The organism is Pseudomonas sp. AC136, assembly GCF_979258585.1.
Genome location: NZ_OZ409865.1, coordinates 3,542,191 through 3,597,775, shown reverse-complemented (window position 1 = coordinate 3,597,775; position 55,585 = coordinate 3,542,191). Strand labels below are relative to the sequence as shown.

Below are 55,585 nucleotides of genomic sequence, written 5' to 3'. Positions count from 1 at the left end.
GTTGAGTTGCGCCGTAACCACCGCTCCCGCGGAGAGCACTGATGATCGACCTTGCAACCTGGAACCTGTCCATTCCTGTTGGCGTACCGGCCACCACCATCCAGACGCCACTGCTGGTGGGCGGCTATCAGGACTACTACTTCAAGTCGGGCAACGGCTCGATCATTTTCTGGGCGCCGGTCAACGGCACCGTCACCGAAAGCGCCAGCTACCCGCGCAGCGAACTGCGTGAAACCTACCCGGACGGAAAACTGCGCAACTGGACCTACCCCAGCGCCGACAATTTTCTGCGCGCCGCCGTGGCCGTCACCCAAGTACCGTCGACCGGCAAAGTGGTGATCGGGCAGATTCACGCCTACGGCAGTTCCAAACCGATGGTGAAGCTGGAATTCCAATACAAAACCAAAACCGGCACCGCCAACATCGTCGCCAAAGTACGCACTGCGCCAACCGACGAAGAAGGCCAAGTGATCACCGTGCTGAGCGGCGTGACGCTGGACCAACGCTTCACCTACACCTTGCACCTGACGCCCAAGGGCTCGTTGTCGGTAACGGTGAACGGCGCGCAGTGGTCAACCAAACTGGACCCCACCTGGGCGCCGAAACCGCTGTACTTCAAGGCCGGGGTTTATACCCAGGACAACAGCGGCTACGAAACCGAGGCCGGCGCGGCGACGTTTTATGTGTTGAAGATTGATCACGTGGGCGAGGCGCCGGCGGTGGCCGCCAAAAACTGAAAAGCATCGCGGCTAAAGCCGCTCCCACAGGTATTGCGCAGTACCTGTAGGAGCGGCTTTAGCCGCGATTACCGCCCACAAAAAAGCCCGCCATTACGGCGGGCTTTTTAAGCAACCAATCAACGCTTCAGCGAACTCAGTTCACCTTGGCGTTCAGCTCACCTTTGGCGTAGCGCTGGTACATCGCTTCGAGGGAGATCGGTTTGATCTTCGAGGCGTTGCCGGCGGTGCCGAAGGCTTCGTAACGGGCGATGCACACGTCACGCATGGCTTTGACGGTTTCGCCAAAGAATTTGCGTGGGTCGAATTCGCTCGGGTTGGTTGCCATCAGGCGGCGCATGGCGCCGGTCGAGGCCAGACGCAGGTCGGTGTCGATGTTGACCTTGCGCACGCCGTGCTTGATGCCTTCAACAATTTCTTCAACCGGCACGCCGTAGGTTTCTTTAATGTCGCCGCCGTACTGGTTGATGATCGCCAGCCACTCTTGCGGCACCGAGGAAGAACCGTGCATCACCAGGTGGGTGTTGGGGATGCGTTTGTGGATTTCCTTGATGCGGTCGATGGCCAGCACGTCGCCGGTAGGCGGCTTGGTGAATTTGTACGCGCCGTGGCTGGTGCCGATGGCGATGGCCAAAGCGTCGACCTGAGTCTTCTTGACGAAGTCAGCGGCCTCTTCCGGGTCGGTGAGCATCTGGCTGTGGTCGAGCATGCCTTCAGCGCCAATGCCGTCTTCTTCGCCGGCCATACCGGTTTCCAACGAACCCAGGCAGCCCAGCTCGCCTTCAACCGACACGCCGCAGGCGTGAGCCATGGCGACGGTCTGTTGGGTAACGCGTACGTTGTAGTCGTAGTCGGTTGGGGTTTTGCCGTCTTCGCCCAGCGAGCCGTCCATCATTACCGAGCTGAAGCCCAGTTGAATGGAGCGCTGGCATACGTCAGGGCTGGTGCCGTGGTCTTGGTGCATGCACACCGGAATGTGCGGAAACTCTTCGATTGCCGCGAGGATCAGGTGACGCAGAAACGGTGCACCTGCGTATTTCCGTGCGCCGGCCGAAGCCTGAACGATCACCGGGGAATTGGTCTTGTCAGCCGCTTCCATGATGGCGCGCATCTGTTCCAGGTTGTTGACGTTGAAAGCTGGAACGCCGTAGCCGAATTCGGCGGCGTGGTCCAGCATCTGGCGCATGCTGATAAGTGCCATGGTTTAACTATCTCCCGGTTTCGCTAGTTAATTCGTGCAAGCCTGCAACTGCGGGCATTGTATAGGCGAAGAAGGCGCTGCGTTAGGCCCTCTTTGCCCCGTGGAAAACTCACTGGGCTTTGCAGCCCCGGCCAATCAAGTCGTCGTTGGCGACCCAGTAAAGCAGGCCTTCCTGTCCTTTTATGTGAAAGGCCAGCACATCGCTGCTATAGAAAGCCCCGGTCTCGACTGGTTCCTGTTGCAACTGATAAACCACATCGCTGCCGCCCAGGCGCACGTCGACAGCTTTCTGCTGGCTGTCGGCATAACGCCATTGGACTTTGGCTTGGCTGTCGCAGGTCCAGGTGGTCCACTGCTCAGCCGATGGCGAGCTGGCACAGCCGGTCAATGCAGCACTGGCAGCAAGCAATACGAGGGCCAATCGGCCCATAACGCCTTTCATCCACACTCCTTATGGGCCAGCGTTGCTTGCCCGGGTTCGTTCGGTCAGGGGCAGTTTTGCTCGTGACTGTCAGTCATTGGTGGTTCGCCGGTGCTTTGCGCCTCAACCCGTTGATCGTTCTGATTGGTCGGCAGACTGATCTGAGCGGGGCTCAACACTTCGCAGGTACTGGTCGAGCCGCCGCCGGCGCAGCCGGTCAACAGCACTAACAACGAAGCGGACAACAGCGTGGCGCAGTAGCGGTTCATGGCAGGTCTTCCTTTACGCGGGAGGGGGTATTAGCAATGACCGTTGGGCCGCTGAAATAGTTGCTCCTACGTAACGGCGCAGGCCCCTCACGAGCTCGCTACGGGCATTCCTCCATGGCCGCCGCCGGCTGGTTATCGCCTTGGGCGGGCTGCGGGCGGTGCTCTTCGTCGAATCGACGGTAGATCACCGCTGAGGTTTCCGCCCACCAGCTGGTTTGATAACAGCTCGGCCCGCCAGCCTGCTGCGCCTGCTCGGGTTTATCCGGCGTGACCTTTTGCTCAGGCGCGCTGCTGCAACCTTGCAGCACCAGGCCGAGAACCGCGCAGACCGACAACGGAGCGAGCAGGCGCATGGTTCGCATCAGGCCTTGGCGCGCTGCTCAAGCACTTCCACCGCAGGCAGAACTTTGCCTTCCACGAATTCGAGGAACGCACCGCCGCCAGTGGAAATGTAGGAGATCTTCTCGCCCACGCCGTATTTGTCGATGGCCGCCAGGGTGTCGCCACCGCCAGCAATGGAGAACGCCTGGCTCTCGGCAATCGCCAGGGCCAGCGCCTTGGTGCCGTGGCCGAACTGGTCGAATTCAAACACGCCAACCGGGCCGTTCCACAGAATGGTTTTCGACGACTTCAGCAAGTCGGCGAACAGCGCGGCAGTTTGCGGGCCGATGTCGAGGATCATGTCGTCGTCGGCCACGTCGCTGATGGCTTTAACGGTGGCTTCGGCGGTTTGCGCGAATTCCTTGGCGACCACCACATCCACCGGCAACGGCACGCTGACCTTGGCGGCGATGGCTTTGGCGGTGTCGAGCAGGTCCGGTTCGTACAGCGACTTGCCCACCGGGTAACCGGCAGCGGCGAGGAAGGTGTTGGCAATGCCGCCGCCGACGATCAACTGGTCGCAAATCTGGCTCAGGCTGTTGAGCACATCGAGTTTGGTCGACACTTTCGAGCCGGCAACAATCGCTGCCATCGGCTTGGCCGGCGCGCCTAAGGCTTTGCCCAGTGCATCCAGCTCGGCGGCCAGCAGCGGACCGGCAGCGGCAATTTTCGCGAACTTGGCCACGCCATGGGTCGAGCCCTCGGCGCGGTGGGCGGTGCCGAAAGCGTCCATCACGAACACGTCGCACAGGGCGGCGTATTGCTGGGCCAGCTCGTCGGCGTTCTTTTTCTCGCCCTTGTTGAAGCGCACGTTTTCAAACAACACGATGTCGCCGGGTGCCACGTCAACGCCACCGAGGTAGTCGGCCACCAACGGCACATCGCGGCCCAAGGCCTTGCTCAGGTAGTCGGCGACAGGCTTGAGGCTGTTCTCAGCGCTGAATTCGCCCTCGGTCGGACGCCCCAGGTGGGAGCACACCATCACGGCCGCGCCTTTTTCCAGGGCCAGTTTGATGGTCGGCAAAGAGGCGAGAATGCGCGCATCGCTGGTGACCACGCCGTCCTTGACGGGCACGTTAAGGTCTTCGCGAATCAGCACGCGCTTACCTTTCAGATCCAGATCGCTCATTTTTTGTACAAGAGGGGTGGTCATGGCGCAGTCCTTCCCGGGCTGGTTGATCAAAGGGGCTTGCAAACGGGTGCAACAGAAACAGGTGAAGCAGCGACGTCCAGATAATGCTGAGCCACGTCGAGCATGCGATTGGCGAAACCCCATTCGTTGTCGAACCAGGCCAGCAGGTTCACCAGCCGTGGGCCGGAAACGCGGGTCTGACTGCCATCGACAATCGCGGAATGCGGGTCGTGGTTGAAATCGCAGCTGGCGTGCGGCAATTCGGTGTACGCCAATAAACCCTTCAATGGCCCACTTTCCGCCGCTTGGCGCAGCACTCGGTTGATCTCGGATGCATCGGTATCACGCGCAGTTTGCAGGGTGATGTCCAGGCACGAGACGTTCACCGTCGGCACTCGCACGGCTTTGGCCTGAATTCGTCCGGCAAGTTCCGGCAACAAACGCTCGATACCGCGAGCCAGGCCGGTGGACACCGGAATCACCGATTGAAACGCCGACCGCGTGCGACGCAAGTCTTCGTGGTGGTAAGCGTCGATTACCGGTTGGTCGTTCATGGCCGAGTGAATCGTGGTGATGGATGCATATTCCAGACCCACCGCTTCATTCAGCAATTTCAGCAACGGCACGCCGCAGTTGGTGGTGCACGAGGCGTTGGAGACCAACGTCTCACGGCCCGTTAGCTGTTGCTGGTTCACGCCATAGACGATGGTGGCGTCGATATCCGCCTCGCTGGCCATCGGTTGCGAGAACAGCACACGGGGCACGCCGGCATCGATAAACCGCTGGCCGTCGGCGCGGGTGTTGTAGACGCCGGAACATTCCAGCACCAGGTCGACATCCAGCGCCTTCCAATCGATGCCCTCAGGCGTGGCGCTGCGCAGCACCAGCAGATTGTCGCCGTTCACGTGCAGGCAATCGCCTTCGATACGCACCTCGCCGGGGAAGCGCCCGTGGGTGGAGTCGAAACGCGTGAGGTATTCGATGCTGGCCAGATCCGCCAGATCATTCAGCGCCACCACCTGAAAACCGGCCTTGGCGCCACGCTCATACAACGCACGCAGCACGCAACGACCAATGCGGCCATAACCGTTAAGGGCAACTTTGTAAGGACGTTGGGACATGGACAGGCTCACGTCGGGTGAAGCGGAGGGGGTGCGGCGATTTCGTCCTCACCTCTAGCACCGTCATCCCCGCGAAGGCGGGGATCCAGAATTGCCGTCTGATCGACGATTCTGGATTTCGAATCGTCGGACCGCCGCGTGCGCGGGAATGACGGAGTAAAGGTTAAGGCTTTTAACCTTCCAGCAACTCGCCAGCCTGCTCGAGGATGTTCGCCACGGTAAAGCCGAAGTGCTCGAACAAGGCCGGCGCCGGGGCCGACTCGCCGAAGCTGGTCATGCCGATTACGCGACCTTCCAGACCGACATACTTGTACCAGTAGTCCGCGTGGGCGGCTTCGATGGCGATACGCGCGCCCACTTGCAGCGGCAACACGGCCTGCTTGTAGCCGGCGTCTTGGGCGTCGAACACGCTGGTGCACGGCATGGACACTACGCGCACCTTGCGGCCTTGCTCGGTGAGCTTGTCGTAAGCCTGAACGGCCAGGGCCACTTCCGAACCGGTGGCGATCAGAATCAGCTCAGGCTCGCCCGCGCAGTCTTTCAGCACATAACCACCGCGTTCGGCGTTAGCCAGTTGCTCGGCGTCGCGATTTTGGTGCGGCAGGTTCTGGCGCGAGAAAATCAGCGCGCTCGGGCCGTCTTTACGTTCAACGGCGTGCTTCCAGGCGATGGCCGATTCCACCGCGTCGGCTGGGCGCCAGGTGTCGAGGTTCGGCGTGGTGCGCAGGCTGGTGAGCTGCTCGATTGGCTGGTGCGTCGGGCCGTCTTCACCCAGACCGATGGAGTCGTGGGTGAACACATACAGCACGCGCTTTTTCATCAGCGCCGACATGCGCACAGCGTTGCGAGCGTATTCCATGAAGATCAGGAAGGTGGCGCCGTACGGCACGAAGCCGCCGTGCAGGGCCACGCCATTCATGATGGCGCTCATGCCGAACTCGCGTACGCCGTAGAACATGTAGTTGCCGGCGGCGTCTTCAGCGCTCACGCCTTTGCAACCTTTCCACAGCGTGAGATTGGAGCCGGCGAGGTCAGCCGAACCGCCGAGGAATTCCGGCAGCAGCGGACCAAATGCATTCAGGGCGTTCTGGCTGGCTTTGCGGCTGGCGATGGTTTCGCCTTTGCTCGCCACTTCATTGATATAGGCAACGGCCTTGTCGGCGAAGTCGGCAGGCAAGTCGCCGGCCAGGCGGCGTTTCAGCTCGCTTGCCAGTTCAGGGTGAGCGGCAGCGTAGGCGTCGAAACGGCTGTTCCACTCGGCTTCGGCGGCAGCGCCTGCAGCTTTGGCGTCCCACTCGGCATAGATGTCGGCGGGAACTTCGAAGGCGCCGTGGTTCCAGCCGAGCGCGGCACGGGTCAGGGCGATTTCGTCAGCGCCCAGCGGAGCACCGTGGCAGTCTTCCTTACCTTGCTTGTTCGGCGAGCCGAAGCCGATCACGGTTTTGCAGCAGATCAGCGTCGGCTGCGCGCTCTTGCGCGCGGTGTCGATGGCGATCTTGATTTCTTCGGCGTCGTGGCCGTCCACATTGCGGATCACTTGCCAGCCGTAGGCCTCGAAACGCTTCGGCGTGTCGTCGGTAAACCAGCCTTCCACTTCACCGTCGATGGAGATGCCGTTGTCGTCGTAGAAGGCGATCAGCTTGCCCAGGCCCAAGGTGCCGGCCAGCGAACTCACTTCGTGAGAAATGCCTTCCATCATGCAACCGTCACCCAGGAACACGTAGGTGTGGTGGTCGACGATGTTGTGGCCAGGACGGTTGAACTGCGCGCCCAGCACTTTCTCCGCCAGGGCAAAACCCACGGCGTTGGCCAGGCCTTGGCCCAGTGGGCCGGTGGTGGTTTCTACGCCAGGGGTGTAGCCGTATTCCGGGTGGCCCGGGGTGCGGCTATGCAGTTGGCGGAAGTTTTTCAGGTCGTCGATGGACAGGTCGTAACCGGTCAGGTGCAGCAACGAATAGATGAGCATCGAGCCGTGGCCGTTGGACAGAATAAAACGGTCACGGTCGGCGAATTCGGGGTTGCTCGGGTTGTGCTTGAGGTAGTCGCGCCACAGCACTTCGGCGATATCCGCCATACCCATCGGTGCACCGGGGTGGCCGCTGTTGGCTTTCTGCACGGCATCCATGCTGAGGGCACGAATGGCATTGGCACGCTCACGACGGCTGGGCATCGCTAATCTCCTGGGTAGGGCTGTTCACAAAAAGGCGGCCATTTTCGCCCAGGCCGGTAGTGCGGGGCAATCACAGATGGTCGAAGCGGGCAGCTTTTGTCCCCTCGATGACCCTCGGCGCGCAATATCAAAACTTTTTGATATTGGTGTTGCTGGATAAAAAATGACCGACTAGACTGCGCACCCTATGAATATGCGCGTCCCCCAACTGCGTTTCGAACCTGCCGATGAGCTGGCCGCCCTGTGCAAGGCCGGTGGTGATCCGCTGCGGTTGAACGTGTTGCGCGCGCTGAGCAACGACTCGTTTGGCGTGCTGGAACTGGCGCAGATTTTCGCCACCGGCCAATCCGGCATGAGCCACCATTTAAAGGTGCTGGCCCAGGCCGGGCTGGTGGCCACGCGACGCGAAGGCAACGCCATTTTCTACCGCCGCGCCCTGGCCCCGGCCGAACGCCTGGGCGGTTTGCTACACAGCGCGTTGCTCGATGAAGTCGACAGCCTGGAATTGCCAGCCGACGTACAAACCCGCATCGCCGCCGTGCACGGCCAACGCGCCGCCGCCAGCCAGGACTTTTTCAGCCGCATGGCCGAGAACTTCCAGGCCCAGCAAGACCTGATCGCCGGCCTGCCGCAATACCGCGACAGCGTGCTCGCGCTGCTCGATGCGTTGGGCTTCAACCGCGAAGCCACGGCATTGGAAGTCGGCCCTGGCGACGGTGGTTTTCTGCCCGAGCTGGCCAAGCGTTTCGCCCGTGTTACGGCGCTGGACAACAGCCCCGCCATGCTTGAATTGGCCCGCGTACGCTGTGAGCAAGACGGCCTGAACAACGTTGAATTGCAACTGGCCGATGCCTTAAATGAAGAAAGCGCGCGGCTGACCGCCGACTGCGTGGTGCTGAACATGGTGCTGCACCACCTGGCCGCACCGGCCGACGCGCTGAAACAACTGGCGCAGCGGGTAAAGCCCGGCGGCAGCTTGTTGATTACCGAGTTGTGCCGCCACAACCAGAGCTGGGCCCGCGAGGCCTGTGGCGATCTCTGGCTTGGCTTCGAACAGGACGACCTGGCCCACTGGGCCCAAGCCGCAGGGCTTGAACCCGGTGAAAGCCTCTACATTGGTTTACGCAATGGTTTCCAGATTCAGGTGCGCCATTTTCAGCGCGCCCCTGGTAGCCCGGACCCATCAGCAGCCACAACGCTGCCGAACACTTGATAAACAGGAACCCGTCGAGATGAGCGAATACTCTCTTTTCACCTCTGAGTCCGTGTCTGAAGGACATCCAGACAAAATCGCCGACCAGATTTCCGATGCCGTCCTCGACGCCATCATCGCCCAGGACAAACACGCTCGCGTGGCGTGCGAAACCCTGGTGAAAACCGGCGTTGCCATCATCGCTGGCGAAGTGACCACCAACGCCTGGGTCGATCTGGAAGAAATCGTCCGTAACGTCATCACCGACATCGGCTACACCAGCTCGGACGTCGGCTTCGACGGCGCCACTTGCGGCGTGATGAACATCATCGGCAAGCAGTCCCCCGACATTAACCAGGGCGTTGACCGCAGCAAGCCGGAAGACCAGGGCGCCGGCGACCAGGGCCTGATGTTCGGCTACGCCAGCAACGACACCGACGTGCTGATGCCAGCGCCAATCTGCTACGCCCACCGTCTGGTTGAGCGTCAGGCTGAAGCGCGTAAATCCGGCCTGCTGCCTTGGCTGCGCCCGGACGCCAAATCGCAAGTGACCTTCCGCTACGAAAACGGCAAGCCCGTCGCCGTGGATGCCGTGGTTCTGTCCACCCAGCACAACCCGGAAGTCAGCTACAAAGACCTGCGCGAAGGCGTGATGGAACTGATCGTCAAGCACGTACTGCCGGCTGAATGGCTGCACAAAGACACCCAGTTCCACATCAACCCGACCGGCAACTTCGTGATCGGCGGCCCAGTGGGCGACTGCGGTCTGACCGGCCGCAAAATCATCGTCGACTCCTACGGCGGCATGGCCCGTCACGGCGGCGGCGCGTTCTCCGGTAAAGACCCATCCAAGGTAGACCGCTCGGCCGCTTACGCCGGTCGTTACGTGGCCAAAAACATCGTCGCTGCCGGCCTGGCCGAGCGCTGCGAAATTCAGGTGTCCTACGCCATCGGCGTAGCGCAGCCAACGTCGGTTTCGATCAACACCTTCGGCACCAACAAGGTCAGTGAAGAGAAGATCATCCAACTGGTGCGCGACACGTTCGACCTGCGTCCATACGCCATCACCAAAATGCTCGACCTGCTGCACCCGATGTACCGTCCAACTGCGGCCTATGGCCACTTCGGTCGTACGCCGGAAGAACTGACTGTCGGTGATGACACCTTCACCACGTTCACCTGGGAAAAAACCGACAAGGCCGAACAACTGCGCGCTAACGCCGGTTTGTGAGTGCTTCGGTGAAATGAAAAAGCCCCGCCTTGTGCGGGGCTTTTTTTGTGGTCGATGAAATGGATGTCGAGCCTGCCTTAAGCAACACCGTCATTCCGGAGAAGGTGACGGAGGTCGATCCCAAAACCACCGTCATTCCCGCGCAGGCGACGGAGGTCTATCCCAAAAACCCCGTCATTCCCGCGCAGGCGGCGGTTCGACGACTCGAAATCCAGGCTTCCGGACCGAAGTGGAATAGTCGGTGGTCCCAAGTCCTTTGCCCGCCGAAAAATTCTGGATCCCCGCCTTCGCGAGGATGACGGAGGTTTTTCTCAACATCATCGTCACTTCTGCGAAGGTGGCGGAGATCTATCCCAAAACCACCGTCATTCCCGCGCAGGCGGGAATCCAGAATTTCGGACCGTAGTGGAATAGTCGGCGGTGCCAAGTCCTTTGCCCGCCGAAAAATTCTGGATCCCCGCTTTCGCGAGGATGACGGAGGTTTCTCTCAACATCATCGTCACTCCCCCGCAAGCGGCAAAGACAGTGGCTTTTCCAGCCATAACCTACAACCCCGCCAGCCCGCTCTCCTTGGCACAATTTTCCCAATCCGTAACCTGCCGACTGCCCTCATCCGAACAGGACGTTCGCTATGTTGCGACGGATTGCCTTACTACTCTGCTCAACCCTTCCCCTGCTGTGTTCCGCTGCGCCCTGCCCGCCGTGGGCGCCTGAGCGCGCCGCCCTAGAACTCAACGCCCTTAGCGACCAGATTGGCCAATGGAACGAGGATTACCGCCAGGGCCGCGTCACGGTTGCCGATGAGCTTTACGACCAAACACTCCTGCGACTTCAGGATTGGCGAACCTGCTTCTCAGCCATTCAGGTGGCCGAACCGGCGACCACGCCGACTCAAGGGGGACCGCTTGAGCATCCGGTCGCCCATACCGGGCTCAACAAACTGCCCAACGCGCAGGCGGTTGGCGAATGGTTGAAGCACCGCAGCGATATTTGGGTGCAGCCCAAGGTCGACGGCGTGGCGGTCACCCTGATCTATGCCGATGGGCAGCTGCAGCGCGTTATCAGCCGCGGCGACGGGCTCAACGGCCAGGACTGGACCGACCACGCGCAACACATTCCCGCCATCCCACCCCGCTTGAATGCCAGCGAAGCGCAGACGCTGGTTCAAGGCGAGCTGTATTTGCAGGCCGCTGGCCATGTGCAAGCTAAGCGCGGCGGCATGGGTGCGAGGGCGACGGTGGCGGGGCTGCTCAATCGCAAACAGCTGTCGGATACAGACGGTCAGCGCATCGGCTTGTTCGTGTGGGAGCTGCCAAACGGCCCATTGGATATGCCGTCCCGGCTAGACCGCCTGATTGACCTGGGCTTTACCGATACCGTGAAGCTGACCCACCCGGCCCATTCCCTCGCCGATATAGAGCAGTGGCGCCAGCACTGGTACCAAAGCCCGCTGCCGTTTGCCAGCGATGGCATCGTCATCCGCCAGGGAACCCGGCCCGCCGGCAAGCGCTGGCGAAGCGTGCCGCCGGCAAGCGCGGTGGCGTGGAAATACCCCTACGCCCAGGCGTTGGCCGAAGTGCGGCGGGTGGAGTTCAAAGTCGGCCGCACCGGCCGCGTCACCCCCGTGTTGCACCTGGAACCGGTGCAGTTGGACGACCGCACCATCCGTCGCGTGAGCGTCGGCTCCCTACGGCGCTGGAGCCGCCTGGATATTCGCCCCGGCGATCAGGTGGCCATCGCCTTGGCCGGCCTGACCATTCCGCGCCTTGAAGGTGTGACCTGGCATACGCAAACCCGTGAAGAACTCGCCCCACCTGAGGCGAGTCGCTATCACCTGCTGAGTTGCTGGACGCCGGAACCAGACTGCGCCAGCCAGTTTCGCGCCCGACTGGAGTGGCTGAGCAGCAAAAAAGGCCTGGCGATGGCAGGGGTTGGCCCGGGCACTTGGGAAAAATTAATGAACGCCAACCGCGTTAGCGGGCTGCTCGATTGGTTGGACTTAAGCGAAGCAGAACTGGCGGGCCTGCCAGGCTTGGGTAAACGCAGCGCCAGCAACCTGTATGGCAGCTTCCAAAGCGCATTACAGCAGCCGCTGCCCACTTGGTTGAAAGCGCTGGGGATGCCGCCGACGGGCGAGGCGAGTATGGCTGACACCTGGGACGAGCTCGCGCAGCGTAGCGAACGGGATTGGCTCGACCAGCCCGGCATTGGCAAAACGCGCGCACAGCAACTGACGGCTTTTTTCCGCGATCCGCAGGTGCATGCGTTTCGGGAAAAATTGCAGGCAGCGGGTGTGGGTGGCTTCTGATGACCCGAGCCCACCATCCCAACAGACCGGTTTCTATCGGATAGACTTCTGGCCATCGCGACCTCGGGCAAGCGTCCGGTCGCCGACCTTATTCACTGCCAACGGAGCGTTGCAATGTTGTCTTTACATGCCTTACGTCACCTTGTCACAGCGGCCGCGCTTGGCCTTTTCGCCGCCTCGGCTGTGGCTGCCGAAAGCACTAAAACCCTGACCGGTTGCGCCGCCAAGCGCGACGAAATCCAGCAGCAAATTGAACACGCCAAAGCCGCCGGCAACAGTGCGCAGCAGGCGGGTTTGGAAACGGCATTGAGCCAGGTTAAAAACAACTGCACCGATGAGCAGTTGGAGAAATCACGCGAGCAAAAAGTGTTGGACGCTCAGCATGAGGTGAAACGCCGCGAAAGCGATCTGCAAAAGGCCATGGCCAAAGGCGACCCAGAGAAGATCGATTCCCGCAAAAACAAACTGGCCGAAGCCCGCAAAGAACTCGACGAAGCCAAGAAGCAATTGGAGCGCTGATCAGTGATTGCGGAACGCCTTGTGACAGGTTTCACAGGCGTCTTCCACGGCCTGCACGGGCGCGTCGAGTTTCTTCGCGTCCAGTGCCGGATCCCGGCTGGCGACGACGAGGGCTGCCGTCGCGGCTTCCAGATTTTTCGCTAGCTCCTGAAAGCGCGCCTGGTTTTCCCAAACTTCGGGCTTGGCGCTGCTTTTGTCGGTTTCCTGCACCTGCGGGAAATACTGCCAAGGCTGCTTGGACAACTCGTCGAGCTTTACCGCGCCGGCAGCGAATTTCTCGCTGTCGAACTGCACCCTGCCGCGCAACATGCCGCCCAGGTCTTCACCTGTTTTGAGCATCTGTTTGAAGATGGCCTGACGCTTGCCCTGTGGCGAGTTAGGGTCAACGCCACCGCAAGCGGCAAGTGCCAGGCAGGCAAAAATAATGAGAGTGGCTTTTTTCGAAATCATGGCGAGGCTACTTTTGGCTATTCAACGGCGGCCGCCAGTATCCTCGCCTTGCTCCCGATTACCAACCTTCGACGTCAGACGCTGACGAAGAAAAAGCTCGCGATCAGCGCCATACCAACGCCCCATATCAGCGAGCGAATCGGCGCCCAGTCGGCCAGGTAGCAGATGATGTACAGGATGCGGCTGACGATAAACCAGATCGCCAACAAGTCGATGGTGGTCTGTGCGGCATGGCCGATTTGATGCGCGATGATCACCGCAGCAGCGAATGCCGGCGTCACTTCAAAGCCATTGAGCTGGGCGTTGTTCGCGCGCTTGGCCGGCCCATTCATGGTCGCCTGCAGCGCCCGCGGGTCGTGGTTGTGCTTGGGTGTGAAGCCACCGCCCAAGCCTTTGGCCAGGCCTGTGCAGAGGTAGGGAAGAAACAGCGCAATCAGCACGCACCAGTAAGCAACGGTCATAGCAACTCCTCGGTTTTTTTGTTCCGAGCAGCTTGCCTTGATGCGCGCGCCGAATCCATGACCAGCCGGGCGCTGGCCAATGGCATATCAGTCAATCGCTCGGCTTAGGCCGAACCGCCCTCTTCCTTGAACTGGTCACGGATATAGGTGATCTCGGTTTTGCCATGGGGCGCCGGGTTGCCGTCGGCATCGACATTGACGAACACCATCTTGTCGATGGTCAGGATGCTTTTGCGGGTGATCTTGTTGCGCACCTCGGCGCGCATGGTCAGCGACGTGCGGCCGAAAGCGGTGGCCGTGATGCCCAGCTCGATGATGTCGCTCTGGCGCGCCGACGACACGAAGTTGATTTCCGAAATCAGCTTGGTCACCACGTGTTGGCTACCCAGCTGGATGATCGCGTAGATCGCCGCTTCCTCGTCGATCCACTTCAGCAAGCTGCCGCCGAACAAGGTGCCGTTGGGGTTGAGGTCTTCGGGCTTCACCCATTTGCGTGTGTGGAAGTTCATACCTGCTCCTCGTGTTAGAACGCCCGCAGCATGGCAGAAGCGATGCGAGGCTGTCGCAACAACGCTGTTAATAGTGGCTATAGCCCATTGCGACAGAAAGCCTTGGGCAAGCTCGCCAGCGCAGCTATAATCCCCCAGCTTCAAAGTGGCCCCCTGGATTGTGGGTCGCTCCCGCCACCTGTTCGAGGGGCGCTGCAGCAGGTTCTTCCGTCGCGAAGTGGCCTGTCAGGCTCGAGCAGGGCGTAGAGAACAGCCATTCGCTGGCTGTTAAAACGCATCAACGGCGCCCATTCGCACACCACGAATGGAGTTACAGCATGAGCGCTGCTTTTACCGACTATAAAGTCGCCGATATTTCCCTGGCCGCTTGGGGCCGTCGCGAAACCATCATCGCCGAATCCGAAATGCCAGCCCTGATGGGCCTGCGCCACAAGTACGCCGGCGAGCAGCCGCTGAAAGGCGCGAAGATCATCGGCTGCATCCACATGACCATTCAGACTGCCGTGCTGATCGAAACCCTGGTTGCCCTGGGTGCCGAAGTACGCTGGTCGTCCTGCAACATTTTCTCCACCCAAGACCAAGCCGCTGCTGCCATCGCTGCTGCCGGCATTCCGGTGTTCGCCTGGAAAGGTGAAACCGAGCAAGAGTACGAGTGGTGCATCGAGCAAACCATCCTCAAAGATGGCCAGCCGTGGGACGCCAACATGATTCTCGACGACGGCGGCGACCTGACCGAAATCATCCACAAGAAATACCCGGCCATGCTCGACAAGATTCACGGCGTGACCGAAGAAACCACCACCGGCGTACACCGTCTGCTGGACATGCTGGCCAAGGGCGAGCTGAAAATCCCGGCCATCAACGTCAACGACTCGGTGACCAAGAGCAAGAACGACAACAAGTACGGCTGCCGTCACAGCCTGAACGACGCCATCAAGCGCGGCACCGACCACCTGTTGTCCGGCAAGCAAGCGCTGGTCATCGGCTACGGCGACGTGGGCAAAGGCTCGGCTCAGTCGCTGCGTCAGGAAGGCATGATCGTCAAGGTCACCGAAGTGGACCCGATCTGCGCCATGCAAGCCTGCATGGACGGCTTTGAAGTGGTTTCGCCGTTTATCGATGGCAACAACGACGGCACCGCCGCCAGCATCGACAAACAACTGCTGGGCAAAATCGACTTGATCGTGACCACTACCGGTAACGTCAACGTCTGCGACAGCAACATGCTCACCGCCCTGAAAAAACGCGCAGTGGTCTGCAACATCGGTCACTTCGACAACGAGATCGACACCGCTTTCATGCGCAAAAACTGGGCATGGGAAGAAGTGAAGCCACAGGTGCACAAGGTTCACCGCACCGGCGCTGGCAGCTTCGATCCGCACAACGATGACTACCTGATTCTGCTCGCCGAAGGCCGCCTGGTTAACCTGGGCAACGCCACCGGCCACCCGAGCCGCATCATGGACGGTTCGTTCGCCAACCAGGTTCTGGCGCAAATCTTCCTGTTCGGCCAGAAGTACGCCGACCTGTCGCCGGCTGAAAAAGCTGAGCGCCTGACTGTGGAAGTGCTGCCGAAGAAACTCGACGAAGAAGTGGCCCTGGAAATGGTCAAGGGTTTCGGCGGCGTTGTGACCAAGCTGACCAAAACGCAAGCCGACTACATCGGCGTGCCGCAGGAAGGCCCGTTCAAGCCACACGCCTACCGCTACTGATGTGCCCGGCGCCCGCACCCGCGGGCGCTTTGCCGCGAAGTACAGGCTCGCGCTTTCCGATTGGAAGCCGGGCCTGTCGACCATTCGCCAGCGTTTCCGAGAGCACTTTTAAATGAGCAAAGAACGTCGCTACAGCTTCGAGTTCTTCCCGACCAAGACCGACGCTGGGCATGAAAAACTGTTAGCCACTGCCCGCGTGCTGGCTGGCTACAACCCCGATTTCTTCTCCTGCACCTACGGTGCCGGTGGTTCGACCCGCGACCGCACGATCAACACCGTGCTGCAACTGGACAGCGACGTGAAGGTGCCGACCGCACCGCACCTGTCCTGCGTGGGCGACAGCAAGGCCGAACTGCGCGCCCTGCTCAAGCAATACCAGGATGCGGGCATCAAACGCATCGTCGCCCTGCGCGGCGACCTGCCATCGGGCATGGGTATGGCCAGCGGCGAGCTGCGCCACGCCAACGACCTGGTCAGCTTTATCCGTGAAGAGACCGGCAGCCACTTCCACATCGAAGTCGCCGCCTACCCGGAAATGCACCCGCAAGCGCGCAACTTCGAAGACGACATCGCCAACTTCGTGCGCAAGGCCAAAGCCGGCGCCGACAGCGCGATCACTCAGTACTTCTTCAACGCCGACAGCTACTTTTACTTCGTCGAGCGCGTGCGCAAGATGGGCGTCACCATTCCGATCGTGCCGGGCATCATGCCGATCACCAACTACAGCAAACTCGCGCGTTTCTCCGACGCCTGCGGCGCTGAAATTCCACGCTGGATTCGCAAACAGCTGGAGGCTTACGCCGACGACATCGAGAGCATTCAGGCGTACGGCGAGCAGGTCATCACAGAAATGTGCGACCGCCTGCTGCAAGGTGGCGCACCGGGCTTGCACTTCTACACCCTGAACCAGGCAGAACCGAGCCTGGCCGTGTGGAACAACCTCAAACTGCCGCGCTAAGCAAAAGTTTGCAGCGCTTCAAATGAACAAAGCGCGGAATTGAAGTGTCAATTCCGCGCGGCTGAAACACGAAGCACACGAATTAAGAGCGCTTCTGGACTAAGGCCAGGCAAGGCGGAGTGAAATCAAAAAGCGCAGCGTACTCAAGTACGTGAGCATTTTTTATTTCGCTCCAACGCAGCATGGCCGACGGCCAGGAGTGCGCAGCCGTACACTGATGTATATACTCCGGGCTCCCTGGCTACGCCCGGACGCCGGCCCCCCTAGAGGGCCCGCAGGACCGGACGGGAACGCGCCCTCAACGCGTTTCATGCACGGCAGAATTTCCCCTATGGGCCACGCCCTCACTAAACAGGATTACTCATGTCCTTTGCTTCCCTCGGTCTCTCCGAGGCTTTAGTCCGCGCCGTCGAGGCTGCTGGCTACACCGAGCCCACTCCAGTGCAACAGCGGGCCATTCCCGCCGTGTTGCAAGGTCGCGATCTGATGGTTGCCGCCCAGACGGGCACCGGCAAAACCGGTGGCTTCGCCTTACCCATCCTCGAGCGCTTGTTCCCCAATGGTCATCCGGACCGCGAGCACCGCCACGGCCCGAAACAGCCGCGCGTACTGGTGCTGACGCCCACCCGCGAGCTGGCCGCGCAAGTGCACGACAGCTTCAAGCTGTATGCCCGCGATCTGAAATTCGTCTCGACCTGCATCTTCGGCGGCGTTGGCATGAACCCGCAGGTGCAAGCCATGGCTCGCGGTGTCGACGTACTCGTCGCCTGCCCCGGTCGCTTGCTCGATCTGGCCAGCCAAGGCAGTGTCGACCTCTCGCACGTTGAGATTCTGGTGCTCGACGAAGCCGACCGTATGCTCGACATGGGCTTTATCCATGACGTGAAAAAGGTGCTGGCGCGCTTGCCGTCCAAGCGTCAGAACCTGCTGTTCTCGGCGACGTTCTCCAAAGACATCACCGACCTCGCCGGCAAGCTGCTGCATAACCCCGAGCGCATTGAAGTGACGCCGCCCAACACCACGGTCGAGCGCATCGAGCAACGGGTGTTCCGCCTGCAGTCCAACCACAAGCGCGCCCTGCTCGCCCACTTGATTACCGCTGGCGCGTGGGAACAGGTGCTGGTGTTCACCCGCACCAAACACGGCGCCAACCGTCTGGCCGAGTACCTCGACAAACACGGCCTGCCGGCTGTGGCGATTCACGGCAACAAAAGCCAGAACGCGCGCACCAAGGCCCTGGCTGATTTCAAAGCCAACGCCGTACGTGTGCTGGTTGCTACCGACATCGCCGCTCGCGGTCTGGACATCGACCAGTTGCCCCACGTGGTCAACTTCGAACTGCCCAACGTTGAAGAAGATTACGTGCACCGCATCGGCCGTACCGGCCGTGCCGGTCGCAGCGGTGAGGCCATTTCGCTGGTCGCGCCGGATGAAGAGAAATTGCTCAAAGGCATTGAGCGCATGACCAAGCAGAAAATCGCCGACGGCGACCTGATGGGCTTTGATGCCAGCACCGTGGAAGCGGAAAAACCGGAAGTGCGCGAGCGCCCTGAAGGTCAGAACCGTGGCCGTGGCCCGCGTGATCCGAACAAACCAGGCGGTGGCGGCGGCGGTGATCGTCGTGGCAGCGGGCGTAAAGACAAAGGCAAGGACGGCAAAGACAAACCCGCCGCCCAGGGCCGCGACAAGCCAGCCAACCCGGGCCGTCAGCAACAGCCGCGCCAGGGTCAGCCTCGCAGCAACGAACCCCGTCAGCCACGCACCAGCAGCGCTGCGGCGGTGGTGCCACCCGTGCCAGCGGATCGCGCGCCGGATGAGTTTCTCGACGACGAAATCGATAACTTCGGTAACCGCGCCGACTACGTCAGCCCGAACCAGGGCAATCGTCAGCAGAACCGTGGCCGCAAGCCGGCCGCTGCTGGCGCGGCGCCTAGCGCACCGCGCGCCGCTGGCCAGCCGCCACGGGGCCAATCGCCCCGTCCGCAGGGTCAAGCAAAACCGCAAGGCCAACGCAGTGGCGGTGGCGCTAATGCCCAGGGTAAACGCCCGCAACGCAGCGGCGGCCAACCCCGTCGCGACGAGTCGCGCGCCCGCCCCGACGCCTTGCGTCAGGAACCGGCCGTTCGCGGTCCGCGCGAGCCACAGCACCAGCCAGTGATCGTGCACAAGGAGTCGAAAATAGACCGCACCTTGACGCCCGAGCAGCTGGAGCAATTGGACAAACTGCCGAGCCGCAATCGTGGCGAGAAACCGGCATTGCTGACCCGTAACCGCGAAGGCTAAGGCTCAGCGTTACAACAAAAACACCGGCCCTGTGCCGGTGTTTTTGTTTGGGCCTGACATTTCGATTGGGCGCGATGTGTGTGATAAAAAGCATCGCGGCTAAAGCCGCTCCCACAGGTTCTGCGCGAGCTTTTATAAAAGCTGCGCCCATAAAAAACGCCGGCATCAGCCGGCGTTTTTTATGGGCGGTTAAACCCTTACTTCTTTACACCTTCAAACGAGATCTGCAGTTCCAGCTCTTGGGATTTCGGGCCCAGGTCTTTCTGGATGTCGAAATCTTTCAGCTTGATGGTGGTGGTGCCTTCGAAGCCGGCGCGGTAGCCGCCCCATGGGTCTTTGCCTTCGCCGAGGAAGGTTGCCTTGATCACAACCGGCTTGGTCACGCCGTGCAGGGTCAGGTCGCCAGTCACGTCGGCCTTGCCTTCGCCAGTCGATTTAACCGAGGTGGATACGAACTTGGCTTCCGGGAATTTCGACACGTCGAGGAAGTCGGCGGTGCGGATGTGCTTGTCGCGCTCGGCGTGGTTGGTGTCAACGCTGGTGGTTTTCAGCGTTACGTTGATTTTGCTGGCTTCCGGGTTCTTAGCATCAAAGCTGAACGAGCCGTCCCAATCTTTGAACGTGCCGTAGATGTAGCTGTAACCCAGGTGGCTGATTTTGAAATCGATGAAGGCGTGCTGACCGGTTTTGTCGATGGCGTAGTCGTCGGCCATGGCGTGCCCAGCGCTGAGCATTGCGGTGCCGAGTGCCAGAGCGGCCAGGGATTTTTTCAGGGTTGCGTTGAACATTGCGTAAGTCCTTCTTGTGCAGTGAGAGAGCTAGTCGGCGCGACGGCCAAACATGCGGGTCAGGGTTACATCGTGATCAATAAAGTGGTGCTTTAAAGCTGCTAACGCGTGAACCCCGGCAAAAATTACCAAGGCCCACGCCAGGTACAAGTGCACCGCGCCGGCCAGATCTTCCTGGTCAGGAATGCTGGTCAAAGTGGCGGGCACAGCGAACAAACCGAACACCTCGATGGGGCGGCCATCGGCGGTGGAAATCAGGTAGCCGGCGATCAGCACGGCGAACAACAACAGGTACAAGGCGCCATGGCCGAGCTTGGCGCCCAAGCGGGTGGCGCGGCTGTAGCTGCTTAGCGTCGCCGGGGCCGGACTGATAAAGCGCCATAGCAAACGCACGATCATCAAACCCAGCAGGGTCAGGCCGATGCTTTTATGCAGCGCCGGGGCGGAGTGGTTGTAGGGGCTGTAATAATCGAGCGTGACCATCCACAGGCCCAAACCGAACAATCCAAATACCGCTAATGCGATGCCCCAGTGCAAAACAATGCTGACCAGACCATAACGGGAAGGGGAGTTGCGCAGTTGCATGTAAGGGGTTCCCTAAAAAAGCAGTGGGCTAAGACTAGCGGTTAATCTATCGAGTTAAAGCGAAAAATTCTGCTTTGAAATATCGGGAAATACGATCGGTTCGCGACCGTGCAAACTAAACGTCGAAGCGTCAGCAATTGGCTGTAAGTCCGCCCCTGCTCGCCCGTTAACCCCCCGGCGCGTCGGCGGCCTTTATTCTTCCTTCTTGAACACATAAAACAGATTCGGCTCGCTGACGATGTACAGATTGCCCGCGTTATCGCTGGCAATGCCCTCCGCCTGGGGCACGGTTTTCTTCAGCCCACTCTGGCCGCGCAACAAAGACAACGTGCTGATCGGCTTGCCGTCGGTGTCCAGCTCGATCACCAGCCGCGACTCATCCGACAGCGCCAGCAAATGCCCGGTGGGCATGTCGAAATCCAGACTCGACAGGTCGCGCACAAACAGCCCGGCGTCCCGTTGGGGATCGTCTACCACGTGCACGGCGAAGGGGCGGTCGACATTGGTGTGGGGGAACCCGTGCACCTCATAGATGCGCACCGGGTCGCGCTCCTTGGCCACAAATAGGCGCTGGCCTTTGGCGTCGTAGGCCAGGCCTTCAAAGCCTTTGTTGCCACTGGGGCCCAGGCCGAGGGAGAGCTGCTGGGCGTCGTCGGCGCGTACTGGCGTTGAGGTTTCATCCAACTGCACACTGATCAAACGTTGGCGGCGCTCGTCGGTGATGACATACACGCCAGGGCTGATGTATTCGATCGCTTCAGGGTCGCCAAAGCCCAGCAGCGGGATGCGCCGTAGCACGTCGCCGGCCAGCGACAGTTCGATAATTTCCGAGCGCTGGTTGGTCACGGTGAAAAGCGTGTTGCGGTCGGGGTCGTAGGTCAGGGCCGACACATCGTCATCCAGGCCCTTGATGGGCATGGCCTCAACGCTCACCCGATACGCCGGCAGCCACAGCGAGCGCGCTTGCCACGCTTCGCCATGGCGCCATTCTTGCACCTGAAACCAGGCCCGTTCGAACAGCCGAAACTCCTGCGCAGCCGCTGCCAGGACGATCAATGCGCCGAGCACCACGGCTCCCAGCAGGTACTTCAAGGTCAGCAGACGACGCATCAGGGGGTTCTCGCAAAAGGTGGCGGGGCAGAAAACGGGCGCTAGAAATAGCACAGCCATGCTGAATTGAAACTTAACCGTGCACGCCGGTTGCAGTTCGCCGCACTGGCGTTACAAGAAGAAGCATCAAGGGCAGAAATATGGGCTTGTCATTACTTCCCGAAGACCGCGCACGCACCACCCTTCACACCATCGCCCTGGCCGTCAGCCAGCTCAGCGAAACCGGCATCCCTCGCCAGCGTTTGCTGCACGACAGCGGCCTGAGCAGCGCCGACCTGGAAACCCCGGAAAAGCTCATCAGCCCCGCGCAAGAGCTGCGCGTGTTCGCCAACGCCATTCAATGCACCCGCGACCCGGCGCTCGGGCTCTCGATGGGCCTGCGTATGCACGTGTCGGCCTACGGCATCCTCGGCTACAGCATGCTCGCCAGCCGCACATTGCGCGACGCGCTCAACCTGGCGATGGCCCAACCGACCCTGCTGGGCACGTATTTCAAATTGCACCTGGAAGAAGACGGCGACGAGGCTCGCCTGGTCGCGCGCGGTTATCGCTATGCGCCAGAGCTGACGGTGTTCAACACCGAGCTGTGTTTGATGTCGTTGCTCACGGTGATTCGCGACCTGTTGGGCGAAGCGGTGCGCCCGCGCAGCGTGCATTTCTCCTACCGCCCGCCCTTGCATGCACATTCCTACACGCAGTTGTTCGGCTGCCCGGTGGAGTTTGGTGAGCCGGTGAATACCTTGTGCTTCAGCGCCGCCCTGCTCGACCGCGAGCTGCCGCTGGCCGACCCGGTGAGCTGCCATTACGGCGTGCAGCAATGCCTGAAACTCGCCGCGCAACTGGACAGTGGTCAGGATGTGCTCGAGCAGATTCGTCAGCACCTGAGCAGCAACATGCGTGAGGCCAGCAGCCTGGAACGTGTGGCCAACCAATTGCACCGCAGCGCTCGCACCCTGCGCCGCCATCTCACGCGCATGAACACCAGTTACCAACGTCTGCTCGACGAAGTGCGTTACGACAAGGCGCGCCAACTGCTGATGCAAACCGACCTGCCCATTTACCTGATCGCCGAGCAGTTGGGCTACAGCGAAACCGCCAGTTTTCGCCATGCGTTTTTGCGCTGGAGCGGGCAGACGCCTAGCGTGTATAGACGTTAGCAGCCAACTTGGCCGCATCTATCCCCTTTTGACCGTTTCTATCGTTCTGCCCTGCGGGTCACGCTGACAGAATCGAAGACACGCTTGGCAGCCGTTTCGTATGTGCTAAAAGCCAACAATAACAACGGGTTATAGAACTCTATGGGAAATTCCAGCGCCATCAGCATTGAGCAGCTCAGCATGGAATTCGGCGACCCTGGTCAGGGCGTCAAAGCCCTCGATACGGTTTCTCTGGAAATCCAGTCCAACGAATTCTTCACCCTGCTCGGCCCTTCTGGCTGCGGCAAAACCACGTTGCTGCGCCTGATCGCCGGCTTCGAACAACCCAGCGCCGGCACCATTCGCTTATACGGCGAAGCCATGCAGGACTTGCCGCCCTTTCGCCGCCCGGTGAATACCGTTTTCCAAAGCTACGCGCTGTTTCCCCACATGACGGTGGCGCAAAACATCGCCTTCGGTTTGGAAATGCGCGGGCTGAGCAAGGCGGAAATCAGCGAAACCGTGACCCGCATGTTGGCCCTGGTAAAGCTGCCGGATGTGGGCGCACGCCGTGCCGACCAGCTTTCCGGCGGCCAGCAGCAACGCATCGCCCTGGCCCGCGCTCTGGCCAATCGGCCGAAGGTGTTGCTGCTGGATGAGTCGTTGTCGGCGCTGGATCAGAAGCTGCGCAAGGACATGCAGATCGAGCTCAAGCGTTTGCAGAGCGAAACCGGCATCACCTTTATCTTCGTGACCCACGATCAGGAAGAAGCGCTGACCATGTCCGACCGCATCGCGGTCATGAGCAAGGGCCGCATCTTGCAGGTGGGCACGCCGACCGAAATCTACGAAGCACCGGCCAACCGCACCGTGGCCGACTTTATTGGCGAGACCAACTTCTTAACGGCCGAGGCCAGCGACGACGGCGTGAAGCTGAGCGACGGTCAGTTGCTCAGCACGCTCACCGAACATCGCGGCCCGGTCACCCTGGCCATACGCCCGGAGCGGGTGAGCCTGGCCGCCGACGGTCAGTTGCTCGGCGAGGTCGAGAACGTGGTGTATGTCGGCACCGACACCGTGTACCACCTGGACGTCGCCGGCCAAGGCGGCTTCCGCGTGCGCCAGCAGAACCGCGACGGCGCACTTGGCGGCTATCAGGTCGGCGACAAGGTGCGGGTGCAGGTGCCCAGCGCCGCCATCAAGGTGCTGGTCGAATGAGTACGCCACGGCTGTTGGCCGAACGCCGCCAACTGGGCCGCCGCCTGCTGCTCAGCACGCCGGCCATGCTCACGTTGCTGGTGTTCATGCTGCTGCCGCTGGGCATCATGTTTGTGGTGTCGATCCTGCAATCCGGCGAGTACGGCGGGGTGAAGTGGGGCGAGTATTCCCTGGAGGCGTACCGCAATTTCTTCTACGAGCGCGATCTGGATGACGTGTTGGTGTTCAACACCGACTACCTGGAGATCTTTCAGCGCTCGTTCTGGCTGTCGATCCTGACCACCGCCGGGTGTCTGCTGATCGGTTTCCCCACCGCGCTGTACCTGGCGTTGCAGAGCGAGCGCAAACGCAACCTGCTGCTTTTTCTGGTGACCGTGCCGTTCTGGACCAACCTGCTGGTGCGCGCCTATGCCTGGATGTTGCTGCTGCGCAACGGCGGGCTGGTGGACGAAGGGCTGCAAGGCCTGGGCATCACCCAACATGGCTTGGGGCTGCTGTACACCGACAACGCCGTGATCATCGGGCTGCTCTATACCTACCTGCCGTTTATGGTGCTGCCGATTTACACCAGCCTGGAAAAAATGGACTGGCGCCTGGTCGAGGCCGCGTTTGACCTGGGCGCCAATCGCTTTCATGCGCTCAAACGCATCATCGTGCCGCTGGCCATGCCGGGCATCGTTGCCGGCAGCATTCTGGTGTTCATTCCCTCGCTGGGTAACTACATCATTCCCGAGCTGCTCGGGGGCGGCAAAACCCTGATGATCGGCAACCTTATCCAGTTGCAATTCGGCAGCTCGCATAACTGGCCGCTCGGCGCCGCGCTGTCGTTTGCGCTGCTCAGTTTCGTGTTGCTGGCCATGCTGGTGTACAGCCTGCGCTTCAAGCCGGGCACTGCCGGGGGGCATCCATGAACACGCGCAATCCGTTGTGGCGCTTCGCGGGCATGCGGCCGGCGGCGTGGTTCTTCTTTATTTTTCTGTACCTGCCGATTGTGGTGCTGGTGGTCCTCAGCTTTAACGGCGGGCAATCGGCAACGCTGTGGGACGGTTTCAGCCTGAAGTGGTACAGCGTGGTCGCCAACGATGCGGAGGTGGTGCGCGCGGCGAAGAACTCGCTGATCGTCGCCACGCTCGCCACCTTGATTGCCACGTCGCTGGCGACATTAGCGGCGCTGGGCATGCGCGGTCGTGCCTTTCGTGGGCAAACCTTAATGAGCGGCGTGCTCGGCTTGCCGCTGTTGGTGCCGGAGATTGTCACGGCAGTGTCGACGCTGATGTTCTTCTCGTTTATCGGCCTGAAACTGAGCCTGTTCACCATCCTCATTGCCCACGTCGTGTTCTGCATTCCGTTTGCGTACCTGCCGATTCGCGCCCGCCTCGAAGGCATGAATCCGTACCTGCTCGAAGCCGCCGCCGACCTCTACGCCTCGCCGTGGAAGGCGTTCTGGAAAGTGACGTTTCCGCTGCTCAGTCCGGGCATCGTTTCCGGGGCGATGCTGGCGTTCATCATTTCCATGGACGACTTCGTGATCACCTACTTCGTGGCCGGCGCCGGCGCCACCACGTTGCCGGTGTACATCTTCAGTTCGATTCGCATGGGTATCTCGCCGAAGATCAATGCGATCTCGTCGATCATCCTGGTGATTTCCATCGCGTTTGTGGCGCTGTCGTATTACGTGGGTCAGCGCAAACGCTAACGCTCTCTAAAAAAGTCCAGCAAGGAGCTTTGCCATGCACGTTCGCACCACCTCGCTCGCGTTGTCCCTGCTATGCGCCATGGGCATCGCCACCTCGGCTCAGGCCGCCGGCACGCTGCACTTCGCCAACTGGTCGGACTACTACCCGCCAGAGCTGCTGAAAAAATTCGAAGCCGACACCGGCATCAAGGCCACGCTCGACGCCTACGACTCCAACGAAACCCTGCTGGCCAAACTCAAAGCCGGCGGCGGCGCGTACGACGTGGTGGTGCCCTCGGACAGCTTTATCGAAATCATGGTCAAAGAAGACCTGCTGCAGAAGTTCGACAAGAGCAAGCTCACCAACCTCGCCCTCCTTAAAGACACCTTCAAAACCCTGAGCTTCGATCCGGGCCACGACTACAGCGTGCCGTACCTGTGGGGCACCACGGGTTACAGCTACGACACCGCCAAGGTGCCGGGCGGCAAACTGGAAGAAAGCTGGAAGCCCTTCTTCGAGCCCGACCCCGAACTGAAAGGCAAAGTCGTGGCGTTGAATTCGATTGAAGAACTGTTCGTGCCGGCTGCGTTCTACCTGGGCATCGACCAGTGCACCGAAGACCCGAAAGCTGCGCAGAAAATTCAGGACCTGCTGCTTAAGCAGAAACCTTCCCTGGCCATGTACAACAGCGACGGCACTATCGAGCGCATGGCCGCCGGTGAAGTGACGATGCACCAGCAATGGAACGGCGCCTTCCACCGCGCCCAGGCCCAGCGCGCGAGCCTGACGTACGTGTACCCGAAAGAAGGCATTCGGGTGTTTATCGACAACTTCGCCATTCCCAAGGACGCCACCAACGTGGCCGAAGCCCACGCCTTCATCAACTGGATGATGAAACCGGAAAACATCGCGGCCGCCTCCAACTTCGCCAAGTACAACAACGCCATCGAAGGCTCGGATAAGTTCATGGACAAAGAACTGTTCGACGACCCGGCCATCAACACCCCGGCCGACAAACTCGACCGCCTGAAACCCTTCGAACTCTGCTCCCCCAAAGCCCTGGCCCTGCGCGCCAAGGTGTGGACCAAGTTGAAGAAATAAGCCGAAAACCGCGCCTGCGGTGATCCCTGTAGGAGCGGCTTTAGCCGCGATGCTCGTGATCTAAGAGCATCGCGGCTAAAGCCGCTCCTACAGGAAAAACCATAACGACAAACCCTCTTTCACAGGCCTGCTCCTGAGGGCACTCCCATGCTGACGATTTATAGCGACGACCATCACCTGCACCACGGCAAGTACGAGTTGATCGGCGGCCAGTTCACGCCGTGTTTTGAGATGCCCAGCCGCGCCGACATGGTGCTCGATCGCGCCAAATCCGTTGGCCTGGGCGATGTACACGCGCCGCTGGATTTCGGCTTGGCGCCGATTCGCCGTGTGCACACCGAGGGCTTTGTGCGCTTTCTGCAGAACGCCTGGAGCGACTGGCAAGCCATCGGCCGCCAGCACGACATGCTGCCCATCGCCTGGCCGACCCGGCGCCTGCGTCAGGTAGAACCGACGGCCATCGACGGTCGTCTGGGCTACTACTCGTTTGATGCCGGCGCGCCGATTACGGCTGGCACCTGGCAGGCGATTCTAAGTTCGGCCAACGTCGCCCTGACCGGCCAGGCCGAACTGGCGAAAGGCGCGCGCGGGGTGTTTTCTCTTTGCCGGCCGCCAGGTCACCACGCGGCCGCTGACTACATGGGCGGTTATTGCTACCTGAACAACGCCGCCATTGCCGTGCAGGCCTTGCTCGACCTGGGCGCCAAGCGCGTGGCCGTGCTGGACGTGGATTACCACCACGGCAACGGCACGCAGGATATTTTCTACGAGCGCGCCGACGTGCTGTTCACCTCGATTCACGGCGACCCACGGTTCGAGTATCCCTATTTCCTCGGTTTCGCCGACGAGAAAGGCGCCGGCGTCGGCTGCGGCTTCAACATCAATTACCCACTGGCCGAGGGCAGCGATTGGTCGGTGTGGAGCCTGGCCCTGGCCGACGCCTGCCGGCAAATTCAGGCCTACGCGCCGGATGCGTTGGTGGTGTCGCTGGGCGTGGACACATACAAGTCCGATCCCATTTCGCAGTTCAAACTCGACAGCCCCGATTACCTGCGCATGGGCGAAATCATCGGCAAGCTCGGCTTGCAGACGTTGTTCGTTATGGAGGGCGGCTACGCGGTCGAGGAGATCGGCATCAACGCCATCAACGTGCTGCAAGGGTTCGAAAGCGTCGCCTAAGCGCGGTGTGTCAGCCATAAAAAAGCCCGCCCCGGTGCAATGCCAGGGCGGGCTTTTTACGGCGCAGTGTTTACATCACTTCGACGATATCCACGTCCACTTCACGGCTCATCAGATCGCGCTCGACTTCGCCGGTGAGCTTGACCTTGGCGCTGTCGGAGATGGCTTGTGGCGGCCAGTCTTCGTCATCGATTTCCACTTCGATGGTGCCGCTGGCGTCTTTGAATTCGTAGCGATCACCTTTCAGGCGTTTGACGATCTGGCCTTGCAGCACCACCGGCGCATCGTCGGCGGCATCCAGCGCAGCGGCTACGCTGGTGATTTGCTGGGTGGCGCCAGGGCCGGTGTAACCGCCGGCGGCCACAGCGGCGCCGGACAGCAGTGGAATAAACAACAGGGCGAGTGCTTGGGTTTTCAGTTTCATCAGGACAATCCCGTTCTGGTAAATGACGGGGTTAGGTTAAGCAGCGCACCTGAACTGAAACTGAATAGCGCCTTAATCGAAGCTTAAGACGGGTCGGCCGGTTTCTCTTTGCGGAACACGTAAAACAGGTTCGGCTCGCTGACCATATAAATGGTGCCCTGCTCATCGATGGCCACGCCTTCGGCGCGCGGAATGCTGTCGTGCAGGCCGTTCATGCCGCCGTACAAACTGATAAAGCTGACCGGCTGACCGTGCTCGTCCATTTCCAGCAGCAACTTGGATTGGGCCGACAACACCAGCGAATGGCCGGTGCGCGGATCGACGCTCAGGGCCGAGATATTGCGCATATACAGCTGGTCGCTAGGCAGCGGCTCCATCTGCCCGGCCAACCCGGCGGTGCCATCACTGCTCCAACTGAACAGGGCCGTGGGTGAGCGCTCTTTACCCAGCAGCAGGCGCTTCTGCGCGGGATCCCAGGCGATGCCTTCAAAGCCTTTGTTGCCGGACTCGGCGTAGCCCAGGTCAAACTCGCGGGTGTCGATGGCGCGCAGTTCCAGGGCCACCGGCCCGAGCTTGAAAATCGACAGCGTACGGCGGCGCTCGTCGGTGATCGCCATGTTGCCGTTACTCAGCATCGCCACGCCCTCGGGGTTGGAAAACCCCACCAGGGCAATGCGCCGCAGCACTTCACCCTCCAGGCTCAGTTCCACCAACAGCGGCTCTTTGCCGGTAACGGTGAACAGGGTTTTGGAGTCGGGGTTGTATGTGAGGTCCGAGGTTTCATCGTCCTCGAGGTCTTTCAGGGGTTTGGCTTGAATCACCGGGCGGTAGCCGGGAAGCCAGATGCTGGCAGCGCGCTCGGCTGAGTCGAAGTTGTCTTCATCCGCCCAATACTTCGCCTGGCCGAGCCAATGCTGTGTATAGGCGAGCACCGCAACGGTGAGCAGTACGAAGGCGAGTAGCAGCCAGGGCCAGCTGCGACGAAACGAAAAGGAGCGAGCGGTGGGCATGGGACGTTCTCTGTTACTGCAGCAGCAAGCTAGCGGCCAAAGCAGGAGATTACGGTTTGATCATCCGTGAACAACCGCGAACCCGCGCGCATCGGCGCGGGCGGTGCCGAACTGTACATCAGCCGTTCGCGGTTATCCCATCCATCAGTGATTACAACGCTTGTACGCAGCGCCGTTTACAGCACGCGGGTCGTCACGCTCGAATGGCCGACCAGTTCGAGCAGCAATTCATCACCTTGGTTCAATGGCCCAACGCCGGCCGGGGTGCCAGTGAGAATCACGTCACCGGGCTGCAAGCTGAAGTGCCCGGCAATGTGGGCAATGATCGGCAGAATTGGATTGAGCATCGAGGCGCTGGTGCCGTCCTGGCGCACTTCACCGTTGATGCTCAGACGAATGCCGATCTCGGTCAGATCGCTCACCGCATCGCTGCTGACAAAAGGCGCCAGCACGCAGGCACCGTCGAACGACTTGGCCACTTCCCACGGATAACCCTTTTCCTTGAGCTTGGCTTGCACGTCACGCAGGGTCAGGTCCAGCGCCGGGGCGAAGCCGGAGATGGCGTCGAGCACTTCTTCCTGATTCGGTTTACGCGACAGCGGCTTGCCGATCAGCACGGCAATTTCCGCTTCGTAGTGCACGCCGCCACGGTCGGTCGGAATGCTGAAGCCGCCCTCGGCTTCCACCACGCAGCTGCCCGGTTTGATAAACAGCAGCGGCTCGGTGGGCACCGGGTTGTTCAGCTCTTTGGCGTGCTCGGCGTAGTTGCGGCCAACGCACACCACTTTGCCGATGGGGAAATGGATGGTGGTGCCGTCGAGGTAACGGTGTTGGTAGCTCATAAACACTCCTGAATTGAGTTGGGGCCTATCGCGGCTAAAGCCGCTCCTACAGATAGGGCAGTTTTGTAGGAGCGGCTTTAGCCGCGATAGGCCAGACCTGGAAACAGAGCTTACAAGGCAAAAATTTTGCCCGGGTTCATGATGCCGTTCGGGTCGAACACCGCCTTGATGGCCTTCATGTAAGCGATCTCGGCCTCGGAACGGCTGTAGGTCAGGTAATCGCGCTTGGTCATGCCCACGCCGTGTTCGGCGGAAATCGAGCCGTTGTACTTCTGCACGATCTCGAACACCCACTTGTTCACCGTGGCGCACTTGGCGAAGAACTCGTCTTTGCTCAGGTTGTCGGGCTTGAGGATGTTCAGGTGCAAGTTGCCGTCGCCGATATGGCCGAACCAGACGATTTCGAAATCCGGGTAGTGCTCGCCAACGATGGCGTCGATGTCATGCAAAAACGCTGGCACCTGGGCGACGGTCACGGAGATGTCGTTCTTGTACGGCGTCCAGTGCGAGATGGTTTCAGAGATGTACTCGCGCAGCTTCCACAGATTCTGCAGCTGCTGCTCGCTCTGGCTCATCACGCCGTCCAGCACCCAGCCTTGCTCCACGCAATGCTCGAACGTGGCGAGCGCCGCTTCGGCGACTTCTTCGGTGGTGGCTTCGAATTCCAGCAGCGCATAGAACGGGCACTCGGTTTCGAATGGCGCCGGCACATCGCCACGGCCCATGATTTTGGCCAGGGCTTTGTCAGAGAAGAATTCGAAGGCGGTGAGGTCGAGCTTGTTCTGGAAGGCGTGCAGCACCGGCATGATCGAGTCGAAGTCGGCGGCGCCCAGCACCATGGCGGTGAGGTTTTGCGGCGCGCGGTCCAGGCGCATGGTGGCCTCGACAACAAAACCCAGCGTGCCTTCAGCGCCAATAAACAGCTGACGCAGGTCGTAGCCGGTGGCGTTTTTGATCAGGTCTTTGTTCAGCTCGAGCAGGTCGCCCTTACCGGTCACCACTTTCAAGCCGGCCACCCAGTTGCGGGTCATGCCGTAGCGAATCACTTTGATGCCGCCGGCATTGGTGCCGATGTTGCCGCCAATCTGGCTGGAGCCAGCGGAGGCAAAGTCCACCGGGTAGTACAGGCCTTTTTCTTCGGCGAACATCTGCAATTGCTTGGTCACCACGCCGGGCTGGCAGACGGCGGTGCGGTCGAATTCGTTAAAGCTGAGCACCTGGTTCATGTAGTCGAACGCCACGACCACTTCGCCATTGGCCGCCACCGCAGCGGCGGAAAGCCCGGTGCGGCCGCCTGATGGCACCAGCGCAACCTTCTGTTCATTAGCCCAACGGACGATCGCCTGAACCTGCTCGGTGGTTTTCGGAAACACGATGGCCAAAGGCGCGGGGGCGAAGTGTTTGGTCCAGTCTTTACCGTAGGCGTTCAGCGAATCGGCGTCGGTAAGTACCTTGCCAGGCTCGACCAGGGTCTTGAGTTGTTCAATCAGGGCAACGTCGGTCATCTACGGAACTCTCACGCAATTCATGGTCGCCCTGAGAACCTTTCAGGTCGCAACCGAGCAAGTAAAAAGGAAGACATGCTAGCATACGCCCCCCGCGAATCGTGCTCTGTGCTCGGTTTTGCGGCAGCGGCGCGACGCCGAAACGGGCTGCCCGCGACGCTGGCTTTCCCTGACTTTTCTACCGGGACAAACAGGTACTCAGATGAGCAAGACCTCTCTCGACAAGAGCAAGATCAAGTTCCTTCTTCTCGAAGGTGTGCACCAGAACGCTGTCGACACGCTGAAAGCGGCCGGCTACAGCAACATCGAGTACCTCAAAGGCGCCCTGTCGGACGCTGAGCTGAAAGAAAAGATTGCCGACGTGCACTTCATCGGCATTCGCTCGCGTACCCAGGTCACCGAGTCGGTGTTCGACCACGCCAAGAAGCTGATCGCCGTCGGTTGCTTCTGCATCGGCACCAACCAGGTCGACCTCGACGCCGCCCGCGAACGCGGTATCGCCGTGTTCAACGCCCCGTACTCCAACACCCGTTCGGTCGCCGAGCTGGTGCTGGCTCAGGCGATTCTGCTGTTGCGCGGCATCCCGGAGAAAAACGCCTCGTGCCATCGCGGTGGCTGGATCAAGTCCGCCGCCAACTCGTTCGAAATTCGTGGCAAGAAGCTCGGTATCGTCGGCTACGGCTCCATCGGCACCCAGTTGTCGGTTCTGGCCGAAGCGCTGGGCATGCAGGTGTTCTTCTACGACACCGTGACCAAACTGCCGCTGGGCAACGCCACGCAGGTTGCCAAGTTGCACGACCTGCTGGGCATGGCCGACATCGTGTCGTTGCACGTGCCAGAACTGCCGTCCACGCAGTGGATGATCGGCGAAGCAGAAATCCGCGCCATGAAAAAGGGCGGCATCTTGATCAACGCCGCACGCGGCACCGTGGTTGAGCTGGACCACCTGGCCCAGGCGATCAAAGACGAACACCTGATCGGCGCTGCCATCGACGTGTTCCCGGTGGAGCCGAAGTCCAACGACGAAGAGTTCGAAAGCCCGCTGCGTGGCCTGGACCGCGTCATTCTCACTCCGCACATCGGTGGTTCCACCGCCGAAGCCCAGGCCAACATCGGTCTGGAAGTGGCTGAGAAGTTGGTCAAATACAGCGACAACGGCACCTCGGTGTCCTCGGTCAACTTCCCCGAAGTGGCCCTGCCGGCGCACCCGGGCAAGCACCGTTTGCTGCACATCCACGAAAACATTCCGGGTGTGATGAGCGAAATCAACAAGGTGTTCGCCGACAACGGCATCAACATCTCGGGTCAATTCCTGCAAACCAACGCCAAAGTGGGTTATGTGGTGATTGACGTGGATGCGGAGTACTCGGACCTGGCGCTGGAAAAACTCCAGCACGTGACCGGCACTATTCGCAGCCGCGTTCTGTTTTAACTAAACGATCGGCTGCGCGTCGGCCGGGCGGCGTTGAAATCGGTTTTTGAATGCTCATTGGCTACAGCCAACTCCGCTTAAAAAACCGATTTCGCCTTGCCCGGCTCTAGCTCGCTCGATCTTGATCGCTGTAAAAAAAGGGAGGCTTAGGCCTCCCTTTTTCATTACCCAAAAACACCCTTCCTGTGGGAGCGGCTTCAGCCGCGATGCTTTTGACCTAAACAGCACCGCGGCTAATCGGCATACCGCCCAGCCGCTCCTAAAAAAGCACTATTTCACCGTGATATTAATCACCGGCGAAACCACCGGCAGCGGCGCAAGCACGCCGTTCTTGTCGGTCTGTACCAGCTGCAAGCGGTGCGGGCCGCTGGGCAGGATGAATTTCTCGGCTTTGTCTTCCGACAGCAATCGCACCTGGTCGCTGCGCAGCACCGGCATGTTGGCCGACACCGGCGGGGCGTCGATCAGCAGGTGAATCTGGTTATCCGGCGAGCTCATCACGGGCGGCGACATGCCGGGCGTCACTGTCACGGTGCGTAGGCCGAATTTGATCGCGAAGGGGCGGTCCACGGTGGCGCCATCTTGCGGCTCGATAAAGTACAGCTGCGCCGTTTGCGTCACTTCAATTGGCACGGCGGGCTCGGGGGTGGTGGCGGCCACGCTGGCGGAGCTGGCGCCCAACGCCATGGCCATCAACAGCGCAGCCTGAACGGCCGGGGTGAACAACTTCATGTGCATGGTTGAGCCCTCCTGGATCCTTATAAGAAACCGCCCGTTGTGCGAGCTGCTCATTTAATGACCACCAGAGTGTAGGACGGTTCAGGCATAACGCCTGCGCTTCAAGCGCCCGGCTCCAGCGTTGGCGGGCGTTCCAGGTCACCGCCGGTAACACGGCCAAAACCGGCCACTATCGAAGGTGTGGCTTGGCCAGCAATAACCTGCAAAAGCCCGGTTTACGCGGCGTGCAGGCCCATCCTTCGACGGGAACCCGCGCGCGCCGCTGGCGCCTTGCCAGGCCGCTCGCCAGACTGCCGGTCGCCCATCAAGGAAGTGCCGCCATGATAAAAACAATCGCACCTGCCGCTCTTGCTCTACTGCTCGCCACGCCCTGCCTGGCCGACTTGCAGCCGCTGGACAATCCCGCCCTGAGCGACGTGGCAGGCCAAGCCGGCATCAGCATTCGCCTCGACTTGCAGGCGCGCATTAACCAGATCCGCTTCAGCGACACCGGTGGCAACGTGTCGCTGCGCAACGTGAAAATCGACAACGGCTGCGTCACCGCCAGCGACTGCCCCAACGGAGCCGGTGGAAGCTTTGCCCTGGGCCCGGCGCAATTGGGGTTGGTGCTGCCGATTTTTGGCGTTAACCAGCCCACCCTCATGGTCGACGTGGTGACCGGCGCCAACGGCCAGCAGCAGCTGCAATTCACCCTGCCGGATCTCACCACTATCAACGAGCAACTGATCGCCAGCGGTCTGCCGGCACAACGCATCCGCCTGCGCGTAGCCAGCGACATGTTCGTCGGAGAGAGTCGTTTGGGTAGTTTGGAGGTGCGCGATATCACCGATTTGCACGGCACGATCAAGGTGTGGGGGCACTGATCGCAACAGACGCCGGCCGCCCTTCGAAAACAGCGGGGAGCTAGGCCACTCGGCGGCGAAACCAACCCGTCAGCGACAACCGCTCCCGCGTCGCCGGCAGCACTTCATGGGACAACTCGCCTGACATGAAAATCACCAGCCGCCCGCCCAGGGGTGCGATGTCGTAGGCCTGCTCGGCGGGGTAAATGCGCAACGCCCCACCCTGCTCGGCTAGCCAGCCTTCGTTCAGGTACAACACGGCCGACACGGTGCGGCGGTCGTCATCGCGAAAACGGTCGACATGGCGCTGGTAAAACGCGCCGGGCGGGTACAGCGCGAAATGGCTTTCGTAATCGTCCAGGCCCAGGTACAGCGCTTGGTTCAGGGCCAGTCGCAGTTGATCCATCACGCTCAGGTAGGCATCGGTGGCCACGCTTTCGCCCGGCTCCAGCCATTGAATGCTGTCGCCGCGCACGCCTTCGCGCACTTGCGTGGCGGCACCCCGGCCGACACCCGCGCGCGCCAGGCGGCCATCGGCGGCACGTTGTTGGCACTCAGCGGCCAGTTCGCCGGTCAGAGTCTGTGGAATAAACAGGTCGTGCTGCGACCAGCCCTGGTCGGCGAGGTTGTCGACAAGGGTGGTCAGCAGCGCGTGATCGAGCAGAAGCGTTTCGGATGGAATGGGCATGCCGGCGATTCTATCAGCGCCGCTCACGCGCCTCGACAAGCCCACGCCATGCCGCTGAAAATAGCGGCCTGCCCGACAGGAGTCTTTATGCGCGCCCTCTTTGCCCTCGTCTTGTTGTTCTGCACCTTGCCAAGCCTGGCCGACGAGCACAGCCAGCTCTATGAAACCGCCGGCTGGCCGCAACAACGCGCGCACTTCAACGCGGCCCTGAAAGCCGCACAGGAACGCTACCGCGCCAGCCTGCCGGACGCCGTCTATCAAACCCTGGTCAACAACAGCAACCAGCGCTTCGCCCCCGAGGCGATGGATCAGCGCGGCGAAGCCACCCTGCGCGAGAAACTGCCCAACCCGGCGCCGGCGTTGGCGTTTTTCCAGTCGCCGCTGGGGCGCAAAATTGTTCAGGCCGAAGTCGACGCCACCCGCCCGGAAGAACTGGCCAAGCACGCCAACGGCATTCCGCGTATTCAGGCCGAAGCCACCCGCGCCCTGTTGATTCGCCACCTGGCCCAGGCGCTGCCGGCCAAGGAAGCGGGCGCCGAAGTGAGCCTGGCGCTGGCTGGGGTCGCGGCCGACAGCCTGAGCCAGATGATTCCCGGCCTGCTCGGCGGAGGCCAGGCGCAAGGCATGCTGCAAAGCCAGCGCCAGCGGTTGATGCAGCAGATTGGCGCCGACGTCGATAACACGCTGTTGTACGTGTACAGCGGCTTGTCCGACCCGGAGTTGGATGAGTTTGTGATGTTCGCCGAATCGGCCGATGGCAAGGTCTACTACCAGGCGGCGCTGGAGGCGATGCGTGCAGGCTTGGCGGTGGGCCAGCCGGCAGCGGCGGCGCCGAACCCGGCAGCCAATCCGGGCATTTGAGCGGCAACAATCAGCGCGAAAACTGCTCACTCAAAAACGCAAAGTAGCGCTGGCGAATCTCCGCGCGTTCATTGGCCAGGTGATGCCGCCCGCCTTCCACCATCAGCACCGTCACCTCGCTGAACTTGCTGCGCAGCACCTCAAGGTTGAAACGCCAGTCCACGGTCATGTCCGCATCGCCCTGCACGATCACCACGCGCCGCTGAATCACCTTGGCCCGCTCGATACCCGGCACCCAGCGCGATAACGCGCCCACCCAAGCGGTGGGCAAACTCAGAGGTTGCAGTGGATCAGCCTGAATAAAGGTGAGGAATTCCGCGTCATTGGAGTTAGGGCTGAAGCGCCGCGGAATTTCGGTGACGAAGTGGCGCAGCACGCGGTAGCTGAGCTTCGACCAGCCCCACGCACGCGGGCGCACCAGCGGCGCCAGCAGCAGCACTTCACCGATTTCGGCACGCACCGGGTTGTTCAGCAAAAAGTCGACGATGATCGCCCCGCCCGTGCTCTGTCCGCATAGGTGCCACGGCTGCGGCAAATCGAGGCTGGCGGCTTCGGCCAGCACAGCCTTGAACACGGCCTGGTACTCGCTGAACTCGCCAATGCTGGCGCGCGGGCCGCTAGACAAACCATGGCCCGGCAAGTCGCAGGCCAGCACGGCGAAGCCCATGCCCAGCGCCCAGGCGATTACGTGGCGATACAAGCCCATGTGGTCGTAATAGCCGTGTTGCAGCACCAGCGTGGCGGTGGGCGCGGGCGGCAACCACAGCTGCGTCACCACTTCGTAATCGTGAACCGTCACCACGCCGAGGCGGCAGGTGGCGCCGGGAATATTCAGCCCATAGAACTGCCGATAAACCTGCGCCTCTGGCGGCTCGGCATGCGCCGCGGCCAAGGGTCGCAATTGGGCGCGCAGGGAATCGGGCTGAACGGGTTCTGACATGGGGCATCCGTGGATGTCGGAGGAAAACAGGCGGCCAACCAAATGGCGCCGCAACGGCTGGGAAGTTTCAGCCCCGCAGCCTTCCGTGGCAAGCTAGCAACCCGCCACCGAACGATTTGCCATGCGCCCCAGCCGAAAAGCCGTACTCGCCACCTTGCTTGCCATCGTCTGGCTGGGCGCCATGCTCAGCGCCTTCTGGTGGTATGAGGCGCGCTACATTCGCCCGTTCGCCGAAACCACCGCGCTGTTTTCCGGCGACCCGCTGCAACTACCCGCGCAATTGGCCGGGCCGGGGCCGATTCGCGTGGTGCATTTCTGGGACCCCGCCTGCCCCTGCAACGTCGGCAATCAGCAGCATCTGGCCGAGCTGCTGGCGCGCTTCGGGCCGCAAGGCGTGGCCTTTTATGCCGTGCAAAAACCCGGCAGCAGCGGCCAACTGCCAGACACCCTTAGCGCCCTGCAACCGCTCACTGCCTTCCCCGGCGCCGAACATTTGCCGGCCAGCCCAGCGGTGGGCATCTGGGATAAAAACGGCAACCTCGCCTACTTCGGCCCCTACAGCGAAGGCGCCACGTGCACCTCCAGCAACAGCTTTATCGAGCCGATTCTGGAGGCACTGGCCCAAGGCCGCGCCGTAAACGCCACGCACACCCTGGCGGTGGGCTGCTTCTGTCAGTGGGCTACGCCGGCCGCCGCGCCCTGAGTTGATACGCTTGCGGCGTCATGCCCTGCCAGCGGCGAAAGGCGCGGTAGAACGGCGATAACTCGGCGAAGCCACAGGCGCGCGCCACTTCCCGAATCGGCTGGCCCGCTTCCAGCAGTTGCATGGCGTGCTGGCGTCGGACTTCTTCGTGCAGCTCGCGAAAGCTGCTGTTTTGCTGCGCCAAGGCGCGCTGCAAGGCGCCCGGGCTCAGGTGCAGCGCTTCGGCGCAATTGAGCAGGGTGCACAGCGGCTGGCCCACATGCACGTGCAGCCAGTAACGCACCCGGTTGAGCAATTGGTTCTCGCCGAGTTCCTGCAATTCCAGTTCAGCCTGCTGGCTAAGCAGGGCAAACAGGCGAGGGTTGGCGCTGCGCGAGGGGCGGTTGAGCAGGTTGCTGGAAAACAGCAGCGCGTCGTGGACCTGGCCAAAGTTGGGGGTCAGGCCGAACAGGCGTTTGTGTTCACTGAGCCGGCGTGGCGCGGGATGACGGAACTCCACGCCCAGCACGCGAAACTCTTCATCGGTGACGCTGCCGAGCATCTTGATCAGCAGCAGCGCCAAGCATTCGATCTGCTGGCGCAACGAGCCAAAGCCTCGGTAGTTGAGGTCCAGCACCAGGCGTGCGGTGTCGCCGTGCTCTTCGAAATGCGCGGCAAAACCGCCGGACAGGATGTGCTGATAGCGCACAAAGCAGTGCAGCGCTTCGCGTAAGTCGCGGCTGGCCAGCAGCAGGTAACTGACCACGTCCAACGGCCGGGGCTTCATGACTTCGGCGAGGTGCAGACCGATATCGCAATCGCCAGTGAGGTCTTGCAGGGCTTCCCAGAACAGCGGCGCGTTGTCGTGCTCCTCGCGCCCGGACACCGACGGCGCCGCCAGGGGCACGCCCTGATAAGCGCGGCGGTAGGTGTCGGTCGGGTCCCAACCCAGGCTCATCAGCCCTTCGTACAACAGGCGGCGCATGGTCGGCGAATGGGTGAGCACGGCAGGGGTGGTGGACATGGGCGGCCTGGCCAGAAGCGAGTTGACCGCAGATTTTCACTGTTCGAATGTTTGGTCAATGCCGGCCACCCAACACGCTGCGCAAAATGCAGCACGCGCGCCCCGCCGTCGCTGCGCATAACAATAAGGACTCGACAATGAAACGCACCCTGACCGCCCTTGCCGTGGTGGTAGCCGCCGCTGCTGCTGGCGCCACCTGGTACATCCACAGTAAACAGCCGATGCGCGATGGCCAGGTACAACTGGCGCACCTGGATGGCGCGGTCAGCGTGCGCTACGACGAGCGCGGCGTTCCCCATATCAAGGCGCAGAACGAGGCCGACATGTACCGCGCCCTGGGTTACGTGCATGCCCAGGACCGTTTGTTCCAAATGGAAATGTTGCGGCGCCTGGCCCGTGGTGAACTGGCCGAAGTGCTCGGCGCCAAGTTGGTGGACACCGACCGCCTGTTCCGCACCCTGCGCCTGCGCGAACACGCCGACGCCTTCGTGCCCAAGCTCGACCACAACACGCCGGCCTTCAAAGCGCTGGAGGCGTACCTGGATGGCGTCAACCAGTTCCAGGCCAGCCACCCGAAACCCATCGAATTTGACCTGTTGGGCATCCAGCCCCGTCCCTTCACGCCCGAAGACACTCTGAGCGTAGCCGGCTACATGGCCTACAGCTTCGCCGCTGCGTTCCGGACCGAACCGGTGCTCACCTATGTGCGCGATGAGCTGGGCCCGGACTATCTGAAAATTTTCGACCTGAACTGGAAACCGCAAGGCGCCATCGGCCAGGCCGCACTGGCGAGCAGCGACTGGAAAGACCTCAACGCCATCGCCCGCCTCAGTCACGACGCGCTGGTGGATGCCGGCCTGCCGCAGTTTGAAGGCAGCAACGCCTGGACCATTTCCGGCAGCCGCACGCAAAGCGGCAAACCGCTGCTGGCGGGCGACCCGCATATTCGCTTCGCCGTGCCGGCGGTGTGGTACGAAGCGCAGCTGTCGGCCCCGGGCTTTGAGCTGTACGGCCATCACCAGGCGCTGAACCCGTTTGCCTCGCTGGGCCACAACATGGACTTCGGCTGGAGCCTGACCATGTTCCAGAACGATGACCTGGATCTGATCGCCGAGAAGGTCAACCCGGACAACCCCAATCAAGTGTGGGTGAACGGCCAGTGGGCCGACCTGCAAACCCGCGAAGAAGAGATCAAGGTCAAGGACGCGGCGCCGGTCAAACTCACCCTGCGCCAGTCGCCCCACGGCCCGATCATCAACGACGCCCTGGGCGCCTCAGCCGGCAAAACGCCGATTGCCATGTGGTGGGCATTCCTGGAAACCGAGAACCCGGTGCTGCAAGGTTTCTACGAGCTGAACCGCGCCAACACCGTGGAAAAAATGCGCAGCGCCGGGGCGAAAATTCAGTCGCCGGGCCTGAACCTGGTGTGGGCCAACGCCAAAGGCGACATCGGCTGGTGGGCCGCCGCGCAACTGCCCATCCGCCCGGAAGGCGTGAACCCGACGTTCATCCTCGACGGCAGCACCCACGAGGCGGATAAAAATGGCTTCTACCCCTTTAGCGCCAACCCGCAGGAAGAAAACCCGGCGCGCGGTTACATCGTCTCCGCCAACTTCCAGCCGGTATCGCCCACCGGCATGGAAGTGCCGGGCTACTACAACCTCGCCGACCGTGGCGCGCGCCTCAACGCGCACCTGGCCGACAACAGCGTGAAGTGGAACCTGGAAAACAGCCAGGCGCTGCAACTGGACACCGGCACCGACTACGGCAACCGCGTGCTTCAACCGCTGCTGCCAGTGTTGCGCACCGTGGTCACCGACCCCAAGGAAATTCCTCTACTGGAGCAGCTGAGCACCTGGAAAGGCGACTACCCGCTGGACTCGGTGAGCGCGACAATCTTCAACCAACTGATTTACCAACTGGCCGACAGCGCCATGCGCGACGAATTGGGCGATGCCTTCTTCACCAACCTGCTGGCCACCCGCTCCTTCGACGTGGCGTTGCCGCTGCTTGCGGCCGACGAGAATTCGCCGTGGTGGGACAACCGCACCACGCCAGCCAAAGAAACCCGCGCCGACACCGTAAAAGCGGCCTGGCAGGCGAGCATCGCGCACTTGAAAGCCACCGCTGGCGACGACCCGAAAAACTGGCAATGGGGCAAGCTGCACACCCTCACCCACGGTCACCCGCTGGGCGCGCAGAAGCCGTTGGACAAACTCTTCAACGTCGGCCCGTTCGCCGCACCCGGCAGCCACGAAGTGCCCAACAACCTCACCGCGCCGGTCAGCCCGGCGCCGTGGGGCGTGGTGTATGGGCCTTCGACCCGTCGCCTGATCGACTTTGGCGATGCGGCGCACAGCCTGGGCATTAACCCGGTTGGGCAAAGCGGCGTGGCGTTTGATGCGCACTATTCCGACCAGGCGCAAACCTACATTCAGGGCGGGTATGTGCCGCAGCATTTTGAAGAGTCGGAAGTGGCGGCCAATACCAAAGGGACGTTGAAGTTGGTGCCGGCTAAGTAGCTAAGACTGGAAAGCAAAAGCCCCGCAGATGCGGGGCTTTTTTTATGGGCGTGGGTTTTGCGTTGGGGCTGGCCCTCACCCCTAGCCCCTCTCCCGCAAGCGGGAGAGGGGAACTCAATCACCGATTTAGCCTAATACGCAGTTAGGCCCGCTTTTGACTTGCGATTTCAGCCTCCCACCTATCGAGAGCGAGCGAGCTAGAGCGAGGCAAGGCGAAAACACTTTTTGAAGCGCAGTGGGCTGTAGCCCATGAGCATTCAAAAAGTGTTTTCAACGCAGCATCGCCGACGCGCAGCCGCTCGGTCACTCAATTACGCAGTAGCATGGTTCTGCGACGGATCCCGACGACTATCCGGCCCGGCCGCATTGGCCGCCCCGGTGGTCTCGTCCATGGCCTGCTGAATCGCTTTCAACCGACGCTTCTCGGCCTTGCGGCTGAAGAACCAGACCAGGAAGGTGAAGATCGACACCACCAGCAGAATCAAGCTGGCCACGGCGTTGATCTCTGGCTTCACGCCCAGACGCACGGCGGAGAACACTTCCATCGGCAGGGTCGTGGAACCCGGGCCCGATACGAAGCTGGCCAGTACCAGGTCATCCAGCGACAGGGCGAACGACATCATGCCGCCCGCTGCCAGCGACGGCGCGATCATGGGGATGGTGATCAGCATGAACACTTTCCACGGTCTGGCGCCCAGGTCCATGGCCGCCTCTTCGATGGACATGTCCAGCTCACGCAAGCGCGCCGATACCACGACCGCCACGTACGAGGCGCAGAAGGTGGTGTGGGCGATCCAGATGGTCAGAATGCCGCGCTCTTGTGGCCAACCGATCATCTGCGCCATGGCTACGAACAGCAGCAACAGCGACAGACCGGTGATCACCTCGGGCATTACCAGCGGCGCGGTGACCAGACCACCGAACAAGGTGCGACCCTTGAAGCGGGTGATACGGGTCAGCACGAATGCCGCCAGGGTGCCGAGCACCACCGCCGAAATCGCGGTGTAGAACGCGATTTCCAGCGAGCGGCCCACGGAGTTCATCAGTTGGGTGTTGTCGAGCAAGCCGACGTACCACTTCACCGACCAGCCGCCCCACACCGTCACCAGCTTGGAGGCGTTGAACGAGTAGATGACCAGAATCACCATGGGCATGTAGATGAACAACAGGCCCATCACCAACATGATGTTCGAGAAACTGAAGCGCTTCATGCTTTGCCCTCCAGTTCTTTGGCTTGGCTACGGTTGAACAGAATGATCGGCACGATCAGGATCGCCAGCATCACCACCGCCAGAGCAGAGGCCACCGGCCAGTCGCGGTTGTTGAAGAACTCTTGCCACAACACCTTACCGATCATCAGCGTTTCCGGACCGCCCAACAGTTCTGGAATCACGAACTCGCCCACTACCGGAATGAACACCAGCATGCAGCCGGCGATGATGCCGTTCTTGGCCAGGGGCACGGTGATTTTCCAGAAGTTGTTGAGGTTGGTTGAGCCCAGGTCCGAGGCGGCTTCGAGCAACGACAGGTCGTGCTTCACCAGGTTGGCGAACAGCGGCAGCACCATGAACGGCAGGTACGAGTAAACGACGCCGATGTACACCGCCAGGTTGGTGTTGAGGATTTGCAGCGGCTCGTTAATCAGCCCCATGCCCATCAACGCCGCGTTAAGCAGGCCGTTGTTGCTGAGAATGCCCATCCAGGCGTACACGCGGATCAGGATGGCCGTCCAGGTCGGCATCATGATCAGCAGCAGCAAAACGGTTTGCGTGTCCTTGTTGGCGCGGGCAATGCCGTAGGCCATCGGGAAACCAATGACCAGGCACAACACGGTGCTGATGAAGGCCATCTTCAACGAGCCGAGGTAGGCCGAGATGTACAGCTCGTCCTCGGTGAGCATCACGTAGTTGCCCAGGTTGAGGATCACCTGCAGCTTCTGCTCCACGAAGGAGTAGATCTCGGTGTACGGCGGAATGGCGACGTCGGCTTCAGCGAAGCTGATCTTCAGAACGATGAAGAACGGCAGCATGAAGAACAGAAACAGCCACAGGAACGGCACGCCAATGACAGCGTGTCTGCCGGTCGGCATCAGCGCTTTTAGTTTTCGACTTTTCATGAGCGTAACGCGACCCCGCTATCGTCTTCCCACCAGACGTACACCTCGTCGCCCCAGGTTGGACGGGCGCCGCGGCGTTCCGCGTTGGCCACGAACGATTGCACGATCTTGCCGCTCGGCAGCTCGACGTAGAACACCGAGTGGCCGCCCAGGTAGGCGATGTCATGCACCTTGCCGCGCGACCAGTTGTATTCGCAGGTCGGCATTTCGGTGGTGACCAACAGCTTCTCGGGACGGATGGCGTAGGTGATTTGTTTGTCTTGTACGGAGGTGGTTACCCCGTGGCCGACGTAGATGGCGCGCTCCAGATCCGGGCTGGCGATCAGGGCGTGGCCTTCCATGTCTTCCACCACGTGGCCTTCGAACAGGTTCACGTTGCCGATGAACTCGCACACCATGCGGCTGGTGGGCGTTTCATAGATGTCGATGGGGCTGCCGATTTGCGCGATCCAGCCCAGGTGCATGATGGCGATGCGTTCGGCCATGGTCATGGCCTCTTCCTGATCGTGGGTCACCATTACGCAGGTCACGCCAACGCGTTCGATGATTTCCACCAGCTCGAGCTGCATTTGCGAACGCAGTTTTTTGTCCAGTGCGCCCATGGGCTCATCGAGCAGCAGCAGCTTCGGGCTCTTGGCCAGCGAACGGGCCAGGGCCACGCGCTGACGCTGGCCGCCGGAGAGCTGATGCGGCTTGCGCTTGGCGTACTGGGTCATGTGCACCAGCTTGAGCATCTCGTTCACGCGCTCGTCGATTTCAGCCTTGGACATGCGGTCCTGCTTGAGACCGAAGGCGATGTTCTGCGCCACGGTCATGTGCGGGAACAGCGCGTAAGACTGGAACATCATGTTGATCGGCCGCTCGTAGGGCGGCATATCGGTGATGTCTTGGCCGTCGAGGAAAATCCGTCCCTCGGTTGGGCGTTCAAAGCCTGCCAGCATCCGCAGCAAGGTGGATTTACCCGATCCAGAGCCGCCGAGCAGGGCGAAAATCTCGCCCTTGTTGATTGTCAGGGACACATCGTCCACTGCAATCGTCTCGTCGAACTTCTTGGTCACCCGATCGATTTTGACCAAAACCTCTTTAGGTTTCTGGTCGCCCTCGAGGGCTTTCTTGTAGGCGCCGGAGGCAACTGCCATTACAAAACTCCCAACTTTATTTTGAGGGCCAGCCCACTACGGACCGGCCTTTTTTCATCGTCACCCGACTGCTGTCAGGTGATTACTGGGTTATTAGCGCCAGGCGCTTCACTCGTTATGTGTTCAGTCGTTATTTGCCGGACTTGATCTTGGTCCACGAACGGGTCACCACGCGTTGCAGTTTTTGCGGCAACGGCACCGATACGTACAGGCGGTCGAGGACCTCTTGCGGCGGGTAAATCGAAGGGTCGTTACGCAGCTCCTGGTCCATCACCGCATCAGCCTTGCTGTTGGGGTTGGCGTAGCCGACGTATTCGCTGATCGGCGAGATTACGGCCGGGTCCAGCAGGTAGTTGATAAAGGCGTGGGCCTCTTTGGGGTTCGGGGCATCTGCCGGAATGGCGAGCATGTCGAACCACAGATTGCCGCCTTCTTTCGGAATGCTGTAGGCGATCTCGACCCCCTTGCCGGCTTCCTTGGCGCGCTCGGCGGCCTGGAACACATCACCGGAGAAACCCACGGCGACGCAGATGTTGCCGTTGGCCAGGTCGGAGATGTATTTCGAGGAATGGAAGTAGGTGACGTAAGGACGAATCGCGAGCAGTTTGGCTTCGGCCTTTTTGTAGTCGTCAGGGTTGGTGCTGTTGGCATCCAGGCCCATGTAATTGAGCATGGCCGGGAACATTTCATCCGGCGAGTCGAGGAAGGCGACGCCGCACTGGCTCAGCTTCTTGATGTTCTCCGGCTCGAACAGCGTGGCCCAGGAATCGATATGGTCGACGCCCAATACCGCCTTCACTTTTTCCACGTTGTAGCCAATGCCGTTGGTGCCCCACAGGTACGGAACGGCGTAGACGTTGCCCGGATCGACCTTGTCGAGCTGCTTGAGCAGCTTGGGATCCAGGTTACTGAAATTGGGCAGCTGGCTGCGGTCGAGTTTCTGGAACACGCCGGCCTTGATCTGCTTGGACAGGAAGTTGTTCGAGGGCACCACCACGTCGTATCCGGTGCGGCCAGCGAGCATCTTGCCTTCGAGGGTTTCGTTGGAGTCGAACACGTCATAAACCGGCTTGATCCCGGTGGCTTTCTGGAAGTCGGCCAGGGTGGTTTCGCCGATGTAGTCGGTCCAGTTGTAGACATGCACGGTCGGCTCGGCCTGGGCCAAGGCACTGATGCCCATCAGGGCAGCGGCGCTTATCAGGGTTTTGCGCAAAGAGGTTCGCACACGTCCATCCTCATTTTGTTAGATCAATATGGCCATCAACGGTGGCCAGTTGGGTTACCGCATCTGCCCCGTTTGTACGGTGAGCAGGTGGCAAAACGGCAATCGCGGGGCGCAAAAAACTGTAAACGCCACTGCTGAGAGCCCGGCACTTCAACTACTGAGCAATACATCTTCAGAAGAACCGAGGGCCTCGTCGACGCCCAGGTTCCGGACACACCTCCAGCGGTTTGTTATCACCGCCAGAGGTGTTGGTTCGCTTACTTACCAGACTTGATTTTGGTCCAGGAGCGGGTCATCAAACGCTGAACCTTGGCCGGCAGGTCAGGGAACGCGTAGAGCTTTTTCATCACGTCGTCGCTTGGGTAAATGCCCGGGTCTTTACGGATGGCTTCGCTCACCAACGGCGTGGCGGCGGAGTTGCCGTTCGGGTAAGACACCTCGTCACTGATTTCAGCAATGATTTCCGGCTTGAGCAGGAAGTCGACGAACTTCAAAGCGCCTTCCGGGTTTGCGGCATCCTTCGGAATGGCCACGGTGTCGAAGAATGCGCCAGCGCCTTCCTTCGGAATGTTGTAGCCAACGTTGACCTTGTTCTTCGCTTCTTCAGCGCGGGACTTGGCCTGGTAGATGTCGCCCGAATAGCCGATGGCCACGCAGATGTTGCCGTTAGCCAAGTCGGAAATGTATTTGGACGAGTGGAAGTAAGCGGTCGAAGGACGCACTTTCAGGAACAGCGCTTCAGCTGCGGCCAGCTCTTTCGGGTCCTGGCTATCTGGCTTGTAGCCCAGGTAATGCAGGGCGGCCGGCAGCATTTCGGTCGGCGAGTCGAGGAAGCTCACGCCGCACTCTTTAAGCTTGGCCATGTTCTCTGGCTTGAACACCAGGTCCCACGAATCGACCGGCGCGTTGTCGCCCAGAATGGCTTTGACCTTGTCGACGTTGTAACCGATACCGATGGTGCCCCACAGGTAAGGAATGGCGAACTTGTTACCCGGGTCGCTGATTTCCAGGGTCTTCATCAGCTCGGGGTTGAGGTTCTTGTAGTTCGGCAATTTGCTGCGATCAAGCGGCTGATAAACGCCGGCTTTGATCTGCTTGGCCAGGAAGGAGTTGGACGGCACGACGATGTCGTAGCCCGACTTGCCGGCCAGCAATTTGGCTTCGAGCACTTCGTTGCTGTCGTACACGTCGTAGACGACTTTGATGCCAGTCTCTTTGGTGAATTTTTCCACGGTGTCCGGTGCGATGTAATCGGACCAGTTGTACACGTGCAGCACTTTGTCATCGGCCTGGACCGCGCCGACCATCACTCCCAATAAGGACAACGCGAGAAAGGACTTGCCGAATGTTTTCATGCGTACAGCTCCTGTTTTATGTAGTTATCCGAACAGTGGCGTTTGCTCAGGGGAGCGTTGCATCCGCTCCCTTGGCGGCCACCCTTCGGTGAGCCTGGCCAACGCACCGTGCAGTCTGGCAAGGACCAGCGCGGGTTTACAACTTTTCGGCGCACTCGAAGCGAAATTTCGCCCCGAACGTGCCTGCCCATTTACTGCTTAGCCGAGTACTGCACTGGCGGTCAGATCCAGGCACTTACGTGCCTTGGTCACCAGCTCATCGATTTCGTCTTTGCTGATTACCAGCGGTGGCGCAATGATCATGGTGTCGCCCACAGCGCGCATGATCAGACCGTTGTTGAAGCAATGGCCGCGGCAGATCATGCCCACGCCCTTACCCTCGAACCGCTCGCGGGTCTTTTTGTTCTTCACCAACTCGATTGCGCCGAGCATGCCAAGACCGCGCACTTCACCCACCAGCGGGTGATCCGCCAGCTCACGTAAACGCTTCTGCAAATACGGTGCCGTTTCGGCGCGCACCTTCTCCAGAATCTTTTCTTCGCGAATGATCCGCAGGTTTTCCAGCGCCACGGCGGCTGCCACCGGGTGACCGGAATAGGTAAAGCCGTGGTTGAAATCGCCGCCTTCGTTGATCACCTGCGCGACCTTGTCGCTGACGATCAGGCCGCCCATGGGGATGTAACCGGAGGTCAGGCCCTTGGCGATGGTCATCAGGTCGGGCGTGTTGCCGTAATAGTCGCTGCCGAACCACTCGCCGGTGCGGCCGAAGCCACAAATCACTTCGTCAGCGGCGAACAGGATGTCGTACTTGGCGAGAATTTCGCGCACCTTCGGCCAGTAGGTTTCGGGCGGAATAATCACGCCGCCGGCACCTTGAATCGGCTCGGCGATAAACGCCGCCACCTTGTCTTCGCCGACTTCGAGAATTTTCTTTTCCAGTTGCTCGGCGGCCCAGATGCCGAACTCGGCCGGGCTCATGTCACCGCCCTCGCCAAACCAGTACGGCTGCGGAATGTGCACGATGTCCGGCAGCGTGCCGCCCTGCTCGTGCATGCCCTGCATACCGCCCAACGCGGCGCCGGCCACGGTGGAACCGTGATAGCCGTTGACGCGACCGATGATGACTTTCTTCTGCGGCTTGCCCTTCACCTGCCAGTAGTGACGGACCATACGCAGCATGGTGTCGTTACCTTCCGAACCGGAACCGGTAAAGAACACGTGATTCATGTGCGGCGGCGCCAGCTCGGCGATGGTTTTCGCCAGCTCCAGCACCGGCGGGTGCGCGGTCATAAAGAAGGTGTTGTAGAACGGCAGCTGCTTCATTTGCTTGGCAGCGGCATCGGCCAGTTCGTCGCGGCCGTAGCCGATGGCCACGCACCAAAGGCCGGCCATGGCGTCGAGAATCTTGTTGCCTTCGCTGTCCCACAGGTACACGCCGTCGGCCTGGGTGATGATGCGCGGGCCCACTTCTTTCAGCTGTTTATAGTCGCTGAACGGCGCCAGGTGATGGTCGTTGCTCAGCGCCTGCCATGCGCGCGTCTGCGGGTTTTTCATCGGGCTGGTCATTGCAAACCTCAATTCAAACAAGCCCGGCGTGTGCCGGGCCTGGTGAGTCTCTGATTAAACCGAGAGCAGCAGGAACTCGCGTTCCCACGAGCTGATTACGCGCTTGAAGTTTTCGTGCTCGGCACGCTTCACGGCGATGTAACCGCTGACAAACTTGTTGCCCAGGTACTTCTCGACGGTCTTGGAGTTTTCCATGCGCTCCAGGGCGTCTTCGATGGTCAGCGGCAGGCGCAGGTTGCGGCGCTCATAGCCGCGACCTTTGACCTGGGCGCTCGGGTTCAGCTGCTCGACCATGCCGATATAGCCGCACAGCAAGCTGGCTGCGATGGCGATATACGGGTTGGCGTCGGCACCGGGCAGGCGGTTTTCCACGCGGCGGTTTTGCGGCGACGCGTCCGGCACGCGCAGGCCCACGGTGCGGTTTTCTTCGCCCCATTCCACGTTTACCGGCGCCGAGGTGTCGGGCAGGAAGCGGCGGAAGGAGTTCACGTTCGGCGCGAACAGCGGCAACAGCTCAGGAATGTATTTCTGCAGACCACCGATGTGGTGCAGGAACAGCTGGCTCATGGTGCCGTCTTCGTTGGAGAAGATGCTTTTGCCGGTGGCGATGTCGATGATGCTCTGGTGCAAGTGCATCGCGCTGCCAGGCTCGCCGGTCATGGGCTTGGCCATAAAGGTGGCGGCCACATTATGTTTGAGCGCGGCTTCACGCATGGTGCGTTTGAAGATGATGATCTGGTCGGCCAGGTGCAGGGCGTCGCCGTGACGGAAGTTGATTTCCATCTGCGCGGTGCCGTCTTCGTGGATCAGGGTGTCCAGATCCAGTTCCTGCAATTCGCACCAGTCGTAGACGTCTTCGAACAGCGGATCGAATTCGTTGGCGGCGTCGATGGAGAACGACTGGCGACCAGTCTCGGCGCGGCCAGAACGGCCAATCGGGGCTTGCAGCGGGTAATCCGGGTCGTCGCTGCGCTTGGTCAGGTAGAACTCCATTTCCGGCGCGACGATAGGCTGCCAGCCTTTCTCGGCGTAGAGCTTGAGCACCTTCTTAAGGATGTTGCGCGGCGACAACTCGATCGGGTTGCCTTGCTTGTCGTAGGTGTCGTGAATCACCTGGGCGGTAGGCTCGATGGCCCACGGTACGAGGAACACGGCATTTTCGTCCGGGCGGCAGATCATATCGATGTCAGCCGGGTCGAGCAGGTCGTAATAAATGTCGTCTTCCACGTAGTCGCCGGTGACGGTCTGGAGCAATACGCTCTCAGGCAGGCGCATGCCCTTCTCATCGATGAACTTGTTCGTGGGCGCAATCTTGCCGCGCGAAATGCCGCTTAGATCACTAATAAAGCACTCAACTTCGGTGATCTTGCGCTCTTTCAGCCAACTGGTGAGTTGGTCGAGTTTGGGACTCATAAAGACCTCAGGGGGGATTGAAAACTTAGCTCTATAGCTAAGCTCAGCGTTGACTCGCCCGCTTGCGGCAGGCATCTCCAAATGCCTGGAAGATGGCGAGGTATTCGGGGTTCGAGGCCACTTGCCATTCAGGGTGCCACTGCACACCGAGGGCGAAGCTTTTGGCGCCTTCAACCGAGACCGACTCGATCAGTCCGTCAGGGGCCAGGGCCTCAACACGCAGGCCCGGCGCCAGACGTTCAACGCCCTGACCATGTATGGAATTGACGCGAATCTCGCCTGGCAAACCAAGGCCGGCGAGCACACCACCCGGCTGCACATGCAGCGGGTGACTGGGTGAATACTGCACTTCAACCGGCTCGTTTTCCGGCTCGCGGTGATCCATGAAGGTGCCGGTTTCGTGAACCTTCTGGTGCAAGCTGCCGCCAAACGCCACGTTCATTTCCTGAAACCCGCGGCAAATACCGAATACGGGCACGCCTGCGGCCACCGCTGCGCGAATCAGGGGCAGCGTGGTGGCGTCGCGTTCAGGATCATGGAGCGTGCCGGGCGCACTGGCCGGGCCGCTATAAAGGTGGGGTTCTACGTTGGACGGCGAGCCAGTGAACAACAGGCCGTCTAGACTCTCCAGCAGGGCGTCGAAATCGAGCAAATCGGCCAGCGAAGGAATGATCAATGGCAGGCCACCTGCGCCGACGGCCACTGCCCGAACGTATTTGTCACCCGCTATATGGTAGGGATGGAGGCCGACCTGCTTGGTGCAGGCGGTAACGCCGATTAACGGCAGGCGCGACATGGGACACCCGTTTTATTGCTGTTATGGGTTTGAACCGGAGCTTAGCCTTGTTCATTTTTTTACACAATAGTGATGTAAAAAATCTAACACGGCTCGCTGAGCGCCGCGCCAGACAAGGGCGCCAAGGGGGTTAAGATGCCCTGAAACGCCCTAAAAATGGCCACTGCGCCCCGTTTCAGGGCAAAATGTGGCACTATTGACAGCCTGAGGCGATTAAGATTGACTCACACCCCATCAGTCTGATGATTGATATTTTTAACAATAAAGGTGTTGCATCATGTCGGTACCCCCGCGTGCCGTTCAGCTTAACGAAGCGAACGCGTTCCTTAAGGAACATCCTGAGGTCCTGTTCGTCGACCTTCTTATTGCAGATATGAATGGTGTGGTGCGCGGTAAGCGCATCGAGCGTGCGAGCCTGCACAAGGTTTACGAACGCGGCATCAACCTCCCGGCTTCTTTATTCGCACTCGATATCAACGGCTCGACAGTGGAAAGCACTGGCCTGGGTCTGGATATCGGCGATGCCGACCGTATCTGCTACCCCATTCCGAACACGCTATGTAATGAGCCTTGGCAGAAGCGTCCGACCGCGCAACTGTTGATGACCATGCATGAAATGGAAGGCGAGCCGTTTTTCGCCGATCCACGGGAAGTGTTGCGGCAGGTGGTCGCGAAGTTCGACGAACTGGGCCTTACTATTTGCGCCGCGTTTGAACTTGAGTTTTATCTGATCGACCAGGCAAACGTGAACGGCCGGCCTCAGCCGCCGCTGTCGCCGCTGTCGGGCAAACGTCCGCACTCCACACAGGTTTATCTCATCGATGACCTGGACGAGTACGCCGAATGCCTGCAAGACATCCTCGAAGGCGCTAAAGAGCAGGGCATTCCTGCTGACGCCATCGTCAAGGAAAGTGCTCCGGCGCAATTCGAAGTCAATCTCCACCATGTGGCCGATCCCATCAAGGCGTGCGACTACGCCCTGCTGCTCAAGCGTCTGGTGAAAAACATCGCCTATGACCATGAGATGGACACCACCTTCATGGCCAAGCCGTACCCGAACCAAGCGGGCAACGGTCTGCATGTGCATATTTCGATTCTGGACAAAGAAGGCAACAACATCTTTGCCTGCGATGACCCGGAACAGAACGATGCCCTGCGCCACGCCATTGGCGGTGTGCTGGAAACCATGCCGGCCTCGATGGCGTTCCTCTGCCCTAACGTCAACTCGTACCGCCGTTTCGGCGCACAGTTCTATGTGCCGAACTCGCCGAGCTGGGGTATCGATAACCGTACTGTTGCCTTGCGCGTGCCTAACGACACCCGCGATGCCGTGCGTATCGAACACCGCGTTGCCGGCGCCGATGCCAACCCGTACCTGCTGCTCTCGGCAGTACTGGCGGGCGTGCACCATGGCCTGACCAACAAGATCGAGCCAAGCGCACCGGTAGAAGGCAACTCCTACGAGCAGAACGAGCAGAGCCTGCCGAACAACTTGCGTGATGCCCTGCGCCTGTTGGACGACAGCGAAGTCATGGCCCGTTATATCGACCCGAAATACATCGACATCTTCGTCGCCTGTAAAGAGAGTGAACTCGCCGAGTTCGAAAACTCCATTTCGGACCTCGAGTACAACTGGTACCTGCACACGGTGTAAGTACCTACTCAACGCCGGCCCTCGGGCCGGCGTTGTTTTATCTGCTAACTCCAATTTTGCCTACACCGCAGCCTCGCGCTGCGGTGTTGTTTGTGTGCCATGGCCAGCCCAGACGTGCATCGAATCCACCAGACATGTCGCGGCTCGCTCAGTTGTAAAGGATTTGAGCGATAACTCCGTTCGCCGCGCCTTTTGTGCGGCCCATGCTGTGAACCGACACGTAAGGAAGTCGTCATGCCACGCTTTTTAGCCGCACTGTTGTTTGCTGGCTCATCCGTTCTGCTCGCCGCCCCGGCCGTCCATGCCGAAGACCTGGTGGTCTACAACTGGAACGACTACATCGCCCCGCAGGTGCTGGTCGATTTCGAAAAAGAAACCGGCATACATGTCGACTACCACACCTACAGCACCGCCGAGGAACTTGAAAAAGCCCTGGCCAGCGGCGAGTCCATCGACATCGCCGTGCCGTCGCACGACACCCTGCCGGCACTGATCAAAGCCGGGCGCTTGCAGCCGCTGGACCTCACCCGCCTGCCCAACCGCTCGCACCTCGACAAACAGCTGCTGAGCAAACTCAACGCCGTGGATCCGCAAAACCGCTACGCGATTCCCTATCTCTGGGGCGCGGTCGGCTTGGCCATCAACGTACCGCAGGCGGAAAAAGCCTTTGGCGGCCCGCTGCCGAACAGCTGGAGCCTGCTGTTCGACCCGGCGCAAAGCGCGCGCCTGGCCAGTTGCGGTATCAGCGTGCTGGATGCGCCGGATGAAGTGATGTCGGTCGCCATGAATTACCTCGGCCGCAGCCTCGCCCACAGCCCGCCGACGCAAATCAAACAGGGCGGCGACATGTTGCAGGCCGTTCGCAGGAACATTCGCTACGTCGACAGCGAACGCTATATCGACGATTTGAAAGAGGGGCGGCTGTGCATGTCGCTCGCCTGGGTGGGCGATGCATTGGGCGCGAGCGCTGCCGGGCAGAACGTGCAATTCGTGGTGCCGGATGAAGGCTCGGTGCTGTTTATCGACAACTTGGTCATTCCCAGCAGCGCCCGCCGCGCCGACCTGGCGCACCGCTTTATCGACTACGTGATGCAACCAAAAGTGGCCGCGCAAATCACCGCCGAAACCCTCTACCCCAGCGGCAACGCCGACGCCCGCCAATTCCTCGACCCGGCCCTGCGCGACCAACCCGGCCTGTACCCAGACCGCGCCACCAAGCGCCGGCTGGCTGCGCTGGAAGTGCTGCCGGAGAAAATCTCGCCGATCAAAGACGAGGTGTGGGGCAAATTTCGTAGCGGCAGTTGAAAGGATTAAGCCGTTCCCACAAGCGCGAGTCCGCCTCTGTGGGAGCGGCTTCGGCCGCGATGCTCTTCCAGCCCCCGCTTGCCCCCACCGTGCGGCCTGACGTCCAATAGCGCCTCGATCAAGGAGAGCCTTATGCAGCGTCCCGCCACCGCCCGCAAACCCCGCGCCAGCAGCCAGGCGCGCATCGCGTCCATTCTCGATGCCGCGCGCGCCTTGTTAGCGGAGGAAGGCGTTGCCGGCCTGTCGATTTACAGCGTGGCCGAGCGCGCGCTGATGCCGCCCTCCTCCGTGTACCACTTCTTCGCCAGCGTGCCGGCCATTCTCGAAGCGCTGACGGCGGATGTGCACGCCGCCTTTCGCGCCACGCTCGAATGCCCCATCGACCACACCAGCCTGCAGCACTGGCGCGATCTTTCGCGCCTGGTCGAGCAGCGCATGTTGGACATCTACACCGGCGACGCCGCCGCCCGGCAGTTAATCCTCGCCCAGCACGGGCTCGCTGAAGTCACCCAGGCCGACCGCCAGCACGACATCGAATTGGGCCGGCTGCTGCACGCCCTGTTCGACCGCCACTTCCCTCTGCCGCAATTGCCCACCGAGCTGGATGTGTTTGCCCTGGCGCTGGAACTCAGCGACCGCGTTTACGCCCGCTCGGTGCAGCAACATGGCGAGATCACCCCGCGCCTGGCCGAAGAAGGCATGCGTGTGTTCGATGTTTATCTGGGTTTGTACTTGCCGGCATTCCTGCCAAAGCGCGAAACGCGGGCCACATAACCGATATTTATCTGCTCATTTATCGATAAATAGCGACCAATAGACAAAATCACCTTCTAAGTCGGATTTTTATCGACTATAAAGTGGCACCTGCAAAACGGCTTTTAGGGCCTGCCAACAAGAAAAGAGGTGTTTGATGTCTCGTACCGTAACTGTCGCCGCCACGCAGATGGCCTGTTCCTGGGACCGTGCCGCGAATATCGCCACGGCGGAAAAACTGGTTCGCGAAGCCGCCGCCAAGGGCGCGCAAATCATCCTGATTCAGGAGCTGTTCGAGACTCCCTACTTCTGCCAGAAGCCCAATCCCGAGTACCTGCAACTGGCCACGCCAACCGACACCAACGCCGCCATCGCCCATTTCCAGAAGGTGGCCAAAGAGTTGAGCGTGGTGTTGCCCATCAGCTACTTCGAACTGGCCGGGCGCGCGCGTTTCAACAGCATCGCCATCATCGACGCCGACGGCAGCAACCTCGGTGTGTACCGCAAAAGCCACATTCCTGACGGTCCCGGCTACCACGAGAAGTACTACTTCAACCCCGGCGACACCGGCTTCAAGGTGTGGAACACCCGCTACGCGAAAATCGGCGTGGGCATTTGCTGGGACCAGTGGTTCCCCGAATGCGCCCGCAGCATGGCGCTGATGGGCGCGGAAATTCTGTTCTACCCGACCGCCATCGGCAGCGAGCCGCACGACAAAACCATCAGCTCGCGCGACCATTGGCAGCGCGTGCAGCAAGGCCATGCCGGCGCTAACCTGATGCCGCTGATTGCCTCCAACCGCATCGGCAATGAAGCGCAAGACGGCTACGACATCACCTTCTACGGCTCCTCGTTTATCGCCAACCAGTTCGGCGAAAAGGTCGAGGAACTCAACGAAATCGAAG

The 55,585-nt window shown here is 60.7% G+C and carries 52 protein-coding genes and 1 riboswitch (1 of these 53 cut by a window edge); of the genes, 23 read left to right on the top strand and 29 right to left on the bottom strand.

The window, feature by feature from the left end; genetic code table 11:
• The first annotated feature begins 41 nt into the window (after positions 1–41).
• Positions 42–737 (top strand): polysaccharide lyase family 7 protein, encoded by a 696-nt coding sequence (locus ACZZZU_RS15940; protein ID WP_463551156.1) that lies wholly within the window; start codon positions 42–44, stop codon positions 735–737.
• A gap of 136 nt (positions 738–873) precedes the next feature.
• Here the strand turns inward: ACZZZU_RS15940 and fba are convergent, their stop codons facing one another.
• From fba to tkt, 7 genes are all read right to left on the bottom strand, one after another.
• Entirely contained in the window at positions 874–1,938 is a 1,065-nt protein-coding gene (gene fba / locus ACZZZU_RS15935; RefSeq protein ID WP_122451489.1) for a class II fructose-bisphosphate aldolase, read from the bottom strand.
• Between the two features lie 109 nt (positions 1,939–2,047).
• Entirely contained in the window at positions 2,048–2,380 is a 333-nt protein-coding gene (locus ACZZZU_RS15930; protein ID WP_463384486.1) for an MliC family protein, read from the bottom strand.
• A gap of 44 nt (positions 2,381–2,424) precedes the next feature.
• Complete coding sequence (locus tag ACZZZU_RS15925) at positions 2,425–2,628, bottom strand: hypothetical protein (protein ID WP_463384485.1); 204 nt, start codon at positions 2,626–2,628, stop codon at positions 2,425–2,427.
• 98 nt (positions 2,629–2,726) lie between these two features.
• On the bottom strand, positions 2,727–2,981 hold the full coding sequence (locus ACZZZU_RS15920) for a hypothetical protein (protein WP_463551155.1): 255 nt from the start codon (positions 2,979–2,981) through the stop codon (positions 2,727–2,729).
• 8 nt (positions 2,982–2,989) lie between these two features.
• Positions 2,990–4,162, bottom strand: a complete 1,173-nt coding sequence (locus ACZZZU_RS15915) for a phosphoglycerate kinase (RefSeq protein WP_463551154.1) — start codon at positions 4,160–4,162, stop codon at positions 2,990–2,992.
• A 26-nt stretch (positions 4,163–4,188) separates the two neighbouring features.
• A complete protein-coding gene (gene epd, locus ACZZZU_RS15910; RefSeq protein ID WP_463551153.1) occupies positions 4,189–5,262 on the bottom strand; it encodes an erythrose-4-phosphate dehydrogenase in 1,074 nt (357 codons plus the stop codon).
• Positions 5,263–5,434: 172 nt separating this feature from the next.
• Complete coding sequence (gene tkt, locus ACZZZU_RS15905; RefSeq protein WP_463551152.1) at positions 5,435–7,432, bottom strand: transketolase; 1,998 nt, start codon at positions 7,430–7,432, stop codon at positions 5,435–5,437.
• A gap of 187 nt (positions 7,433–7,619) precedes the next feature.
• Here tkt and ACZZZU_RS15900 point away from each other — a divergent pair, with 187 nt between their 5' ends.
• The 4 genes from ACZZZU_RS15900 (at position 7,620) to ACZZZU_RS15885 (ending at position 12,682) form a co-directional block, all read left to right on the top strand.
• Entirely contained in the window at positions 7,620–8,645 is a 1,026-nt protein-coding gene (locus tag ACZZZU_RS15900; protein ID WP_463551151.1) for an ArsR/SmtB family transcription factor, read from the top strand.
• A 19-nt stretch (positions 8,646–8,664) separates the two neighbouring features.
• Complete coding sequence (gene metK, locus ACZZZU_RS15895) at positions 8,665–9,855, top strand: methionine adenosyltransferase (RefSeq protein ID WP_122497613.1); 1,191 nt, start codon at positions 8,665–8,667, stop codon at positions 9,853–9,855.
• Positions 9,856–10,486: 631 nt separating this feature from the next.
• Positions 10,487–12,163 carry an NAD-dependent DNA ligase LigB gene (gene ligB, locus ACZZZU_RS15890; RefSeq protein WP_463551150.1) on the top strand — a complete coding sequence of 559 codons (1,677 nt, stop codon included), beginning with the start codon at positions 10,487–10,489 and terminating at the stop codon, positions 12,161–12,163.
• A 114-nt stretch (positions 12,164–12,277) separates the two neighbouring features.
• Positions 12,278–12,682 (top strand): DUF1090 domain-containing protein, encoded by a 405-nt coding sequence (locus ACZZZU_RS15885; protein WP_463384479.1) that lies wholly within the window; start codon positions 12,278–12,280, stop codon positions 12,680–12,682.
• Here ACZZZU_RS15885 and ACZZZU_RS15880 read toward each other — a convergent pair whose 3' ends face one another.
• The 3 genes from ACZZZU_RS15880 to ACZZZU_RS15870 form a co-directional block, all read right to left on the bottom strand.
• Positions 12,683–13,132, bottom strand: coding sequence for a c-type cytochrome (locus ACZZZU_RS15880; protein WP_463551149.1), 450 nt, complete (start codon positions 13,130–13,132; stop codon positions 12,683–12,685).
• A 74-nt stretch (positions 13,133–13,206) separates the two neighbouring features.
• A complete protein-coding gene (locus tag ACZZZU_RS15875) occupies positions 13,207–13,593 on the bottom strand; it encodes an MAPEG family protein (RefSeq protein ID WP_463384478.1) in 387 nt (128 codons plus the stop codon).
• Positions 13,594–13,697: 104 nt separating this feature from the next.
• Entirely contained in the window at positions 13,698–14,102 is a 405-nt protein-coding gene (locus ACZZZU_RS15870; protein WP_122497623.1) for a hotdog domain-containing protein, read from the bottom strand.
• A gap of 178 nt (positions 14,103–14,280) precedes the next feature.
• A riboswitch (S-adenosyl-L-homocysteine riboswitch) is annotated at positions 14,281–14,398 on the top strand.
• 21 nt (positions 14,399–14,419) lie between these two features.
• Between ACZZZU_RS15870 and ahcY the strand changes: the two genes are divergently transcribed.
• The 3 genes from ahcY to ACZZZU_RS15855 all read left to right on the top strand — a co-directional run bounded on the left by ahcY (position 14,420) and on the right by ACZZZU_RS15855 (position 19,055).
• The gene (gene ahcY / locus ACZZZU_RS15865) at positions 14,420–15,814 is read left to right on the top strand and encodes an adenosylhomocysteinase (RefSeq protein WP_463551148.1); all 1,395 of its coding nucleotides are present in this window, start codon (positions 14,420–14,422) and stop codon (positions 15,812–15,814) included.
• Between the two features lie 112 nt (positions 15,815–15,926).
• Positions 15,927–16,772 (top strand): methylenetetrahydrofolate reductase [NAD(P)H], encoded by an 846-nt coding sequence (gene metF / locus ACZZZU_RS15860; RefSeq protein WP_463384477.1) that lies wholly within the window; start codon positions 15,927–15,929, stop codon positions 16,770–16,772.
• A gap of 363 nt (positions 16,773–17,135) precedes the next feature.
• Entirely contained in the window at positions 17,136–19,055 is a 1,920-nt protein-coding gene (locus ACZZZU_RS15855; protein WP_463384476.1) for a DEAD/DEAH box helicase, read from the top strand.
• A 197-nt stretch (positions 19,056–19,252) separates the two neighbouring features.
• On the opposite strand, the gene ACZZZU_RS15850 is transcribed toward ACZZZU_RS15855, so the two are convergent.
• The 3 genes from ACZZZU_RS15850 to ACZZZU_RS15840 all read right to left on the bottom strand — a co-directional run bounded on the left by ACZZZU_RS15850 (position 19,253) and on the right by ACZZZU_RS15840 (position 21,538).
• Complete coding sequence (locus tag ACZZZU_RS15850) at positions 19,253–19,843, bottom strand: YceI family protein (protein ID WP_122497631.1); 591 nt, start codon at positions 19,841–19,843, stop codon at positions 19,253–19,255.
• Between the two features lie 30 nt (positions 19,844–19,873).
• A complete protein-coding gene (locus ACZZZU_RS15845) occupies positions 19,874–20,428 on the bottom strand; it encodes a cytochrome b (protein WP_122497633.1) in 555 nt (184 codons plus the stop codon).
• Between the two features lie 192 nt (positions 20,429–20,620).
• Positions 20,621–21,538 carry an SdiA-regulated domain-containing protein gene (locus tag ACZZZU_RS15840; RefSeq protein ID WP_463551147.1) on the bottom strand — a complete coding sequence of 306 codons (918 nt, stop codon included), beginning with the start codon at positions 21,536–21,538 and terminating at the stop codon, positions 20,621–20,623.
• A gap of 140 nt (positions 21,539–21,678) precedes the next feature.
• Between ACZZZU_RS15840 and ACZZZU_RS15835 the strand changes: the two genes are divergently transcribed.
• The 6 genes from ACZZZU_RS15835 to ACZZZU_RS15810 all read left to right on the top strand — a co-directional run bounded on the left by ACZZZU_RS15835 (position 21,679) and on the right by ACZZZU_RS15810 (position 27,848).
• On the top strand, positions 21,679–22,695 hold the full coding sequence (locus ACZZZU_RS15835; protein ID WP_463384473.1) for an AraC family transcriptional regulator: 1,017 nt from the start codon (positions 21,679–21,681) through the stop codon (positions 22,693–22,695).
• Positions 22,696–22,836: 141 nt separating this feature from the next.
• The gene (locus ACZZZU_RS15830) at positions 22,837–23,892 is read left to right on the top strand and encodes an ABC transporter ATP-binding protein (RefSeq protein ID WP_463551146.1); all 1,056 of its coding nucleotides are present in this window, start codon (positions 22,837–22,839) and stop codon (positions 23,890–23,892) included.
• Positions 23,889–24,803, top strand: coding sequence for an ABC transporter permease (locus ACZZZU_RS15825; RefSeq protein WP_463551145.1), 915 nt, complete (start codon positions 23,889–23,891; stop codon positions 24,801–24,803). The genes ACZZZU_RS15830 and ACZZZU_RS15825 overlap by 4 nt, the downstream gene beginning before the upstream one ends.
• A complete protein-coding gene (locus tag ACZZZU_RS15820) occupies positions 24,800–25,588 on the top strand; it encodes an ABC transporter permease (RefSeq protein ID WP_463536173.1) in 789 nt (262 codons plus the stop codon). The genes ACZZZU_RS15825 and ACZZZU_RS15820 overlap by 4 nt, the downstream gene beginning before the upstream one ends.
• Before the next feature lie 34 nt (positions 25,589–25,622).
• The gene (locus ACZZZU_RS15815; RefSeq protein WP_122497644.1) at positions 25,623–26,669 is read left to right on the top strand and encodes an ABC transporter substrate-binding protein; all 1,047 of its coding nucleotides are present in this window, start codon (positions 25,623–25,625) and stop codon (positions 26,667–26,669) included.
• Positions 26,670–26,816: 147 nt separating this feature from the next.
• Entirely contained in the window at positions 26,817–27,848 is a 1,032-nt protein-coding gene (locus tag ACZZZU_RS15810; RefSeq protein WP_463551144.1) for a histone deacetylase family protein, read from the top strand.
• Positions 27,849–27,918: 70 nt separating this feature from the next.
• On the opposite strand, the gene ACZZZU_RS15805 is transcribed toward ACZZZU_RS15810, so the two are convergent.
• The 4 genes from ACZZZU_RS15805 to ACZZZU_RS15790 form a co-directional block, all read right to left on the bottom strand.
• Entirely contained in the window at positions 27,919–28,266 is a 348-nt protein-coding gene (locus tag ACZZZU_RS15805) for a NirD/YgiW/YdeI family stress tolerance protein (protein ID WP_463384781.1), read from the bottom strand.
• Between the two features lie 89 nt (positions 28,267–28,355).
• Positions 28,356–29,282: an SdiA-regulated domain-containing protein gene (locus ACZZZU_RS15800; protein ID WP_463551143.1), complete on the bottom strand. Its 927-nt coding sequence runs from the start codon at positions 29,280–29,282 to the stop codon at positions 28,356–28,358.
• A gap of 176 nt (positions 29,283–29,458) precedes the next feature.
• Entirely contained in the window at positions 29,459–30,124 is a 666-nt protein-coding gene (locus ACZZZU_RS15795; RefSeq protein WP_122497650.1) for a fumarylacetoacetate hydrolase family protein, read from the bottom strand.
• 110 nt (positions 30,125–30,234) lie between these two features.
• Positions 30,235–31,629 (bottom strand): FAD-binding oxidoreductase, encoded by a 1,395-nt coding sequence (locus ACZZZU_RS15790; RefSeq protein WP_122497652.1) that lies wholly within the window; start codon positions 31,627–31,629, stop codon positions 30,235–30,237.
• A 202-nt stretch (positions 31,630–31,831) separates the two neighbouring features.
• Here ACZZZU_RS15790 and serA point away from each other — a divergent pair, with 202 nt between their 5' ends.
• The gene (gene serA / locus ACZZZU_RS15785) at positions 31,832–33,061 is read left to right on the top strand and encodes a phosphoglycerate dehydrogenase (protein ID WP_122450059.1); all 1,230 of its coding nucleotides are present in this window, start codon (positions 31,832–31,834) and stop codon (positions 33,059–33,061) included.
• A gap of 270 nt (positions 33,062–33,331) precedes the next feature.
• Here serA and ACZZZU_RS15780 read toward each other — a convergent pair whose 3' ends face one another.
• The gene (locus ACZZZU_RS15780; RefSeq protein WP_163016722.1) at positions 33,332–33,799 is read right to left on the bottom strand and encodes a DUF4399 domain-containing protein; all 468 of its coding nucleotides are present in this window, start codon (positions 33,797–33,799) and stop codon (positions 33,332–33,334) included.
• A 320-nt stretch (positions 33,800–34,119) separates the two neighbouring features.
• Between ACZZZU_RS15780 and ACZZZU_RS15775 the strand changes: the two genes are divergently transcribed.
• Positions 34,120–34,662: a DUF6160 family protein gene (locus tag ACZZZU_RS15775; protein WP_122497658.1), complete on the top strand. Its 543-nt coding sequence runs from the start codon at positions 34,120–34,122 to the stop codon at positions 34,660–34,662.
• A 40-nt stretch (positions 34,663–34,702) separates the two neighbouring features.
• Here ACZZZU_RS15775 and ACZZZU_RS15770 read toward each other — a convergent pair whose 3' ends face one another.
• Positions 34,703–35,329, bottom strand: coding sequence for a 2OG-Fe(II) oxygenase (locus ACZZZU_RS15770; protein ID WP_463551142.1), 627 nt, complete (start codon positions 35,327–35,329; stop codon positions 34,703–34,705).
• An 87-nt stretch (positions 35,330–35,416) separates the two neighbouring features.
• On the opposite strand from ACZZZU_RS15770, the gene ACZZZU_RS15765 reads away from it, so the two are divergent.
• Positions 35,417–36,190: a hypothetical protein gene (locus ACZZZU_RS15765; RefSeq protein WP_463551141.1), complete on the top strand. Its 774-nt coding sequence runs from the start codon at positions 35,417–35,419 to the stop codon at positions 36,188–36,190.
• 10 nt (positions 36,191–36,200) lie between these two features.
• Here the strand turns inward: ACZZZU_RS15765 and bipL are convergent, their stop codons facing one another.
• The gene (bipL, locus tag ACZZZU_RS15760) at positions 36,201–37,130 is read right to left on the bottom strand and encodes a phospholipase BipL (RefSeq protein WP_463551140.1); all 930 of its coding nucleotides are present in this window, start codon (positions 37,128–37,130) and stop codon (positions 36,201–36,203) included.
• 121 nt (positions 37,131–37,251) lie between these two features.
• Here bipL and ACZZZU_RS15755 point away from each other — a divergent pair, with 121 nt between their 5' ends.
• Positions 37,252–37,833 (top strand): DUF6436 domain-containing protein, encoded by a 582-nt coding sequence (locus ACZZZU_RS15755; protein WP_463384461.1) that lies wholly within the window; start codon positions 37,252–37,254, stop codon positions 37,831–37,833.
• Here the strand turns inward: ACZZZU_RS15755 and ACZZZU_RS15750 are convergent.
• Positions 37,811–38,836, bottom strand: coding sequence for an AraC family transcriptional regulator (locus ACZZZU_RS15750; protein WP_463551139.1), 1,026 nt, complete (start codon positions 38,834–38,836; stop codon positions 37,811–37,813). The genes ACZZZU_RS15755 and ACZZZU_RS15750 overlap by 23 nt on opposite strands.
• Before the next feature lie 137 nt (positions 38,837–38,973).
• Here ACZZZU_RS15750 and ACZZZU_RS15745 point away from each other — a divergent pair, with 137 nt between their 5' ends.
• Positions 38,974–41,358, top strand: a complete 2,385-nt coding sequence (locus ACZZZU_RS15745) for a penicillin acylase family protein (RefSeq protein ID WP_463551138.1) — start codon at positions 38,974–38,976, stop codon at positions 41,356–41,358.
• Positions 41,359–41,669: 311 nt separating this feature from the next.
• Here the strand turns inward: ACZZZU_RS15745 and ACZZZU_RS15740 are convergent, their stop codons facing one another.
• The 8 genes from ACZZZU_RS15740 to ACZZZU_RS15705 all read right to left on the bottom strand — a co-directional run bounded on the left by ACZZZU_RS15740 (position 41,670) and on the right by ACZZZU_RS15705 (position 50,968).
• Positions 41,670–42,569, bottom strand: a complete 900-nt coding sequence (locus ACZZZU_RS15740) for an ABC transporter permease subunit (protein ID WP_463551137.1) — start codon at positions 42,567–42,569, stop codon at positions 41,670–41,672.
• Positions 42,566–43,447, bottom strand: a complete 882-nt coding sequence (locus ACZZZU_RS15735) for an ABC transporter permease subunit (protein WP_163016725.1) — start codon at positions 43,445–43,447, stop codon at positions 42,566–42,568. Before ACZZZU_RS15735 ends, ACZZZU_RS15740 begins: the two co-directional genes overlap by 4 nt.
• 23 nt (positions 43,448–43,470) lie before the next feature.
• On the bottom strand, positions 43,471–44,613 hold the full coding sequence (gene potA / locus ACZZZU_RS15730) for a polyamine ABC transporter ATP-binding protein (protein WP_122497675.1): 1,143 nt from the start codon (positions 44,611–44,613) through the stop codon (positions 43,471–43,473).
• Positions 44,614–44,743: 130 nt separating this feature from the next.
• Positions 44,744–45,793 carry a polyamine ABC transporter substrate-binding protein gene (locus ACZZZU_RS15725; protein ID WP_463552143.1) on the bottom strand — a complete coding sequence of 350 codons (1,050 nt, stop codon included), beginning with the start codon at positions 45,791–45,793 and terminating at the stop codon, positions 44,744–44,746.
• A gap of 302 nt (positions 45,794–46,095) precedes the next feature.
• On the bottom strand, positions 46,096–47,193 hold the full coding sequence (locus ACZZZU_RS15720; protein ID WP_463384457.1) for an extracellular solute-binding protein: 1,098 nt from the start codon (positions 47,191–47,193) through the stop codon (positions 46,096–46,098).
• Positions 47,194–47,391: 198 nt separating this feature from the next.
• Positions 47,392–48,759 (bottom strand): aspartate aminotransferase family protein, encoded by a 1,368-nt coding sequence (locus tag ACZZZU_RS15715; RefSeq protein WP_463551136.1) that lies wholly within the window; start codon positions 48,757–48,759, stop codon positions 47,392–47,394.
• A 54-nt stretch (positions 48,760–48,813) separates the two neighbouring features.
• Positions 48,814–50,172 carry a glutamine synthetase family protein gene (locus ACZZZU_RS15710; RefSeq protein ID WP_108098960.1) on the bottom strand — a complete coding sequence of 453 codons (1,359 nt, stop codon included), beginning with the start codon at positions 50,170–50,172 and terminating at the stop codon, positions 48,814–48,816.
• Positions 50,173–50,215: 43 nt separating this feature from the next.
• Positions 50,216–50,968, bottom strand: coding sequence for a gamma-glutamyl-gamma-aminobutyrate hydrolase family protein (locus ACZZZU_RS15705; RefSeq protein WP_463540762.1), 753 nt, complete (start codon positions 50,966–50,968; stop codon positions 50,216–50,218).
• 277 nt (positions 50,969–51,245) lie between these two features.
• On the opposite strand from ACZZZU_RS15705, the gene ACZZZU_RS15700 reads away from it, so the two are divergent.
• The 4 genes from ACZZZU_RS15700 to aguB all read left to right on the top strand — a co-directional run.
• Positions 51,246–52,622, top strand: a complete 1,377-nt coding sequence (locus ACZZZU_RS15700) for a glutamine synthetase family protein (protein WP_122453035.1) — start codon at positions 51,246–51,248, stop codon at positions 52,620–52,622.
• Between the two features lie 234 nt (positions 52,623–52,856).
• Entirely contained in the window at positions 52,857–53,927 is a 1,071-nt protein-coding gene (locus ACZZZU_RS15695) for a polyamine ABC transporter substrate-binding protein (protein ID WP_463551135.1), read from the top strand.
• 132 nt (positions 53,928–54,059) lie between these two features.
• Entirely contained in the window at positions 54,060–54,701 is a 642-nt protein-coding gene (locus ACZZZU_RS15690; protein WP_463551134.1) for a TetR/AcrR family transcriptional regulator, read from the top strand.
• A 136-nt stretch (positions 54,702–54,837) separates the two neighbouring features.
• Positions 54,838–55,585, top strand: partial view of an N-carbamoylputrescine amidase gene (gene aguB, locus ACZZZU_RS15685; protein WP_122497687.1) — the 5' portion only. Its footprint extends 131 nt past the window's final position; the window shows 748 of its 879 coding nt (coding positions 1–748); it begins with the start codon at positions 54,838–54,840; the stop codon falls past the right edge of the window.

Excerpts from the sequence above, each read along its gene's own strand:
- ACZZZU_RS15775 (WP_122497658.1), top strand. The coding sequence starts at position 34,120 with ATGATAAAAACAATCGCACCTGCCGCTCTTGCTCTACTGCTCGCCACG.
- ACZZZU_RS15770 (WP_463551142.1), bottom strand. The coding sequence starts at position 35,329 with ATGCCCATTCCATCCGAAACGCTTCTGCTCGATCACGCGCTGCTGACC.
- ACZZZU_RS15800 (WP_463551143.1), bottom strand. The coding sequence starts at position 29,282 with ATGCCCACCGCTCGCTCCTTTTCGTTTCGTCGCAGCTGGCCCTGGCTG.
- serA (WP_122450059.1), top strand. The coding sequence starts at position 31,832 with ATGAGCAAGACCTCTCTCGACAAGAGCAAGATCAAGTTCCTTCTTCTC.
- ACZZZU_RS15900 (WP_463551151.1), top strand. The coding sequence starts at position 7,620 with ATGAATATGCGCGTCCCCCAACTGCGTTTCGAACCTGCCGATGAGCTG.
- ACZZZU_RS15700 (WP_122453035.1), top strand. The coding sequence starts at position 51,246 with ATGTCGGTACCCCCGCGTGCCGTTCAGCTTAACGAAGCGAACGCGTTC.
- ACZZZU_RS15790 (WP_122497652.1), bottom strand. The coding sequence starts at position 31,629 with ATGACCGACGTTGCCCTGATTGAACAACTCAAGACCCTGGTCGAGCCT.
- ACZZZU_RS15835 (WP_463384473.1), top strand. The coding sequence starts at position 21,679 with ATGGGCTTGTCATTACTTCCCGAAGACCGCGCACGCACCACCCTTCAC.
- ACZZZU_RS15710 (WP_108098960.1), bottom strand. The coding sequence starts at position 50,172 with ATGAGTCCCAAACTCGACCAACTCACCAGTTGGCTGAAAGAGCGCAAG.
- ACZZZU_RS15720 (WP_463384457.1), bottom strand. The coding sequence starts at position 47,193 with ATGAAAACATTCGGCAAGTCCTTTCTCGCGTTGTCCTTATTGGGAGTG.
- bipL (WP_463551140.1), bottom strand. The coding sequence starts at position 37,130 with ATGTCAGAACCCGTTCAGCCCGATTCCCTGCGCGCCCAATTGCGACCC.
- ACZZZU_RS15855 (WP_463384476.1), top strand. The coding sequence starts at position 17,136 with ATGTCCTTTGCTTCCCTCGGTCTCTCCGAGGCTTTAGTCCGCGCCGTC.
- ACZZZU_RS15745 (WP_463551138.1), top strand. The coding sequence starts at position 38,974 with ATGAAACGCACCCTGACCGCCCTTGCCGTGGTGGTAGCCGCCGCTGCT.
- ACZZZU_RS15780 (WP_163016722.1), bottom strand. The coding sequence starts at position 33,799 with ATGCACATGAAGTTGTTCACCCCGGCCGTTCAGGCTGCGCTGTTGATG.
- ACZZZU_RS15820 (WP_463536173.1), top strand. The coding sequence starts at position 24,800 with ATGAACACGCGCAATCCGTTGTGGCGCTTCGCGGGCATGCGGCCGGCG.
- ACZZZU_RS15765 (WP_463551141.1), top strand. The coding sequence starts at position 35,417 with ATGCGCGCCCTCTTTGCCCTCGTCTTGTTGTTCTGCACCTTGCCAAGC.
- ACZZZU_RS15825 (WP_463551145.1), top strand. The coding sequence starts at position 23,889 with ATGAGTACGCCACGGCTGTTGGCCGAACGCCGCCAACTGGGCCGCCGC.
- ACZZZU_RS15735 (WP_163016725.1), bottom strand. The coding sequence starts at position 43,447 with ATGCCGACCGGCAGACACGCTGTCATTGGCGTGCCGTTCCTGTGGCTG.
- ACZZZU_RS15750 (WP_463551139.1), bottom strand. The coding sequence starts at position 38,836 with ATGTCCACCACCCCTGCCGTGCTCACCCATTCGCCGACCATGCGCCGC.
- metK (WP_122497613.1), top strand. The coding sequence starts at position 8,665 with ATGAGCGAATACTCTCTTTTCACCTCTGAGTCCGTGTCTGAAGGACAT.
- ACZZZU_RS15940 (WP_463551156.1), top strand. The coding sequence starts at position 42 with ATGATCGACCTTGCAACCTGGAACCTGTCCATTCCTGTTGGCGTACCG.
- ACZZZU_RS15920 (WP_463551155.1), bottom strand. The coding sequence starts at position 2,981 with ATGCGCCTGCTCGCTCCGTTGTCGGTCTGCGCGGTTCTCGGCCTGGTG.
- ACZZZU_RS15725 (WP_463552143.1), bottom strand. The coding sequence starts at position 45,793 with ATGGGCATCAGTGCCTTGGCCCAGGCCGAGCCGACCGTGCATGTCTAC.
- ACZZZU_RS15810 (WP_463551144.1), top strand. The coding sequence starts at position 26,817 with ATGCTGACGATTTATAGCGACGACCATCACCTGCACCACGGCAAGTAC.
- ACZZZU_RS15705 (WP_463540762.1), bottom strand. The coding sequence starts at position 50,968 with ATGTCGCGCCTGCCGTTAATCGGCGTTACCGCCTGCACCAAGCAGGTC.
- ACZZZU_RS15740 (WP_463551137.1), bottom strand. The coding sequence starts at position 42,569 with ATGAAGCGCTTCAGTTTCTCGAACATCATGTTGGTGATGGGCCTGTTG.
- ACZZZU_RS15875 (WP_463384478.1), bottom strand. The coding sequence starts at position 13,593 with ATGACCGTTGCTTACTGGTGCGTGCTGATTGCGCTGTTTCTTCCCTAC.
- metF (WP_463384477.1), top strand. The coding sequence starts at position 15,927 with ATGAGCAAAGAACGTCGCTACAGCTTCGAGTTCTTCCCGACCAAGACC.
- ACZZZU_RS15845 (WP_122497633.1), bottom strand. The coding sequence starts at position 20,428 with ATGCAACTGCGCAACTCCCCTTCCCGTTATGGTCTGGTCAGCATTGTT.
- fba (WP_122451489.1), bottom strand. The coding sequence starts at position 1,938 with ATGGCACTTATCAGCATGCGCCAGATGCTGGACCACGCCGCCGAATTC.
- ACZZZU_RS15830 (WP_463551146.1), top strand. The coding sequence starts at position 22,837 with ATGGGAAATTCCAGCGCCATCAGCATTGAGCAGCTCAGCATGGAATTC.
- tkt (WP_463551152.1), bottom strand. The coding sequence starts at position 7,432 with ATGCCCAGCCGTCGTGAGCGTGCCAATGCCATTCGTGCCCTCAGCATG.
- ACZZZU_RS15850 (WP_122497631.1), bottom strand. The coding sequence starts at position 19,843 with ATGTTCAACGCAACCCTGAAAAAATCCCTGGCCGCTCTGGCACTCGGC.
- ACZZZU_RS15885 (WP_463384479.1), top strand. The coding sequence starts at position 12,278 with ATGTTGTCTTTACATGCCTTACGTCACCTTGTCACAGCGGCCGCGCTT.
- ACZZZU_RS15880 (WP_463551149.1), bottom strand. The coding sequence starts at position 13,132 with ATGATTTCGAAAAAAGCCACTCTCATTATTTTTGCCTGCCTGGCACTT.
- ACZZZU_RS15695 (WP_463551135.1), top strand. The coding sequence starts at position 52,857 with ATGCCACGCTTTTTAGCCGCACTGTTGTTTGCTGGCTCATCCGTTCTG.
- epd (WP_463551153.1), bottom strand. The coding sequence starts at position 5,262 with ATGTCCCAACGTCCTTACAAAGTTGCCCTTAACGGTTATGGCCGCATT.
- ACZZZU_RS15690 (WP_463551134.1), top strand. The coding sequence starts at position 54,060 with ATGCAGCGTCCCGCCACCGCCCGCAAACCCCGCGCCAGCAGCCAGGCG.
- ligB (WP_463551150.1), top strand. The coding sequence starts at position 10,487 with ATGTTGCGACGGATTGCCTTACTACTCTGCTCAACCCTTCCCCTGCTG.
- ACZZZU_RS15795 (WP_122497650.1), bottom strand. The coding sequence starts at position 30,124 with ATGAGCTACCAACACCGTTACCTCGACGGCACCACCATCCATTTCCCC.
- ACZZZU_RS15755 (WP_463384461.1), top strand. The coding sequence starts at position 37,252 with ATGCGCCCCAGCCGAAAAGCCGTACTCGCCACCTTGCTTGCCATCGTC.
- ahcY (WP_463551148.1), top strand. The coding sequence starts at position 14,420 with ATGAGCGCTGCTTTTACCGACTATAAAGTCGCCGATATTTCCCTGGCC.
- ACZZZU_RS15840 (WP_463551147.1), bottom strand. The coding sequence starts at position 21,538 with ATGCGTCGTCTGCTGACCTTGAAGTACCTGCTGGGAGCCGTGGTGCTC.
- ACZZZU_RS15815 (WP_122497644.1), top strand. The coding sequence starts at position 25,623 with ATGCACGTTCGCACCACCTCGCTCGCGTTGTCCCTGCTATGCGCCATG.
- ACZZZU_RS15930 (WP_463384486.1), bottom strand. The coding sequence starts at position 2,380 with ATGAAAGGCGTTATGGGCCGATTGGCCCTCGTATTGCTTGCTGCCAGT.
- ACZZZU_RS15925 (WP_463384485.1), bottom strand. The coding sequence starts at position 2,628 with ATGAACCGCTACTGCGCCACGCTGTTGTCCGCTTCGTTGTTAGTGCTG.
- potA (WP_122497675.1), bottom strand. The coding sequence starts at position 44,613 with ATGGCAGTTGCCTCCGGCGCCTACAAGAAAGCCCTCGAGGGCGACCAG.
- ACZZZU_RS15715 (WP_463551136.1), bottom strand. The coding sequence starts at position 48,759 with ATGACCAGCCCGATGAAAAACCCGCAGACGCGCGCATGGCAGGCGCTG.
- ACZZZU_RS15870 (WP_122497623.1), bottom strand. The coding sequence starts at position 14,102 with ATGAACTTCCACACACGCAAATGGGTGAAGCCCGAAGACCTCAACCCC.
- ACZZZU_RS15915 (WP_463551154.1), bottom strand. The coding sequence starts at position 4,162 with ATGACCACCCCTCTTGTACAAAAAATGAGCGATCTGGATCTGAAAGGT.